The following is a 57,671-nucleotide window of genomic DNA, read 5'->3' on the forward strand; positions in this document are numbered from 1 at the left end:
TTTCGAAGCCAATGAAGCATTTGAAAATGGTTTACTAAAAGACAAACAGGAATTTATTTCTTACTATCATTCAAAAGATATAAAAGAGCTTTTACAATTAATACCTAAAGAGAAATTACAACCCTTTATTAAACATACTTTAGGACCACTAAGCTATCCTAAAACCAAAAAAGATGGAGAACTAAAACAAACTTTACAAGTCTATATGAATAACCAATGTGATATAACAAAAACTGCTGAAAAAATATATATTCACCGTAATACTGTTAAATATAGAATTAATAAATGTAGCAATTTGATTGGTGTGAATATTGAAGATCCGATGCATTCGTTAAATATTCGAATTGCCCTATACGTTTCTGATCTCACTATGTGGGATTAATTTTGTACACTACTATTTTTCAAAGATATTTAAATACCCTTGTCTCAGAATAATAATCTGAAGACAAGGGTATTTAAATATCTTTTCAAACTACAATTTCATTCTCTCTTATTAATTCAAATACCATGTTAAAGTATCTTTTCCTTCACATATCTATCTATATCATAGCGAAAATGTTGTGCTAACTTTTCTATTAATTCACCGTATTCCTTGGCAATTACTTCGTGTGCACGCAAGTAATATCTTAGTGCCATATGACGATTAATCTCATAGGCATCTGTACTCCGAAATACATCCATGTGATAGGTTCGAAGTTTTCAACTTTCTTAAAAAATATCTCCTTTTAATTCCATTTTTATCTCAATCACTTTATTTTGGGTTTCTAATGACTAAGCAACTCTCTTCATAGAAAAAACACCTCCATATAAATTCATTTTAATATATGAATTCAACGAAAGTGTTTTATTGTATTCCCACAATTTGGGGTCAGTTCCTATATTAAATTAAAGGGTTTTAGATTGCATACTATCCTTATTCGTTTTTAAATTTAAATTTGGACATAAAAAAAAGACGAGTTATACTCGTCTTTTAGCCGTTATTATAATTTAACAACGTTAGCTGCTTGAGGACCGCGGTCGCCTTCAACGATTTCGAATTCAACAGCTTGGCCTTCTTCTAATGATTTGTAGCCTTCTTGAGTGATTGCTGAGAAGTGTACGAATACGTCGTTTCCACCTTCAACCTCGATGAAACCAAAACCTTTTTCTGCATTAAACCATTTAACTGTACCGTTATTCATATTAAATTCCTCCATGTGCTTTTGCACTAATATTTGTAATCTGTCTTAAAAAATCAAAAGGAGTAAATTCAAAAGAATAAAACTACAAATCAATTTCACGAACTAAATTACTTAATACCTATTATAACGAGTTATACTCATTTTGTACACCCCTATTTCTAATTTAATTTTAATTTTTAATCTTTGATACGAATATATTGTGTTGCTCGACTCATTTTATTTTCAGTTAAACCTGCGTACACTATGCCTCTCATTAATATGATCACTAGTCACATCGCTTTTTAGAAAATAAATTTACTACAAAAAACAATGCAGACACTCTATCAGGTGCGCTCCATTGTTTCAAATGACTCTATTTTCATGCTATATCATACTCTTTTACGTAATTGATCCATTATTTTACTAACATATTTTGAGTAATCTTTCCCAGTTTTCTTTTTAAGTTTATCACTTATTTTATACAAGCCTTGCTCTAATTTACCGTTTTTTACATATTTACTTAACGTACTTTTTACCTTCTTTATCAATTATAAAACTCCCTTTTTTTACATTCTAAATGTTTATTAGTATTTCACTCACAACATGTGTGTATTAATTTTTAATCTAATGAATAGCGTTTTAATAAGTGTAAGCAATATATTAATACACCAATTGTCAATGCAAGTAGCAATGTTTCAATTGCATTATAATGCTCTACAATAATAAATCGAATCACTGCCGTAATTCCTACGTAAATAAAAAATTGTAATGAGAAATGATAATTCTTTCTAAAATATTGTATGATTAAAAGTATGAATTCGATATGCATGAAAGCAATCAACATTTTCTCTACGACATAATTATACTTCACATTTTTATTTTCGAAAAAGGTATAAATCATACCCCAGCATTCTTGAAATAAAAATACGACTAAAATAACTCCTAATATTGCAATACAGAGGTTTAAACAAAAATAAAGTGCCTTAGTGAAATAATCTATCACTTTGTTCAATATTAATAAATCTCCTTAGCATGAGAATGTCCTCATACAAATGCTTGTATGAGGACATCTATTTTAACATTTATATCTTAAAACACATCATATAAAACCTTATAAATAAAATTTATAATTTGGCTAATCAAATATAAATTCATCCCCTAACAATATTAATCGAAATAATCAATGTACTATACTTATATTGTTGATTGTTTAATAAGGAGGCATTACTTTGAAATTAATTTTATTTTTCATTGCTATTTTGATATTTTCGTCAATTTGGACTGTGATGACAAGTAAGTCTTTACCAAGTCAAGCTGTGGATAATAAAAAGAGTAATATCCGATATAATGAAAAACAAAGTAATATATTCATTGAGGTATTAGCCAAGACTTGCGTTTGGCTTACCTTTTTCTGCCTCTTTTATAATTCCAAACACACAAAAAACCCCTTAAGCTTATACCTAAGGAGTTTTATCATTCTATACTATTATTCCCACTCGATTGTACTAGGTGGCTTAGATGTAATATCATAGACAACGCGGTTAACGTGGTCTACTTCGTTTACGATACGACTTGAAATCTTTTGTAAGACTTCCCAGTCAATGCGTGCAAAGTCACTTGTCATGCCATCAATAGAAGTTACAGCACGGATGCCTACTGTGTGATCATACGTACGATAATCTCCCATAACGCCTACAGATTGGATGCCCGGTAATACCGTAAAGTATTGCCAAATCTCACGTTCAAGACCTTCTTCGCGTACAACCTGTCTTAAAATCGCATCAGATTCACGTACAATGTCTAGTTTGTCTTCTGTAATTTCTCCAAGTACACGAATACCAAGTCCAGGACCTGGAAATGGCTGTCTCCATACTAAATGTTCTGGAATTCCTAATTCGATACCTAATTCACGTACTTCGTCTTTAAACAATGTGTTGATTGGTTCGATTAATTGGAAATCCATATCTTCTGGTAATCCACCAACGTTATGGTGTGATTTAATTGTTTGTGCAGTCTTCGTACCTGATTCAATCACATCTGTGTACAATGTACCTTGAGCTAGGAAGTCTACGCCTTCTAACTTAGATGATTCGTCATCAAATACATAGATGAATTCATTACCAATGATTTTACGTTTCTGTTCTGGGTCAGATACACCTTTTAGCTTACTCATGAAACGTTCTTGTGCGTCCACACGAATAATGTTCATATTGAAACCTTCACCAAATTGTTCCATTACCATGTCACCTTCACCTTTACGTAAAAGACCATGGTCTACGAAGATACATGTTAATTGATCACCAATTGCTTTGTGTAGTAATACTGAAACTACTGATGAATCTACCCCACCGCTCATTGCCGAAAGAACTTTACGATCGCCAACGAGGTTGCGGATTTTTTCAATTTCAATATCGATAAAGTTCTCCATTGACCATTCGCCTGTACAATCACATACGCGACGTACAAAGTTACGTAATAAATCATTGCCGTATTCTGTATGACGTACTTCTGGATGGAATTGCACGCCATAGATGCGGCGTTCTTTATCTTCGATAGCTGCATAGCTTGTACTTGGACTATCCGCAATTACTTCAAAACCTTCAGGAATTTCAATTACTTTGTCCGAATGACTCATCCATACATTTTGTTCTTCTGGTAAACCGAAGAATAATTCATCAGTTTTAGCATTAATAACTGCTTTACCGTATTCGCGTTCATTAGCGCGTTCAACTTTTCCACCTAATAATTTAGTTGTAAGTTGCATACCATAACAAATACCTAAAATAGGAACACCTAAATTATATATTTCTGGATCAATTGTAAATGAATCTTCTTCGTAAACTGAATTTGGTCCACCAGAAAGGATAATGCCTTTAGGGTTCAAACGTTTAATTTCATCCATACTCATTTCATGGTCATGTAATTCACTGTACACTCCCATTTCACGAATACGACGTGTAATTAATTGATTGTATTGGCTACCAAAGTCTAAAACAAGTATAAGCTCTTGCTCTTTCGCCATTTCCATAACTTTTAAATCTCCTTTGACTTAGAATGAATAATTTGGTGATTCTTTTGTGATTTGAACATCATGTGGGTGACTTTCTGCTAGTCCAGCAGGTCCCATACGTGTAAACTGCGCTTCTTCTCTTAGTTCTTCTAAGTTTCTTGAACCAGTATAACCCATACCAGATCTTACGCCGCCCATAAGTTGATAAATTGTATCTTGTAATGAACCTTTAAAAGCAATACGACCTTCAATACCTTCTGGAACGAATTTCTTAGGTGTTTTATCTTCTTGGAAATAACGGTCATTTGAACCACTTTCCATAGCGCCTAATGACCCCATACCTCTATATACTTTATATTGTCTACCTTGGAATACTTCTGTTGCGCCAGGACTTTCTTCAGTACCAGCTAATAAGCTCCCTAACATTACCGCATGGCCACCAGCAGCTAAAGCTTTGATGATGTCACCAGAGAATTTAATACCGCCATCAGCAATAATTGATTTACCTTGTCTACGTGCTTCTGTAGCACAATCATAGATAGCTGTAATTTGAGGTACACCAACACCTGCTACAACACGTGTTGTACAAATTGAACCTGGGCCAATACCTACTTTAACTACATCTGCACCTGCTTCATATAACGCTTTCGTACCTGCAGTAGTAGCTACGTTACCTGCAATCAATGTTACCTGTGGAAATAGCTCTTTTATATGCGCAACTTGGTCTAATACGCCTTTAGAATGGCCATGTGCTGTATCTATTACTAACGCATCTACACCAGCTTCAACTAATTTTTCAGCACGAATGTCTGTGTCTTTAGCAATACCAATTGCCGCACCAACTAATAATCTACCGTGCGCATCTTTAGCTGAATATGGGAATTCAAGTACTTTTTCGATATCTTTAATTGTGATTAAACCTTCTAAACGTCCTTCTTTTACTAGAGGTAGTTTTTCGATTTTATGTTTTTGTAATAAATTTTCAGCTTCGTCTAATGTTGTGCCAACAGGTGCTGTAACAAGTCCATCTTTAGTCATTACATCAGAAATTTTAATTGAAAAATCTTCAATAAAACGTAAATCACGGTTTGTAATAATACCTACAAATTGTCTATCTTGTTTACTGTTAACAATTGGTACGCCTGAGATACGATATTTACCCATCAATGCTTCCGCTTCAAAAACACTTTCTTCAGGTGTTAAGAAAAATGGATTTGAAATAACACCATTTTCAGAGCGTTTTACTTTTTGAACTTCGTCTGCTTGATCTTCAATGTTCATGTTTTTGTGTATTACACCTAGTCCACCCTGTCTAGCCATTGAAATCGCCATTTTCGATTCAGTTACTGTGTCCATACCCGCTGAAATCACAGGAATATTCAATTTAATGCCTTCTGATAATTGAACGCCTAAATCTACTTCTTTCGGTAAAACATCTGATTCTGCTGGTAACAATAACACATCGTCAAAAGTTAAAGATTCTTTTTCAAACTTATTTTCCCACATACTGGTATAGCCTCCTATTATTTGTTTTATAGTTATTATTTCATAACTTCCGTATTTTGTTGACTCTTTATACCATTAAAAAAGAAATTCAAAATAATTGCTGAAATCGCGCCAAGTACAATACCATTTTGCGTTAACCATGCAAATTGCTCACCTAATGCTTCAAATGCTTGAGGTACTGCACTTATACCCGTTCCTAGTCCAACTGATACAGCAATTACTAACAAATTATTTTGATTCTTAAAATTAATATTACCTAATATACTAACACCATATGCCATAACCATGCCAAACATAGCTATCATGGCACCACCTAATACTGGAAGTGGAATCATATTCGCCAATGCACCTATTTTAGGTATACATCCACAAATGATCAATAATATAACCATGCCATATATCACATTGTTCTTTTTAGCACCTGATAATGATACTAATCCAACATTTTGCGAATAAGCTGTATATGGAAAGGCGTTAAAAATCGACCCTAATATAATCGCAATACCTTCTGCAGTATAGCCCTTACGAAAATCTTTACGTTCTAATTTCTTACCTGTAATTTCACTTAATGCATGATACACGCCTGTTGATTCTATCAAGCTGACTAAGGCAACAATGAAGAATACAAGCGTTGCACCTAAGTCAAAGCTGAAAGTTGAAAATCTAAATGGTTGTGGCAACGCAAACCAATGCGCTGTTCCAACTTGGTTTATATTTACAATACCAAATATCGAAGCTAAAATCGTCCCTACAACCAACCCTATTAAAATAGCAATAGATTTTAGAAAACCTGATGTAAATCGTTGAACTATCAAAATAATGATTAACGTAATCGCACCAAGCATAATATTCGTTGCATCACCATAATCTTTCGCGCCTTCTCCACCAGCTAAATAATTCATTGCAACTGGCATAAGGTTGATTCCAATTATCGTAACCACACTCCCTGTTACAACAGGTGGGAATAACTTTACTAAATGTGAAAAGAAAGGTGCAATAACAACAACTAAGACACCCGATAAGAATAGTGAACCATATAAGTCACCAATACCTTTTGTCTGACCAATCAAAATCATTGGTGCAACCGCGGTGAATGTACACCCCAATACAATAGGTAATCCTGTGCCAGTACCTTTCCAAACTTGTAAAAATGTAGCTACACCACACATGAAAATATCTACTGTAACTAAGAATGCAATTTCTTCTGGAGAGAAGTCTAAACTTGTTCCAACAATAATAGGAACTAAGATTGCTCCCGCATACATCGCTAATAAATGCTGTAAGCTTAGGAAAAAGGTCTTCATGCTTCGTCTCCTAGAAACGTTACTTTGTTACCACTTAAAGAAGCAACTTTACATAATGATGAAACTGTCAGCCCTGATTGTTCTAGTCGCTCTCGACCAGGTTGGAAACTTTTCTCTACGACAATGCCAATGCCGACTGTAGTCGCATTCGCTTTTTCTACAATTTCGTTTAAACCAAGTGATGCATCGCCGTTCGCTAAAAAGTCATCTATGATTAATACGCGATCATGTTCACCTAAAAACTCTTCCGAAACAATGACCGTGCTTGTTGTGTTTTTCGTAAATGAATGGATGTCTGCTTGATATACATCTTTCTTCAATGTACTCGGCACTGCTTTTTTCGCAAATAGACACGGTACATCAAAGTGCATTGCAGCCATAATAGCTGGTGCAATACCTGAAGCCTCTATCGTTAATATTTTAGTAATACCTTCGTCCTTAAATTGCTCATAAAATGTTTGTCCTACATTGTGCATTAACCTTGCATCGATTTGATGATTTAAAAATCCGTCTACTTTCAAAATCTTTTCATCAATAACGACACCATCTGCTTCTACTTTCTGTTTCAACAAATCCACTCGAAAAACCTCCTCATTTTTTGTACAAAAAAAGTCCTAAACTAACTTAGTTTCAGGATCTATGAGTGAACTTGCAATACGAGAAGAAGCCCTGTTTCAACTTATAACTAATACTGTCCAAAATGTGTTTTTACATTCATTTCCCAACTTATATGTAAAAAGGTTATATTCGTGACAATAGTAATGATAAGTATTCTAAAACGTATACGTCTTGCTACGATTTAAAACATATGAATTCGAATTACTTATGTATTGTATAGGTTACCCATAGTCATATCGTTAATGGCGACATGGTAGAAACTTCTAAAGCCTTATTCTTTAGATTATATGAGTTAGATAAATTATTAACTGATGATAGCAAATTTTAGCTTTATTTTCAATACACATATTACAAGTAAGCGCTTCACCACGACCTTTTCATTACTTTTTTCCCGAAAGTGTAAACGTTTTATCTAGCGAGCAAATGATGTTTGTCAGAGTTATCATTTCGTTATATAATAAAATTGTATTCGTTTTATCTATATGTGAACTGGGTAAATACTTAATAATCATTAAAACAATGGCTGGAGGGATTTTACATGACAGATTTTACAATTGTACAAAATGAAGAAGAATTATTACAAAAAGTTAAAGAAAAAATTTCTAAAGGATATGATGAATCAGAACTATCCGTTTTATCTAGAACAAAACTCCATATTAATGAATTACATAATTCCGAAGTGAGTTTAATAGCTACAAGTGGATCATTTAGCGATAAAGTTGCTAAGATCATGACTGGTGAAGACGGTGAAGAAGTTGTCTTATCTCACTATGATATTACAGATGATGAAAAAGAACATTATAGAAATGAAATATTAAACGATAAATACATTATCGTAGCTGCGAGAGATACTTCTTCACATGCAGAAGTAGAAAAAACAAACGCGGCTTATGAAGATGGATCAGTTGTTGGGCATCACTATGCCGAAGAATCAAACGGTCCAAAATCGTAAGTATATGCTTATTGTAATTATTTTGATTCTGGTATATAAATGCAATATGCTATGTTGTAAATATAAGTTAGAGACTATACAGTAGTTGACTAAAGATTTAGTCAGTCTTGTGGGAGCGGGACAGAAATCAAAATTGATTTCTGTCCCGCCCTTTTTCAATTACATAATAATTATTAACAATGTATAGAACATATGTTAATAAATTACAAATATAACTATTATGTTATAATGAACGCAATAATTTTGGGGGTGTGTCTATGGAATTTAAAGCCGTAACGTCAATTAATGATCCATTGTTCAAATCAGCTTTAAAGATATATGACGAAAAGTTTGATATCGGATTATCTGAGGATGAACAAATATTTAAACAATCGTTAAAAAACGAACATACTAAAGATGATTATCTATTTTTGGTTGGCATCGAGTCAGAAAAACCAGTGAGTTTAGCTACTGCTCACTATGAAGCAACGACGAACTCAGCTTTTTTAATTTATTTAATAGCTCTTGATCAACCTAACCATGATGAATTAATTAATTTAACATTGAAACGTATGGAAAAAGAAATCAATAAATTATCAAATCAACTACATGCTCATGATGCTAACTTCATCATGTTAGAAGTTCCAAAAGAACCTGAAGAAGTATCTGAAGACGAAATAACGATTATGGATAATAGACGTCAGTTTTTATTCGAAAATGGTTTCGAACGACAATATGATATTGATTATTTAGCACCAAGTCTGAAAGGTTTTTCTGAGGGGCGACCTATGGATTTATTTATTAAAGCTAATATCGAATTAACTAAAGACATTTATGGACCAAGTATTAAATCAAATTATATTTTGAAGTATGTATTTGCTAATAGAATATCTAGAAGTGTTATTTATCCTTTACTCACGGAAATGGATTTGCGCAAATGATAGCAGGCACCACTTGAAATCACTGTTAAAACAGTTTAGACTAACATAGAGGTAAGACTGACGTTTCACTAACCGAAGACAAACGTCCGTATACATAAATCACTTATATGAAAGGACTTATTACTATGTTAACTAAAGAATTTGCACTACGTGTAGAGCTAAGTGAAAAACAAGTCCGTAAAATTGTTCAACATTTAGAAGAACGCGGTTACCAACTTAGCAAAACCGAATACCGTGGCCGTGAAGCTACAGATTTCAAAGAAGAGGATATTGAGCTTTTCCAAGAGGTTGCCGAAAAAGTTAAACAAACTAATAGTTATGATTTAGCTTTCGAAGAATTAGAAAAAGAAAAAGACTTCCTACAAGTACTTGTTAAAGAAAATGACAGTAATCTACCTACTGACCAAAATGTTTCTAAACTTGTAGATGACTTACGTTCTGAAATCCAAAAAATGCGTGACGAACGCCAAATGCTTGGCCAAATGATTAACCAAGTACACCAACAACAACATGAATTACATGAAATGCAAAATCAAATCACATCAAAATTAGATGCTAACACTGAATCATTAAAGGCTATCCAAACATCAACGGATGAAATTAAGACAACTCAAAATGTGATTCAAGATTCTCAAAAAGAACAATCAGAACTTGTGAAATCTAATGTTGAAACTGACAATATTACTGCTTCTGCGAGTACAACTGCTGGCAAAGGTGATAAGTTAACTGATCATACTACTGAACAAGCTTCAGCTACTACTACACATCCAGCTAAAGATAGTAAAGTAAGTACTGAAAACACTTCAAACCCAGTTCAAGTAGAAAATAGTGAGATTGCGCAAGTTGGTGCTCAACCATCTTCTATAGCTAATCCAGCAACTGATGATAGCAAAGTTGCTTCAACTACAAATGAGACAGCTAAAGAAACTAACACAACAAGCGCTTCAGCTACAGCATCTTCAGAAGAAAAAGATACAACTTCAGTTGATAAAGCTAAAGATGACTCTGTCCAAAAAACACCAGACAATGATCAAGCTACTGAAATAGTATCATCTAGTGAGCAAGAAGCATCTTCAGAGCAAACGCACGCTTATGAATCACCACTTGCTAAAGAAGAACCAAAAGATGAACGCAAAGGATTTTTTGCTCGTTTATTCAATCTATAAAAGAAACTATAATTATATAAAAAAGCCATCCCAACAATCAAGGGATGGCTTTTTTATATAATTATCCAGTATATTACCTTCTACCTCATTAAAAACCTTCCTAGCAGTGTCTCACTGCATTTCATTATTGTCAGAATATAAAGTCATTTTCATTTTCAAATTTTCTTGCAAAATAGACTTGAATATTATCAATTTTTCTAATATCCTTAGTATGCTTATCGGAATTAAAAATTAAATTATGAAAGTGTAGGTCCTGCTTTATGTTATTAACAATTCTTAACATCGTCATTTTTATGGCCTTCCTCATCGGATTATATGTAATGGCTAAACGACACGTCTCATTTCCAAAACGTGTTTTCAGTGCATTAGGTGTAGGTATCATTTATGGTATTTTCATTCATCTAATTTATGGTGTGGATTCTACGATAACTAAACAAACAACAGACTGGTTTAGTATTGTCGGAGATGGCTATATCGCATTATTACAAATGATAGTAATGCCCCTAATCTTTATTTCAATCGTTTCCGCTTTCACTAAAATTCAAATTGGAGAAAAGTTTGCTAAAATCGGCATTTATATTTTTATGTTCTTAATCGGCACAGTTACTATCGCAGCTATCGTTGGTATTGTATCTGCCCTTGTTTTTGGCTTAGATGCTTCATCTATCGATTTAGGGAGTGCTGAAAGTGCAAGAGGTAATGAACTCGCAAGTCAAGCTAAAGGCATGACTGCCGATACATTGCCACAGCAAATCTTAGAGTTACTACCAAGTAATCCATTCTTAGATTTCACAGGTCAACGCACAACTTCTACTATTGCAGTCGTTATATTTGCTGCATTTATTGGTTTTGCATTTTTACGTGTAATGCGTAAACAACCTGAAAGCGGAAATATCTTAAAACGTGGTATCGATGCATTGTATAACTTAGTAATGGCAATTGTAACGTTCGTATTACGTTTAACACCTTATGGTATTTTAGCCATTATGACATCAACTATTGCCACAAGTGATTTCGGTGCAATATGGACATTAGGTAAATTTGTGCTCGCATCTTATGCATCCCTTATCGTAATGTATATCATTCACTTACTTATTGTTACAGGCTTAGGATTAAACCCTATTACTTTCGTTAAGAAAACGGGTGAAGTACTATTATTTGCCTTTACGTCTCGTTCAAGTGCAGGATCATTACCACTTAACGTACAAACTCAAAAAAATCGTTTAGGTGTACCAGACGGCATTGCTAATTTCTCTGCCTCATTTGGTTTATCTATCGGACAGAATGGTTGTGCTGGTATTTATCCAGCTATGTTAGCTATCATGGTAGCACCTGCTGCCGGCGTTGAAGTTAACTTACAATTTATATTGGCAGTTATCGGCGTTGTCATTATTAGTTCATTTGGTGTAGCTGGTGTTGGTGGCGGCGCAACGTTTGCTTCAATCATCGTATTGTCTACACTGAACTTACCTGTAGCACTTGCAGGTGTGTTAATTTCTGTAGAACCATTAATTGATATGGGTCGTACTGCTCTGAACGTCAATGACTCTTTACTTGCAGGCACAGGTACAGCTAAACTGACAGACAACTTAGATAAAGACGCTTATAACTCAGAAGAATATGGTGAAATTACAGGCTAATCAGCCTTTAACCCAAACCATCATTGTGCATTAATTGTTCTAACTATGATTAAAATAACAAATGTAAAAACCTTCCCAAACCGTGTCGTTTCACGTTGTTTAGGAAGGTTTTTATTTTATTTAATATTCTGGTTTGAACGGTCCCCAAGTGATTCTTTCTTTACCGTCTAGCGGAATCGTATCTATTTCTTTTGATACATCATCAAACCATTTTAAAAAAGCGGGGTCTTTTTCCAAATATGCCTCAACGCTTTCTTGCGTGACATCATGTAAATACCAAGCTTTACTTTCAAATTCATATTGAATTTGAGCATATGCTAACCTAACTTTGTCTACGCTATCGTATAAACAATTCACTTGTTTCACTAAATTCGGAGCTTGAGAAACAATACTACCTGAAATAATTTTTTTATGCGTTTCATTAACCAAATCATTCCACATTCTGAGTTGGCCATCCATTTGAAAAAACAAATCGATTGTTGAATCTTTCTCATCAAAGGTGATTAAAATAAATATGCGTTCAGCTGTATGATCTACTGAATTGATTGCTGTTACAAGAACTTTTTGCGCCATTTTCGCCCAATACTTTTGTGCTTCTTCCGGGGTTAGTTTTCTCTCCGATGAATAAATATATTGATTATTTAGGTCACGTCCATTAGTCTCATACGTTTTTTTTCTAAAAAATCTATTAAACATGCTCAAATTAGCCAACCCCCTTCCTTAATGTAATGCGTTTGTGAAAATGAAACACTTTAAGTACCTTGCTATTATATTATTTTCTTATAAAGCCAGATCTATTCAATTGATCTAACATATTTAATCTTTGTTTTGCGCTCATAAAACTCGCGATTTGATTAGACCATGTTTCACTACGTTCACCGTTCGTACGCGATTTATAATAATCGCTTATGGTTTGATCATATATTTGTAAACTTTCCTTTTGCTCGTCTTTATCGCTATTATATCTATCTCGATGAAAAACATGGTCAAATGGTAAACGCGGTTTCGGGCTGCCATCTTCCCCATCTTCAGGTATACCGAGTGCCATACCAAACAGAGGAAAAGTGTGCTCAGGTAGGTCTAATACTTCTTTAACGCGCTCAATATCATTTCTTAATGAGCCTAGATAGACGATCCCATAGCCCATATCTTCTGCTGTAGTAGCGATATTTTGTGCTACTAACGTTGCATCTATCGTACCAACAAGTAAGCCTTCCGCAGATTCAAATGATGTCTCCATTTGATGTTTAGAATCTTCATTTACTATTGAGTGTCTATAATAGTCCATTACAAAAACAAACAAATAGCCATTTTCTACGACATAAGGCTGTCCAGATACTTCTTTCAAATCTTCTTTTATCTCAGGATCTTCTATACCTATAATGGAATAAGCTTGTAAATAACTAGAAGTCGAAGCGCTTTGTCCTGCCTCAACAAGTTGTTTAATATACTCTTCTGGAATAGGCTCTTTCTTAAAATTTCTGACTGAATGGTGTTTTTTCAATAAGTTGTAAACGTGATCAGACATGCTATCGCTCCTCTGTGCGTAATATAATCATAGCTTAACAAAAGTATATTTTGTTTCCTTACGTTATGTTTACCCATTTTCCACCTTTCTTAAAAGATTTGAAAGTAATTAAGTTTATGGTTAGCATAATATTAACTATATTCTGAAAAAAGTAGTGCTAAGATTTCATGACTCAAGCCAATACAACCTATGAAACAATCGTATAACGGCATAGTAGAACATGAGGCGACTCTACAGAATTACTCGGTAACCCCGTCAAGTCTGTTAAATGGCTTGCACAAAACTCGCAACGCACGATAAAAAATTACTCAAAGGTCATATCATTTCTTCAGGTACCTTTATATCACCTATCCCTGTAAAACTAGGATCTTATAAAGCGGAATATAGCAATGTTGGACAAGTAGTTGTCATATTTGTAGACTAACCTCTTCTTTACTCACGGCACAGATTATTTTTGTGCCTTTTTTCTCGTCAATCAAATGGCATATACTTTCGTAATGCATACTATAATTCACAAATCATTTAAAATAATTCATTTAACCAATAGATATGTTTCTCTTTATCCTAATGTGGAAAATACTAAATGTACGTAAAGATAGGGGGTATTTTAATGAGCAACAAAAAGAAAGAGCAATTAAATGAAGTAGAAAAAAATAATGACGATAAAGCAATGACGACTAATAATGGGGTCAAAGTAAGCGAAGATGAAAACACGCTAACTGTTGGTGAACGTGGCCCCAGCTTATTAGAAGATTTCCATTTCAGAGAAAAAATCATGCATTTCGATCATGAACGAATCCCAGAACGTGTTGTCCACGCCCGTGGGTTTGGTGCACACGGCGAATTTCAAGTTTATGAAGATTTATCGAAATATACTTCAGCCGACTTTTTAACTCACCCCGAGAAAACAACGCCACTATTTGTTAGATTTTCCACAGTTCAAGGTTCTAAAGGCTCTCCTGATACAGTTAGAGATGTCCGTGGCTTTGCGACAAAATTCTATACAGATGAAGGTATTTTCGACCTAGTAGGGAACGATATACCAGTGTTTTTCATACAAGATGCAATCAAATTCCCAGATTTAATTCACGCAGTTAAACCAGAACCACATAACGAAATGCCTCAAGGTGGCACTGCACATGACACATTTTGGGATTTCTTTGCTCAAAACCCAGAATCTACGCATACCGCTGTATGGGCTATGAGTGATCGCGGCATACCTAAAGATTTCAGACAAGTCGAAGGTTTCGGCGTGCATACGTTCCGTCTTGTTAATAGTGAAGGACAGTCTTATTTTGTTAAGTTCCATTGGAAACCACTCCAAGGACTAGAGTCTCTCGTATGGGATGAAGCACAAATTCTACACGGTAAAGATGTCGATTTTCATCGAAAAGACCTGTATGAATCTATCGAAAAAGGAGATTATCCTGAATGGGAATTAGGTCTACAAATCATTCGTCCAGAACAAGAATTTGACTTTGATTTTGACATTTTAGACCCGACTAAGATTTGGCCAGAAGATCAAATACCAGTCCAAAGAGTTGGTAAAATGACGTTAAACCAAAATGTTACGAATGTGTTTGATGAAACAGAACAAGCCGCATTCCATCCTGGTCATATTGTGCCAGGTATCGACTTTTCTAATGACCCATTATTACAAGGACGTTTATTCTCCTATACAGATACACAAATCACAAGATTAGGTGGTCCAAACTTTAATCAAATTCCAATTAACCGCCCTGTAAATGAAGTACACAACAACCAAAGAGAAGGCATGCACCAAACAAATATAAACAAGGGACAAGTTGCGTATCATAAAAATGCGCTGAATAATAATGACCCTCATACAACACCAAAGAAAGAAGGCGGTTATGAACATTATCAGGAAAAAGTTGAAGGCCGTAAAATTCAAAAACGCAGTGAAAGTTTTAAAGATTATTATAGCCAAGCCAAGCTTTATTTAAATAGTCTGACTCAACCTGAATTTGATCATACAGTAGATGGCTTTTCATTTGAAATCGGTATGTGTAAATCGGTCATGGTTAAACAAAATGCTGTTAACCAATTGAACAAGGTCGACCGTACACTAGCCGAACGTGTAGCTAAAAATGTAGGTGTGGAAGCACCCGCAGAAAATGAAGAAGTTCAATCAGACGCAAAAGATAGCAAACTAACAATGGAAAAATTTGATATTCCGTTAGCTGGACATTCTGTAGCTGTCGCAGTGAATGGCGATATTAGTGCTGTCACGCTAAAATCATACGCTAAAACGTTCACTGAAAATAAATTGAACTACGCATTTGTAGGGCAACATCCTAAAGATATCTCGGAAGACTACGGTATCACTGAAACATTTGATACTGCACATCCAACTTTATTTGATAGTTTAATTGTTCTTTCAGATGGTAGCGACATCCTTTCATCAGTTGAGGAGTTTGCAGAACTCACTTATAAACACAACAAACCATTAATCGTTAGCCAAGTAGCTGCGACAAATTTAGCAGATGCCAAATTGAATATAACAGCACCTGGTGTTTTCGTATCGGATGATCCTAATACAATTGTGAAAGCATTTGATAGAGCAAGATATTGGGATAGATAAAAAATTCACAAATAATTATTAGCTGCCTAAGTTATAACTTAGGCAGCTTTTTATTATAATAGAAAATAATGGGTATTATTACATTAAAGAGATCATCCATAAATACATTTCAACATAAGGCGATATTTTACATATTTAATTTTAAAAAGCAGATTAAGATAATGAGCATGCGATTGCAATCTGCCATTGCGTCTGAAAATAACATTAGGTTCGTGATGCTGAACATGTAATATATTATCTTTAAATAAAGGATGTGATTGATATGGAAATTGGGAAAAAGATTAAAGAACAAAGAGAGCAAAAAAATTGGTCTCAGAACAATTTAGCTGAAATACTTAATATTTCACGCGAAAGTATTTCAAAATGGGAATTAAATAAAGTCTATCCAAGCATTGATATGTTAATTAAAATGAGCGATTTGTTCGACACCTCATTAGATGAACTCATTAAAGGAGACAAGCAGCTAAAAAATACAATTATTGAGACATATCAGCAACCTGTTTCAAATGATAAAGAGAAACCTGCTATGAATGGTTGGGAATTCCTAGCAAGTTACTGGTGGTTGTTCTTCCCTGTTGCTGCAATAATTTGGTGGATGGTAGGATCATTCATGTAATTAAGTACTAAAGCCTTATTTGGTAAACTTATACTTATAAGAAAATACTAGACCTATTTCATATACTGAATAGGTCTTTTTCGTTATTCATTACTTATAAGTATAACTCCCCTGAAAGCTAGTCGTTCACAAAATTGTAAAAAATAATATAAAAAGCTATGCAATCAGCATTTTAAAGTACTTTTAATAAATAATAAGCCTTTCTTCTCATTTTATATGTTTAGTTGAGAATTGAAAGGCTATTTGATATATAGAATGGTTATATTAAATATGTAAACGCTCTCTTTCTTCTTTATATTTTCACTTATCAATAATAGTCTAAAAGCTAACATAGAGCGTTATTTTACACTTTATCTATATAACCCTTCATCGTTGACGAGAATATATGAGCATGTAATAATAGAAAGTGAAAGATTAGAATTATTACAATTAGGAAGCGTACCAACTTCAACCAAAAAATAGATAATAAATCAGGAGGATGTTTTTTATGTCTTTAATTAATAAAGAAATTTTACAATTTACAGCTAATGCTTACGATCCAAAGCAAGATGAGTTTATCGAGGTTTCAGATGAAAACTTAAAAGGTTCATGGAACGTTGTTTGCTTCTACCCAGCAGACTTCTCATTCGTATGTCCAACTGAATTAGAAGATTTACAAGGACAATATGATAAATTACAAGAATTAGGCGTAAACGTGTATTCAGTATCAACTGATACGCATTTCGTACACAAGGCTTGGCATGACCACTCAGAAGCAATTAACACAATCCAATACACTATGATTGGTGACCCTTCTCAAACAATCACTCGTAGTTTTGACGTATTAGATGAAGAATTAGGTTTAGCTCAACGTGGTACTTTCATCATAGACCCTGATGGTATTGTGCAAGCAGCTGAAGTTAATGCTGACGGTATCGGCCGTGATGCAAGTACACTTGTACACAAAATCAAAGCAGCACAATATGTACGTCAACACCCAGGTGAAGTTTGCCCAGCTAAATGGGAAGAAGGTTCTGAAACATTACAACCTGGTCTTGACTTAGTAGGTAAAATCTAAGGAGGCATTGATTTAAATGCTTAATGATCAGCTAAAATCACAACTAAAACAACTACTACAACTAATGGAAGGTGATGTTGTACTAAGCGCAAGTCTTGGTTCAGATGAAAAGTCTAAAGAATTAAAAGAATTATTAGACGAAGTAGCTGAGATGTCATCTCGCATTACTATAGAAGAAGTAAACCTTAAACGTACACCAAGCTTTTCTGTTAATAGACCTGGTGAAGAAACAGGTATTACATTCGCTGGTTTACCAATGGGTCATGAGTTCAACTCTCTTGTTCTCGCTTTATTACAAGTCAGTGGTCGTGCACCAAAAGAAGAACAAGCAGTTATAGATCAAATCAAAGCATTAGACCGTCCGTTACATTTTGAGACTTTTATTAGTTTAACTTGTCAAAAATGTCCCGACGTTGTTCAAGCTTTAAACTTAATGAGTTTGGTAAATCCAAATATCACGCATTCTATGGTAGACGGATCTATTTTTAGAGACGAGTCTGAAGATATTATGGCTGTCCCCGCAATTTTCTTAGATGGAGAAGAGTTTGGTAACGGACGTATGACAGTTCAAGATATTTTAGCAAGCTTAGGCAGTCAAGCAGATCCAGCTGAATTTAACGACAAAGATTCATATGATGTATTAATTGTTGGAGGTGGACCTGCAAGTGGTAGTGCAGCAATTTATACTGCACGTAAAGGTTTACGTACAGGTATTGTTGCAGACCGCATCGGAGGTCAGGTCAACGATACTGCTACTATCGAAAACTTTATCACTGTTAAAGAAACAGATGGCCCTAAATTCACTTCAGCACTCGAAGATCATATTAAACAATACAATATCGATGTAATGACTGGTATTCGTGCCAACGATATTGAAAAAACAGATGACGGTATCATTGTCACTTTAGATAATGGTGCGCAATTAACAAGTAAAACCGTTATTATTTCAACAGGTGCACGTTGGCGCAAGCTAGAAGTACCTGGCGAAGAAGCATTGATTAATAAAGGCGTTGCATTCTGCCCGCATTGTGATGGTCCTTTATTTGAAAATAAAAATGTTGCTGTTGTAGGCGGCGGTAATTCTGGAGTCGAAGCTGCAATCGACCTTGCAGGTATCGTTAAACACGTAACGTTACTTGAACGTAACGCTAAGCTTAAAGCAGACAACGTATTACAAGAACGTTTAGCTTCTTTACCAAACGTAACTATAATTAAAAATGCTCAAACAACAGAAGTTTTAGGTGACAGTGCAGTAACTGGTATTAAATATCAAGATAAATCACTTGGCGAAGACCATACTTTAGAACTCGAAGGTATTTTTGTTCAAATTGGTTTATTACCAAACACTGAATGGCTTGATAACTATGTTGAATTAAACCAAGCTAAAGAAATTGTAATTGATCGTAAGAATGCTACAAGCATCCCTGGTATTTTCGCTGCTGGTGATGTTACTGATGATCGCAACAAACAAATTATTATTTCTATGGGTGCTGGTGCAAATGCAGCATTAAATGCTTTTGATTATATCATCAGACATTAATCGCACCCTCTTCATTTAATAATAAAGATTAGAAACTGGGACATAAGTCCTGACTCTAATCGCAAAGCTGGCTTAGAAGCAATCATGCTTCTAAGCCAGCTTTTTATTTCCCTTGGATATTCATCCAAAAAATACAGCTTTCTTATACATATAAGTAATTAAACCAAAATAGAAAAACCCTGATTGTGAGTCCCGACATCATTAATAATTAGGAAAATGAAATTTCAACTTCTCCTAAAGAGTCAAAAGTTGCTTTGAAGCGATCTTCTTTTTTCACATCCACTGCTTTTGTTAGCGCACCTGCAAGTATTGACTCACCCGCCTTCAGCTGAATATCATACTGATGGAGCGCTTTTGCTAGCCATACTACAGCTTCAAGCGGATTCCCTAATACTGCTGAACCATAACCTTCATCTAGCTTTTTATCATTTTTAAACACTTCCATTTTGACCGAAGGCAAATCAATTTCGGACAACTTTACATGTTTTTTTCCGAATACGGCTCCAGCTGAGGAACCATTATCAGCCACAGTATCTTCGAATTGTATTTTCCAATCCTTGATGCGGCTGTCAATGATTTCGGCTGCTGGTAAAACATAATCAATCGCTTCCTTCACGTTTTCCAAAGTAACATTTTCACCATCGATATCCTCTTTGAGGACAAAGGCGATCTCAAACTCTACTCTCGGTGCAATGTATTTTTCTGTATCGATGGCAGTGCTTTCACTATGTATCATATCATCAAAGATATGACCATAATCTGGACGATTCACTCCCAGCATCTCTTGCATAGCCTTGCTAGTCAGTCCAATTTTCTTACCTTTTACTGTCGCGCCGTCTGCAATACGTCTTTGCACATATTTAAGCTGCGCACCATATGCTTCATCTACTGTAATATCTGGAAAGCACTCCGTAAATGGTTCTACTGCTTCTAATGATTTTTCAGCATCATATATATAGTCACCAAAATCATAAGTTATCGTCATATGAATCCCCCTATTCTGCCACCGTTTGATAGAAAGTATAAGATTCAACTCTCCTCTTCCAAGTGATGGCAACCTCAAAATTATTTATCTTATTCATCAGGCATTTTTGCGTAAATGTAATCTTCTGGTCTTCATTGTCTACGTAAATCTGGGCTTCATATCGTTTGAGCCCGGTATCAATCGTTACATTATATATACCATCCTGAGGCAGCATATAACATTCCTTGAGAGACAGATATCCATCCACCACTCGAGCCCTAGTTGTATACGCCCTGCCTATTAGCTTCCTAACTTCGTATATCTGACCATCAAGAATTGCTTTCCTAATACGTGTTGAGCTGATCTTTTCATTTAGATATACCACTTTCTCCACTTTGGAGGTGCTGATTTTAAAATTAGAATCAGCTTCAAGACGATCCATGTTACCCATGCCTTTGAATCCATAAGAAAAATCATAACCGGCCACTGCATGCATACTCCCGAACTTCTCCAGATATTCTTCAACAAATGCCTCAGGTTCCATGGAAGCGAATGCCTTTGTAAATTTCACAATATAGAAACGGTCAACACCCATACCTTCCAATACATCCGCCTTTTCTTCAAGCGGCATCAAATAATCCACCCGCTTCTTTCCATTTGAAATCACCGTTTTCGGATGTGGAAAGAAGCTCATTACATCGAGCGATGCGTCACGTATCTCAGCCTGCTCTTTCGCAGTTTCAATCACCCTTTGATGTCCTTTATGCATGCCATCAAAGAACCCTAATGCAATAACATTCTTCCTTGATTTCTGCTGCCAGTTTTTGAGCTTTGCGTCATCTATATAAATAATCTCCATTTAATCCGCCTCCAAGTAAACGATTGTTTAATGAGTCACTTAAGTCAATGTTTCTAGTCTTCTGTATTTACCACAGTTAAATATTAACGGATCCCCATCTTCAAGTACAAGATCGTTCACTTTACCAATGAAAAGTACATGATCTCCCTCTGTATGCTCATTGTGCACGTCGCATGATAACTGGCATAGTGCATTTCTTATGACCGGTGCATCTGCCAGACGGTCGAATTCAAACTTTTCCTCAAATTCCTTCTGACCGGCGAATCTCATTGATTCTTCTTGTTGCTCGCATGAAAGTACGTTCACTGAAAATGTCCCACTCTTGCGGATTCTCTCCAACATTTTTGCGTTATTCCCGATTGAAATCACGATTAATTTCGGGTCCAATGATACAGACATGAAGGCATTCGCTGTCATGCCGTAAACTTCTCCTTCAACTTCTGCTACGATAACGTTCACGCCTGTTGCGAATTTCCCCATTGCGTTTCTGAACTGACGATCATCCATTATAATTACCTCCTAAAATTTAAATCATATCAATCAACTGTCATATATTCCTCATCAATTTCTTTATCCGACTTCTGGTTTAGTTTCTTTTCGATTACCCTATCTTCATCGACTTTTTCAAACAGTCGTGATTTTTGAATTACGAAATAAAGTACAATCCCAACAATTAATGCTGTGGTTGCGCCATAAAGTGCCAAAGTGATTGCCATCAATCCTGCAACACCCATTTCCGATTCTTCTTTGAGCTGTTGCATGCCAATTGTTATACAAAGATAGCCTGTCAAAATCAGTGTTATCGACAGTGCAATTGGTAAGAATGGTCTAAAGAATGAAACTAGTGGCAACAGCATGATGCCAATACTGAAAGCAATCAACATCGAGTTAGTTCCTGAATATATCGAATCCATCGATTTTCTGCCATACGTATATCTTTCCGCTACCGATACTGTACCTGCAGTGAAAATCGGACCTGCCATTCCCGGATGTGGTGCAAATAATCCATTAAGCAAGTTACGTAAAAACGTTAATTTATGCAGCATGCTGAAGCTGTACTTTATTTTTTCATCTGGTCTAGATTCCTCTGCCCTCTTAATCACTTGATCTCCAACAATGATATCTCCATAAGCTATAACATATGCCATGATTGCTGTGGGTACAGCAGCGATGAACATTTCTATCCCTGGAAATCCAATAGAGAAAGGTGACATTGACCATACTTCTTGTATTGACAATGGAGTAATGCCCCACTCTATTTTAGGAAAAGAATACTCACCAACCACAATTCCAATAACGATGGCTGTAATTATTGCAGGGATGATACCGTAGCTAGCAATCTTTTTTATCAAATTGCTCTTTTTTGATATCTTTTTGAAATACACGGAGAACATGATGAACAGAGAGAGTACTGCACCGATTCCAATCGTTATAGGTGTTTCCGTTAATCTTCCTCCCGGTTGTATTTCTGTCATAATCGCAGTGATGCCTGCTCCAATTAATATGCCACCCTTTAGTGAGTTCGGCAGTCTTTTAACCACCTTTTCTCCTATACCGCTTATCCCGAATATCAAGAATATTAACGCCAGAACAAGCTGTACTGCAATTACTGCTTGTATGGCTTCTGGTCCAGGATCATACCCTTGTAAAAATACGATGATTAAAGGAATTAACGCTGTAATGAAGCCTGATACGAACGGTACGCCCATAGTAGACGGCAGAAGCATTAAAATCTGATTTAATATTGTTATCGTCAATGCTGCTTCATATGAAACGCCCATGAAGCTAGTCATGACCTCAATCATGCTTAGACCAGCCGTAAACAAAACCAGTCCCTGCACTAATTCAGCTTTCTCCAATTTGTAATGGATAAATGGCAAACGGATTTTGAATGACCCGAGAGGCCAGTACGGCTGTTCTTCCCCATCCACTCTCTTTTTGAACACTGGATTAAGTCCTCCTTTATGGATAAATAGATGGATGTCTCAAGACATCCATCTATTTAAATTACTTCACTGGTGCTTTCAGAAAATCTTTGATAACTTGATTGAATGCTTCAACTTGCTCCCATTGTGGCCAATGACCAGCATCTTTAATCACAGTAAGTTCTGCCCCTGGAATCATCTCCTTAATCGGCTTTGCCTGCTCTACAGTAGAAGTTGGATCATGATCTGTCCATGCAAGCAAAGTTGGTGCTTTGATCTTGCTACACCAAGAAGGGTCCCAAATATATTTTTTACGTGCTTCTGGGTCTTGTAGGTGAACTATGTTATACACTGCTTTCTGATAAGCGGGCTGTGTATAGATATCGTATCTTGACTGAATCAATTCATCCGTTACGACACTTTTGTCGTACATCAGCCATTCCAATCTTGTTTTGACATTTTCATAGTTTGCTTCGACAACTGCTTTTATTGTGGACGCTCTAAGCCTAGACATGATTTCTGGATCACTGTTTACGTTACCTGGTGTGTTTAGTACCATTGCTTTAACATATTTCGGATGTTCTGCAGCAAACCATGCAGCGACCCATCCACCAAGGGATTCTCCTGAAAGAAATACTTCTTCAAGACCAAGTGCGTTGATCACATTAAACAAATGATCGCTGTATGCGTCAATACCATAAGGCTTTTCGGGCTTATCCGTATAACCGTGTCCGAGCATATCAATACAGATTACCCTGAAATCTTCAGCTAGACCTTTTATGTTTTTGCCGTACGCCTCAATATGACCTCCTGTACCATGCATCAAAATAAGCGGATCACCTGTTCCAGATTCCATCACCCTTGTCTTCACACCATTAGCATCTAAATAATATAATTTGAATTCAATATCTTGTACTTCAGTCCAAAGTGACATGAAAATTCTCCTCTCATTTTTAAATTCGATCCTGATCTAGTTGTTAATTTTCGGTTTTAACCAATCATTATTTACTGGTGTTGTTTCAAAAAAACGTTCAGGCACGGCCGGACCCCACCATAGTCTACCGTTAGCATCATAATCTTCCTTGGTCCAGCCGATTGGTGGAAGATCCGTATCACGGTTGTAGTCACCTGAGTATATTTCAATGCGATGCCCATCTGGATCTCGGACATATAGGAAGAATGCATTAGTTACTCCGTGGCGACCTGGACCGTATTCGACAGCATTTCTGTATCCTGCATCAGCAAGTATATCCGCTGTGCGTACAACACCTGCAACACCATCAACGATGTAGGCGATATGGTGAAGCGCTGTTTCTTCCTGCTTTACAAGCGCAACATCGTGTGTAGAAGCCTTAGCTCTCGTCCATGCTGCAAATTTTTCGTCGCCATCCTGTACATATTCAGATATACTAAAACCGATAGATTCCCAGTATTCCCATGCCTTATCGACATCTCTCACACGCAGATTCATGTGGTCGATGCTTACTGGAGGGATACCATTGAATGTATGCGTATTACGCATCGGTAATTTTTCAACACCGGGGCCTCCCTGTCCAACATCAACCTGTTGCATGTGGTGATAAAACTCTACAGGGTGTCCGCTTGGTTCAGCAACTCTTAAAGTACGTCCACGTCCCGGATGACTGCTCTCAATCATCTCAGTTTCGATGCCCATCTTTTCATGCTTTTTCTGCAATTCATCTAGGTATGCTTCACTGGATACTCTCAGACTAAAACTTGCCAGAGCCGCTTCTTCTTTCTGAGTCAGGATGAGGGTATAGATATCAAACTCATCCGTTGCTTTAAGGTATAAACTTTCTTTCGTTTTATTTACTTTGATAAATCCTAATGTATCTACATAAAATTTTTCTGATTCTCGAAGGTTTGTAACATAAAGTTCAATTTGTCCAAGTCTTAAAATCATAATCATTCCGCCTTTTTTATGAAATTATCAGTAATTTCTAACTGTATACTATCCTCTAACGTGACTCTCAATCCCAAACAGGTCCTGTCCGTATGCAGCTACAGCATCCTCATATAAGGAAGTTTTGTGTGTAGCGAGTGACATCAAATCTCTGTAGAACAATTCAATCGGACCGCCTTTGTATAATGCGCCGCCACCGAGAGTAAGTAGGATTCGTGTTCCGATATCCACTGTATTTTTTATTATCTTCGTTCTTAATGCAAAAAACTCAGAGTACGGTGTTTTACAACCATCTTTTTCGTAGTCTTCAAGTAACGATATATATTTATCGAGGAGCGCTTCAGCGACTTTAAACTCAGTTGTGATTTCTGCTAGCACTCTTTGGCTTCTTGGAGACTCACTTTCCCTCACACCATCCATCAGACGTACTCGTTTTTCAGTGGATGTCTTAAACTCTTCAATCATTCTTTCCGCTGCCCCGACTGCCATTACCGGGAAACCGAAGTAGAATGCCGGGAATAAAGGCACGTGATAAAGGGGATAATCCGTATCATAATTTTCTTCATGAGGTCTACGTGTATCAACCGCTTCATCTACATCGAAAATCATTTCATCAGGTACAAACACATTATCTGCGTTAACCTGGTTGCTGCCACTCCCTCTTAAACCGAATGTATCCCAATTTATAACTACATCTAATTGTTCAACGGGGATGATAGGGAGGAGAGTTTTCGATTTGTCTGTCTCATCTTTAACTTTCACTCCAACGCCAACCCAGTCTGCATGGTTGACCCCGCTTACAAAATTCCATTTTCCAGTTACTCTATAGCCACCATCTACTTTCTCTGCTTTGCCAACGGCTGCGAAGATATCTGAGATCAGACCGCCATCTTTATAAATTCTGTTTTGGCCTTCTTGAGGCAAATATGCGGGAAGCATATTATGCAACGGATATAAGAATGACAGCCATGCAGCAGATACATTATAATTTGAAACAGTTCTTAATACTTTGACGAATGTTTTTAAACTTGTACCTGGTCCTCCTTGATTTCTTGGAATCATCATTTTAGTAATCCCAACCTCTTTCATGAGATCGACAACCTCCCGAGAGACACTTGCGTTTTCTTCAGCTTCTCGAGCTTGGCTTTCTGCAAGTTCACCTACTCTTTTGGCTCCTTCTAAAAGTTCCTCTTCATTTAAATTAATTTGTGTAGACAATTGTTGAGTCATTAAAAAACATCCTTTCATCAGAATTTTCTGTTTTGTATGCGCTTTCAATGTTGTTTATAAGTATAGAATATTAATTTATTTATAACTAGGACAAACAATGACCATTAAAATTAAATTAATGAACACTTTTTGCCATCACAGATGTTTTGGATTTAATTTAAGATATTTTTATATCCTTCAACACGATGAGTGCTTTCATGATTAAAAGTAGGCTGTTACTTACTTCTGGGTCTCTCAAATCTTTTTGCAATATATCTTCTATACGCTGAACTCTATGCCTCAGTCCACTCATAGACAGAGATAAATCCAAAGCGGTATTTTTCAAATTACCTCCATTACCTAGGAAGTAATATAATGTCTCAAATAGCTCATGCTTTTTTTCATCTTTAGATACATACAGTCCTTTCAATTCTTTTTCTGCTAAAAGTTGTATGCTTTCCATATTATTTGAATTTATTAATAAACCGACGATACCTAGCTCGTCATAGGAAAGTCGGTTTTTACGGACCGTCAATCTGAGAGCGATGCACGCCTCATCGAATCCTTTAATCGCATCTTTAATATTTTCCATATGACTACTAATACCAACCTGTAGACTAGTGCAACCGAGATATTCATGGATGTATTTGATATAATCGTCTAAGATATTATCTATATAATAAGATTCAAAAATAAGCATGATAAATTTATCGTCCTTAAAACCTGTTAATGCCTGCTTTCCTTTTCTCCTATAATATTGATATGATAAATCCAGTAATTTCTCCTGAAAATTGAATTCATCTTCCAAGGATTTAAATTGTTTTTTGTAGTTTACAGCAACAACGCGATAAGATTGGGTGAAATCCACACCAATGTATTTTCCTCTTTTTACAAGTTCAGCTGGCGAAAATTCGTTACTCAATACCTGGTCCAAATAACTTCCTTTCAGCCTCCCCAAAGATTCGAACACCGCTTTTTCGCTGAGCAGTATAAGCGCAGCTGCGCTTGCTAGATGTTCCAGATAAAGATATTCCTCATCATATCCTTCCTCCTTTCTTTTTTTCTCTATCATCGTACAATAACCTAGTAATTGCTTCTGAACGATTACAGGGACTACTATACGGTCATATTCTTCGAACACATAGACTTTTTCACCTGATGAAATAATATATTCACTTTGATCCTTCACTAAAAACTCTGGTACTTCTTCCATCATATCTTCACGTATTTTTTCTATTTTTTCATCTGAAATTCCTGAACAAGCGATTGTTTCCATAGACAGATTTTCTATCGTCAATGGCATACCAATTAGTTTACCTGCCACTTTAACGACATCCTTCAAAGTCCTTCCATTAACTACTTCATTCGTAAGTTTTTTCTGGAAATTGGACAGACTTGTGATAAATTTTGTTTGTTCTAGCAAACTATCATAAGTGTATTCAAGTTCTTTTACGATAGGTTTACGGCCCAAAAGATCGACCGCATTCTGCTTAACATCATCTCCCCAGTCTTCCTGTGGTTTGACTATCCATTGACATGTATCATCTCCCGCAGCAGCACATGTGATTTCTTTGGCAATTAATGGTTTCTTAAAAATAGTAGACATCAGTCCACTTGAATACCCCGCAAGAGTATAACAAACCGGCACTGTTGATTTTCCGAAATAGTTCGTATGTTGTTCCACTTCATATGAATCAAACCACTCTCCCCTGCCGATGAGAGTTTTAAAAGATCCATCTTCATAATATTCAATGTCACACCTATGATCTATACCACTGATATGGCCACTGGCTATGTGTTCTATGGGACCGTCTATCACAAGTTGCTCCGGAGATTTATCGCTCTTTAATAATTCTTTGCCGTCAGCGACCCCCATCTCCCATCCAAATTGAAATAAAAAACTATCCATACGTTCAATTCCGATATGCTTCGCTACCTGTAAACGTAAAATCCCCATGGAATTTGGAGTAAGCTTCAGGCGACGATTATGTTCTACTCGATGTACCTTTTCAATCGTTTTATCTTCAATGGAAATTTTCATGATTTCATCCTCCTCATTCTTTTCGTACAAAATAAGCTCAAGACCGTTAGTCTTGAGCTTATTCGCAATGTTCTTTACTTTATTATACTTTCGATTGTTTTTCTTTAGACAGATCTTGTGCAACGCCGGTAATCCAGTCTTCCTGACCACCTACAGCGCCCATTTCAGAAATTCTTGTCAAAATATCCCTTGCATCCACTCCATATTCTGCACCCGCGCGTTCTGCAAAGAGTAGAAAGCTGGAATAAACACCTGTATATCCAAGCGTCAGAGACAAGCGATCGATTTGCACTGGTCTTTCCATCATAGGCTTCATCAGATTTTCAGCAGCGTCCATCGTCTGATACAGATCGATATTATGGTCGATTTCCATCCTATTCATCACAGCAATTAGCTGTTCTGTTGCTGTGTTTCCTGCGCCAGCACCCATACCCGCTAGACTGGCATCAATTCTGTCTGCACCTTCTTCAATTGCGACGATTGAATTTGACACACCTAAAGATAGATTGTTATGACCATGGAATCCTATTTTAGTTTGACTGTTCAAGTTCTCTTTGAATATAGATATTCGTTTCCTTGTATCATCCATCGTCAATGCCCCTGCAGAATCAACTACGTAAATCGTCTGCGCACCATAGGATTCCATCTTTTTCGCCTCTTCCAGAAGATTTTCCGGCGTTGTTCGGTGCGACATCATTAGAAATCCTACAGTATCCATACCTAGTTCCACTGCTTTTTTGATATGTTGTTCAGATACATCCGCTTCAGTACAATGTGTTGCTACACGTGCAACCTGCGCCCCCCATTGATAGGCGCGTTCCAAGTGTTCTATCACTCCGACACCTGGAAGTAGCAAGACACCGATTTTAGCGTTCTTTGCATTGGCAACAGCTGTTTTTATAATATCCTCTTCCGTTTCTTTTGAAAAACCATACTGGATAGAACTCCCACCTAGACCATCCCCATGCGTTGCTTCAATAATATCGGCTCCGGAATCATCAATCGCTCTTGTCAGTTCTGCAATTTGCTCTGTTGAATACTGATGACGGATTGCGTGCATACCATCTCTTAATGTCACATCATTAATTATCACTTTTTTTCTCATTATTCAGTCACCCTTTCTTTCAAAATGCTTTCAGCCATTACTTCCCCTGTTTTAACCGCTGCAGAAGTTATGATATCTAGATTACCTGCATATTCCGGTAAAAAGTCTCCATTACCTTCAACTTCAACCGATATCGTAATGATCTTACCTTTAATGACAGGATCTGCTTTAAATCGATAACCCGATACATACGCCTGTACACTCGCTTGCATCTGATCCAATGATTTCTGTATTTCTTCACGCTTCATTTCAGCGTCTCCAGCGGTTTGAATATGTATTGTATTTCTCATAAGTATAGGCGGGTCGGCTGGATTAAGTGTGATAATCGCCTTCGATTCCTTGGCTCCACCAACTTCTTTTAATGCATTCGCTGTGGTCATAGTGAACTCATCAATATTCTGTCTTGTTCCTGGTCCAGCACTCTTACTTGAAATGGAAGCCACAATTTCTGCATAGTCGACTTCCAAGACATTTGATACTGCTTTAACCATCGGGATGGTTGCTTGGCCACCGCATGTAACCATATTCACGTTGTCTAGCTTCGGAATTTCATCTTCTTTAAGATTCACTGAAGGAACAAGGAACGGTCCTACTGCTGCCGGTGTTAAATCAATGGCTTTCTTACCCAGTTTCTTCAATACTTTTGCGTTGTGTAGATGTGCTTTGGCAGAAGTCGCTTCATAAACAATATCTGCAAGTTCAGGACGTTCTATCAAACCATCAATACCATTGGATATTGCAGTCAAACCGTTTTCTTCTGCGCGCTTAAGACCTTTGGACTCCGGATCTATACCTATCAGAGCTGTTACTTCCAAAATATCACTTCTTAAAAGTTTAATCATCAAGTCTGTTCCGATATTACCCGATCCGATAATTGCACATTTTATTTTTTCATTCGCCATTCAATACATCCCCTTTTCAAAGTAGTTTCTTACCGTTACAACAATAGTCACAAGCTGACTCCAAGTGTTTTCTGAGCAGTCCCTGTGCTTTTTTCACTTCCTGCTTTTCCAATACTTCAATAATTTCAACATGCTGATCAATGATGCTCGATTGATTCGTAGATGTGACTTCACTGGTGATATCAATCAACGTTCGGAAAATATCACGCTGTGTCATCCACAAATGCAGCAGTGAACTGTTTCCTGACATTTTCACGAGCAACTGATGAAATGCTAGGTCTGTTTCAATATCCCTTTCTTTATAATATTCCGCTTCATGCATTCTGTTGATATATAACAGTAGCCTGTCTTTATATTCATTGAATACGGGTTTGGATATTTGGCCGAGTGCATAATTTTCCAGAAGTATCCGAGTATCATAAAGGTTTTCAATGTCACAAATATCAAAACCGATGACTGCCGTTCTTCCATTCGAAAATTTTTCCGCCAAGTTTTCAGATACAAGCTGTCCAATCGCTTCCCTAATTGGACCTCTGCTTACTCCGAGCCCTTCGGAAAGCTTCGTCTCTATCAAAGGTTCCCCTTTTTCATATTTGCCGAGTATGATTTCTTTTCTCAAGTGATCCACAACTTGAGTTCCGACGTTATTCTTTATAATCATTTGAAAGCAATCTCCTTTAATTATCTGAAATGTTAACAATTAACAGTTACATAAGTACAGTTTAAGAAACCGCTTTCTTTTTGTCAAGTTAACATCCTAAAAACTTTTTAATATAAACAAGAATAAATCTGAGGAAACAACCTATCCTGTCATATATTAATTTCTTTGCATCACAAGGGCCTCCACTTCTACCATATTCGGTCATTTTATACGTATGAAAGATAGTCACATGAATATTTTCACGCATAACCAACAATGCTAGAGTATGATATTTATTAAATTGCGGCCGATACTTATATGCTCAATCCATTCCTCCGTAAAATGAAGCTCACAATATTCACTAAAATATATTGTTGCTTATGTAGGATATAGCAGTGAACCTGATAAAATTCGTACGATAAACAATATTTACTATATTCAAATAAAAAAAGGCTCGTAAATCTCTAGTATTAAGATTTTCAAACCGATTCTCTTATTTATTCAAATATTTTGTCAAACTCTCTTTTTATGTAAAATGATTACCTAACATTTTAAAATGAAAATCTAATGGATTTTTAAATTTATATCTCAATTATTCTCTTTCACCATTAATTTGTTCAATAGATTGTGCGTTTATTATTTAATTCAACATACAAATAGATAGCACTACATGATACGCTTAAGTTATAATTTTCTAAGAACGTATGTAAACGTACAATGGGACTGTTAAAATAGAACGACTTATTATTAAAGGAGCAATATTATTTATGAAGAAAAGTATACTTTTATCGTTAGTTTTGGTGCTAACTATTTTACTCGCAGCATGTTCAAATGGTAATACAGAGAATGATGAACAAGAAGAACATCATGAACGTAACGCCCCTAAAAATGTGAGCAAATTGGCTGAAAAAGATATCTTCCATTCAGATAAAAAGGGTGAAGATATTAGTGAAGATGAAATGAATAAAGCGATTAAAAAATATTTGAATGTTAACTCACTTATTATTGATAATAAATACCTCATGCAATATAAATTAGATAAACAAATAGGTACAGATACAAAAATCACTGATGCACAAGAAAAACGTTTAACAGATTTATCAAATAATGCAATTAAAAATGATCTTCATTTTAAGAATTTCGTAGAAGATAATAATATACCGAGCGGTTATCAAGATAACCTCGATGAAATTATCGCTTATTTTACATCTCTAAACAGCACAATTAAACACGTTGATAAAGAAATCGAAGAAATAGATTACCAACCTGATAATGACCTCAACGTTGTTGACGTTCCTGCCAAAGTTGCTGGAAATGTTAATCATAAAAAGCAAAAATCAATTAAAAAATTCCTGGATTCAAAAGGAATTGAAAGTGACGCAGTAGATAAATAAATGACAAATACGCACATATAAAATAATCTATTTTTAAGGTTTGTGTCAAAAGCTTGTTGTTTTAGCATCATGCTTTTCATTTATGTTTCGCAATATTAGCCAAGGTTACAAAACGATGACATGTCACCTTTCCGTGATGGCAAAGGCGTTGAGCCTATTTTTATTCATTCATTGATATACTCTGACTTATTCTCGTAAAAAACCTTACATGATTGTAAGGTTTTTTAATATGATTATCCTGTTTTTCTCAAAGCTTAATTTGTTAAGATATATACAAGTTAAGAAATACGTTATTAGAAGCACAGTCGCTCATTAATAATTTTAAGGAGGCCATACTGTTATGATATTAACTATTTTAATAGGTGCCATGGCTGCTATTTTCATAGCTTTTAATCTCTTTGAGAAGAAAGAAAAATATGGCGTCGTTTCTTTTAAAACAATTGCGCTAAGTGTAACTTACGTCATACTGGCTGTTATTGTCGGTAGCTTTTTAGACAATATCAATACATTATTCCAAGGATTTCATGATAGCTTAACAGCAGCTAAAAAATATTAAACCTGAACCGATCATGTCGCAGTTCAGGTTTTTTGTTTGTCTTATATTTCAAGTTCATAAGGTACACAGTTTTCTATTTTTCTATCAATTACAGTTTCTTTCGTTTCATAACGTAAGTAAACAAGTAAACATCTGATTACAACCTGATGCGCAACAATTGCGATAGACTCTAAAGCTGGATTAAGTTCGTGTTCGAAAAATTGTTCAACACGCTGTAATACATCCGAATAGCTTTCTCCTTCAAGGGCTTTTTGTGTGAAACTATGGCGAAAAGCAAGCAAGTTGTCATCATTAAAATAAGCATGATATTCGGGATTTTGTTCAATTGCATCTACCATTTCACCTTCAAAGATGCCTAAAGAACGCTCTCTTAATAAGGGCGTCACACTCGCTGGGATGTGCTTATCAAATATTGCATTATATGTTTGTCTCGTGCGAGTCAAATCAGATATATACACATGCTCGATATTCTTTTTTTCAAAGTAGCTTTGCAGTAATTGGGCCGAATATACGCCACTTTCTGTTAAAGGTACATCTAATTGACCACAAAAGTATTTTTTTCCTTGTTTTTTATCATAATTTGACTGCGATTCTCCATGACGAACTAAATAAATTTTCATAATGATTACCTCTTCTCTATTTATAATCCAATATTTCATTATTTTTTTAGCGAAGCTCATATCTTACAATACTGTTAGATGAAGCAATATATCTATATTTCAATAATTATTCTTGTTATTATTCAATTGAGGTGATATAAATGAGCGAAAAAATGGTACATCACGACACACAAAGTGGTCGTGTATTAGCAGCAATCAGTTATTTCAGTATATTCTTTGCACCAATTATACTACCTATTATCCTATGGATTTTAACTGATAAACCCGCTTCAACTCATGCAGCAAAATCATTAGTTTATCATATTATAACGTATATTGGGCCAATACTATTAGTTTTAAGCGCAGCGTTCGGAACTACAATTATCGATCAACAGAATACTACAATTGCAATAATAGCGATTGTAGTGGCAATCCTTCTATTAATTGTAACAATTTGGTATACAATCAAAAATATATATCGTGGTATCAAGGTATTGATTTCTGAAGATGCTTATTTCCGTCCATAAAGTATTACAATTTTTCAGAAACTCTATTTAGAAAATGATTGAGGCTGAGACATGTATTTCTGTCCCAGCCTCTTCTTTCATTATACTTTTGAGTTAAATCAGCTACTTTTACTAAATAATAAACTGATAGATAAACTAATGAGGATGGCACCTACCGCATAATCAAACAACGCTTTTATTTTTCTATTTCCAAAAAGTAATTTGATATATTGGAATATATATACGCAAAAAATAAACCAGATGAGAATAACCGTTGTTACTACTGCCGATAATATTGCAATTTGAGATGACACACCTTCACCAGCAGTTATAAACTGCGGTAATATACTTATGTAATACAGTAAGGCTTTAGGGTTTAATATTGTGCTGATAAAACCTTGTCGATAAGAACTTAAATAACTAACCTGTTGCGCCTGCATTTGAGATGTTGAAAAATTCATACTTTGACGTGCACAGATGATACTTTTAATTCCTAAATAAATCAGATAACACGCGCCTAAAATTTTAATCATTAGGAAGACATAATACATATTTGCCAAGATAAATATAATGCCAAATACTGCCAATAATGAATAGATAACGTGTGCTGACGTAATACCTAACGCAGCCATTGCGCCATTACCTTTACCTGACGTAATTGAATTTTTCATTACTACAAAAAAATCTGGTCCGGGCACAATAATAATCATTAATGTAATCGTAATAAATGCTGCAAGTCCTTCCATCATATGCACCTCCATCTTAACTACATCGTATCAATTACGTTATGTTACCGCAATACACCTAGCCTATATTTTTATCACTAACTAATTAGAAATTCCTTTACCACTTCCATATTAACTCAACAATTTTAAACCAACTGTACTAGCTAATATGACTGCAATACAAATTATTCTTTTGCTATTGGTAGACTCTTTATAAAAAACCATACCTAATATTGATCCACCCACTGAACCAATACCTGTCCAAACCGCATAAGCTGTACTCATAGTTAATTGAGTCATTGCCATAGATAAAGCTAAGAAACTCAAGCTAAAGAAGCCTATCAATCCTATGACAGCAGATTTTTTTCGTGTATGCGTATAAGCATGTAAAAAAGTAATGCCTAACATTTCAAAAATACCTGCAATGATTAACAATATCCAAGCCATTATGCTTCTCCTCCTTTATCTGGTGTGACTAATTTCAAACAAATCACACCTAAAAGTAAAGTTAGAATTAAAATGATTTTTCCATAATTAACTTCCTGACCGAAGAAAGCAAAATCAAATATAGTAACACCTGTTGTACCCAGCCCAACAAATACTGCATAAGACGTGCCTACTGGTAACATTTTCGATGCGTCTATAAGCAAATAAAAACTCAAAAAAATAGCTATAATTGTTAACGCCCATTCGAAACCTGTCGTTGCATGTGTTAACCCAGCGACCCAGCCAACCTCAAATATTGATGCGATAATAATTTTTATCCAATTCATTTATATTCCTCCTATTAAAATAAAAAAAGCCTGAGAGATAGTCATCACTACTATCTCCCAGGCTTTTATCCTTCCGTGTCACATTTAACATGTGGCTTCCTCTCGGACCAGTCCAACATTAAGCGTTGCGGAACCCTAGAAAGCTTTTATTTAATTCTCTGTATCATATCAATTTATCCCAAAAACTTCAAACACAGCCTTTGATTTACACCTCAATTTAAAATAATTATCATTTAAAAACGCTTGCAATAAATACTCGGGTGTTTTTTTACATTTTTATTTTAAAAAGTTTTAATTATTTAAGTCATTACCCTCTACATTTTATAATATTTCATGTATACTGAATATCAGATTATAACAATTATAATCTGAATGATTAATTAATGAAATGAATTCTCAATTAAAACAATCCAACTATTGGATTGAAATATATAAAAGTGAGGGATTACTATGCAATTATTAAACTACAAAATGCACAATGATGAACTCATCGCTACAGTGTTATCCGATAAGAAACAAGTATTCAAATACACATTTGATGTAAACACACCGGAATATGAAATCTTAGATGTACTTGAAGAAATTAATGAATACGTAGACAATGGACACCATCCATTAGGTTGTTCATTACTAAAAAATTATACACATGCGGATGTGAGTCACAATACTTTATAATATTAATTACACACCAAAAAGATGAGTATACTGTTAACTTTGAAACAGTGTACTCATCTTTTATTTTTACTCCAAAAAACACTACCTATAATTGAACTGTGCATGGTATATTGAGTTAGTTCCCATCCATTATCGGGTAAATACATAATAAAGATATTCAAACGTGATAAATATAGTTTAGGGGGGACACAACATGTTCTATGGTTCAATATTACTCATAATTCTTGGTATTGTACTGCTGTTTTTAAATAAACGCCTTTCAAACAAAGGTGATACAAGTAAAAAACAAAGTTTGATTAGTTTCGGCATAATGTCATTAGTTTTTGGTCTTTTTGGCCTTCTAGGCGTTATTATTATGGCAATAACCTAATATTGATTGCATGTAAAAAGGTGATAGACTCCTTATATGGCGTCTATCACCTTTTAAATTTACACACTATTACATATCGAATAAATCATTAAATGATTCAATCATCGTTGGATGTGTATAAATATTATCTTTCAATACCTTATAGCTTAATTTCTGATCTATTGCTAACTTTAATACATTAATGATTTCTTCTGATTCTAAGCCATATAATGTTGCTCCAAGTATTGTTTCCGTATCTTTGTTCACTACTACTTTAAACAAGCCTCTTGGGTCATTATTCACTTTATGTCTAGGGATGGCATTAACTGGAAGTGTATTTTCTATCACATTATATCCTTGATTTTTAGCTTCTTCACCAGTTAAACCTACACGTGCCATTGGCGGATCAATAAAAACTGTATAAGGTACAGCGCCTCTATTTTCAGTAGAACGCGCACCTGTTCCAAAGAGTTGGTCTTTAACAATTCTAAAGTCATCTAAAGATATATATGTGAATTGCATGCTTCCTTTAACATCACCAATCGCATAAACACGTGGTGCATCCGTTTGTAGGTATTCATTCACTTTAATTTCTCCATGATCACCAAGCGTTATATCCGTATTGTCTAAATCTAAATCCACATTAGGCTTACGACCAGTTGCTAATAAGACTGCATCCGCTTCATAATCTCCATTAGACGTATGCACGATAGTTCTAGATTCAGTATCTTCAAAGCGTTCTGTATTCACATTATATATGATATTTACGCCTTTAGTAGCTAAATCTTTTTTAACTTCTGTAACTATATCCTTATCTTCTTTAGTCATAATATCACTGCCACGTTCAAGGACGGTCACTTGTGTGTCGAAGTTAGCAAACATAGATGCAAATTCTAAAGCAATGTATCCACCACCAATGATGACTAATTGTTTAGGTTGGAAATCCAAATTCATAATCCCAGCTGAATCGTATAAATGTTGAGAACTTTCGACGCCTGTTATGGGCGGTATGACTGACCTTGCCCCAGTATTAATAACGACATCTTCTGCATACAATGTTTCCACTACATCATCATCGTCATTTAATAAGTTCACTTCATTGTTAGATTTGAACTTCGCAGTATAATCCAAGACTTCAATATTATTATCATCAGCAAGATTATGATAATTTTTATTATTCAACGCATCTACCACATCTTTTTTTCTAGAAAATGCTTTATTAAAATCATTATGCGTTAGACCTTCGTGAACAAGCGTTTTTGAAGGGATACAACCAACATTGATACAAGTACCACCATACATCGCTTTAGACTTCTCAATGACTGCTACTTTTTTACCTTGTGCTGAAGCAAATTTCGCTAATGTTTTACCACCTTTACCAAATCCTATAATCACTAAATCAAATTGTCTCATGAATATCCTCCTTCAATACATCATCTAATACATCAGTAATCATGACGCTTTTATAATAATTAATTAATATATCATTTTCTTTTTGGTGAAACTTAGACATCGTGGTTCCTATTTCCCTGGAAATCTCACAATCGCTACCTTCATCACCTGTAAATATACGTCCATCTGACCTTTCCGCATTAAATAATTCAAATAAGTCTGCCAAATTAACATCAATTGTAACTTTTATAATTACATTAAAACATGTATGAAAATTTCTCGAAAGTTTTTGCTTATAACATTTATATTCCCTAATTACAGTAATATATATCCAACAACGTTATTGTTTTGCATTACTGAATATATTTAATATACTTATGTTCAAGATAGGATAAACAATGAAGGGGATGGCGAGATGATTAAAAAATTGGATGAAGTTATGATATACGTATATGACCATGATAAGGCGATTGAATTTTGGACAGAAAACTTAGAATTTGTAGTAGCAGCCGATGACGAAGAAATGGGTATGCGTGTCGTAAAACTACTTCCTGAAGACGCTGCGCAAACTGCTATTGTATTGCAGGACAAAGCTAAAGTTGACGAAATGGACATGGGGGTCAGTACTGCTACGCCATCACTTATTTTCGCAACAACAAAATTCGATCACTTATACGATCGTTTGAAATCTAATCAAAATACAGTTGGAGATATTATGGAATTACCTATGGGTAGAGTATTTAATTTTGCAGATGCAGAAAATAATTATTTCGCAGTTAAAGAAATATAATTCCGCAATTGTAAATGACTGTTAAATTGCGAGTAATACAATCGTAATCAACATATAACCTGTATAACCCATAAAATTTGTTATACTTTTATAGCAAGTAAATATGTATTACAGGAGACAATTATGAAAAGAATCTTCCACTTGTATTTATACTATTTGATTATGCTAGCTATCGTTGCCGCTATTTTACTTTCTTTATATTTTTTATATGTGTGGAAAAACGACCAGCCGCAAAATCAAGATTATTATAAGAACTTTGAAGAGCTCAAAGCTGACACAAAAGAAGATCGTGATTGGCAAATCAATTCAAAAACTACAAATAACAAAGATATATTAGTTACTGCTATTCATGGTGGCGGTATTGAACCCGGTACTTCCGAATTGGCAAAAATCATTTCTAAAAAAGGTAACTTTAATCTATATAGTTTTGAAGGTTTATTAAAATCGAACAATGCTAAATTGCATATTACTTCGACACGATTCGATGATCCCAAATTAAAAGACATGACTAGCAAATCTGATGAAACGGTATCCATTCACGGCATTCGAGAAGATAAAAAAGTTGTCTACATTGGTGGTCAAGATAAAGATATGGCCAAATCTATACGTAAGGAATTAGAAAAGGAAGATTTTAATGTTGAAAATAGTCCTAATTACGTAAATGGAGATTCCAGCCAAAATATCATTAATAAAAATGATTCAGGCTCAGGTGTTCAACTTGAGATTTCAACAGAATATCGCCAGTCATTTTTTGAGGATGATGACCTTGGTCGCTCCACGAGAGAAAATCCAAATGATTATAGACAATCCATCTACGACTTTGCTGAAGCTATCACAACGGGCGTAAAAGAACAAACAACAAAAGACTAGTAATAAAAAACCCAAAAATCTTACTTGATTAGAGTAGTTTTCTGGATTTTTATCCTTTCTAGTCAAAAAAGCATATCGTATTTTAATTTATATTCTTGTGTTTTTGAATCACCTCAAAGATAAAAAAATCTAAGCACTCTAAAGGAGAAAGTGTTTATATTATGAATTAGTAACTTTTTGACTTATCCTAAAATGAAAGCCTTTATATTTTAAATAGCAAAAGGACTGATTATTTGAAAATATTTATATCGTTATTAAAGTTTTTCTATCCCTCGCTAGTGGTTTTCCAGGCTTCATATTTTTCTATAACAAACTATGAAGAAAAATATGAAAAACTATTAAAACCTAAAAAAATGATGGATAGCTTATTTCTACCTATAATATGGCTCATTATAAATGTTATCTCAGCATTCCCTTTGTCCTTCTTACAATTACATAAGAACAAAAAATTCTTTTTAGGTTACAATGGGCAATTAATAACACAAAGCCTTTGGTATGTAACTTTTTTTAAATATCAATCACTTTTAAGCGCATTGTTACTAAAAATATTTCAATCTATATTTATAGTACTTAGCATTAAATCGATTGCCAAAAGTAAAAAAGTTTTCCGTTTCTGCCTTAGACTCCACTTGATATGGAGTATTTATGAAATATATACAAACGCCAGTTTTTGCTTATTAAATAAAAAGTCTAATTAAAAAGGTGATTATATGAAAAAGTTAATTCCAGCTGTAGCTATATTCGTGACTTTATATTTATTAACGAATAAGAAAAAAAGCGATGCTAATACGATTACTAAAAAAATTGGTGCTTATTATATAAATAATCACATTATTGTAAATAGAACATATAAAGTTAGTCCACTTTATATACCCTTTCCGAAAAAAGAAACTAAAACAGCTTTAAATCAGATGATTAATGATGCTAACAAGCAGGGTTTCCAATTAATTATTATTAGTGGTTTTAGATCTTATTTCAAACAGCTACGTTTATTCTCCATCTATGTTAACCGTGATGGATTAAAGAAAGCTAAAACTTATAGCGCTGAGCCAGGTTATTCTGAACATCAGACAGGCTTAGCCTTTGACGTTGCTTCTCCAGGACTAGATGAATCTATAAAAGAACAGTTTCAATATACGAAAGAAAGTAAATGGCTCCAGGATAACGCCCACAATTATGGGTTTATCATCCGTTATCCTAAAGGCAAAGAACATATCACAGGATTTATGTACGAGCCGTGGCATTTAAGATATCTTGGAAAAGAAGACGCAATAAAAATAACAAACCAAAACCTTACTGTTGAAGAGTATTTTAATTTAGTGTAACTATTGTAACGATAATAAAGAAGGTCTGGAGCTCAAAGCCCAGACCTTCTTTATTATTTAAAATTCATTATTAGTAAATATCAAAATATGTGTCCTTTAAATTTTTTTCGTCTGCTTGGTTTAATAATGCTACTACTAAACTAAAATCATTAATAATATGACTTATTCTTTTGAAAATAGTTTCCATATCAACTGTTGTTTGTGATTTTAAACCTAAACAAAAAACAAGTTGAACATCTTTGTCCCCCCCTTAATAGTTTCACTAATTTCCTATTAAATTTAGTGATTGTTTTAATACACCATCATCATCAATACGCCCATATGCAACAGTATCAAGCATTTTCAGTTCTAGTCAGCCTCGCCGTGGTGGGACGACGAAATCTTATCAGAAAAATTAGCTTTCTATCCCATCCCTTAGATATTTTAATAATATAGATTTTCTTGTTTTACAATCCGTTACAACCTCTAATATATGATCCTTTATTTGACTTATATATCTATAATTCTCCAGTTAAGAATTGGGCTTCACCATTAAAGAAACTCCAATCTTTATCAGTATTTTCAACTAAACTAATCATGATATCTTCTGTTCTTATATTTAACTTGTCATTTAGAGAATTCACTAATTTTTTATAGAAATCAGTCTTTTGGTCTTTAGTGCGCGGTCGTGTAACAATAGTGAATACCAGTACATCATCAGTTCTAGAAACACCTAGTCCCGTGTCTAATATTTGCATTTCATAGTCCTCATGCTGATTAACAATTTGATATCTATCACCTATCGGGGATTGAAATTTTTCCAGCATAACATTATATGTAATATCTAGAATACTTTTGATTTCTTCTTTATTTCTACCTTTAATCATATCTACTTTTATTAACGGCATGTTATTACTCCTATCTACTATAATTTAAAAGAACCTACAATGCTGCAGGCTCTTTTACAGCAATTTAATGTTTTACTTTTCCATCACTAGAGCACTTTTTAATAATACTATTTACTGTTGATTTAATTATTTCAATACTTGGACTTAAAATTTCTTGAGGACTAAATACTGTAGGATGCTTGATTAAATAATCCCTTATAGCACTACTCCAGGCTATATTTATTTCAGTATTAAAATTGATTTTTGCATGTCCATACTTCATTGCTCTTTTTAAATCATCATCTGATAAACCAGAAGCACCATGTAGCACTAAAGGTATGTTTAAAATATCATTGATGTTTTGCATTTTATTAAAATCTAAAGCAGGCTCACCGACATATTCTCCATGCACTGATCCAAGTGCAGGCGCTAAGGTATCAAGATTACTAGTATTCGCGAGTTTAACACAGTCTTCTAAACTAGCATATTTAAGATTACTAGTCATACCATCTTCGCTACCACCTACCGCGCCAACTTCACCTTCAACATAAACATTATATTGATGTGCATAGTTTACAACTTCTTTAGTTGATTCAATATTTTCATCTATTGGCAGTTTAGAACCATCAAACATAACTGAGTCATAGCCTGCATCAACAGCTTTTTTACATCCTTCTACACTTAATCCATGGTCTAGGTGAATAATAACTGGAACTGTGATGTTCATAGCCTGAATTTTATTTTTGATTGTTTTCCCAATAAATTCATATCCACCTAAAAATGGAATGTTTTTATCAGTTGTACCTAATATAATAGGAGAACCACTTTCTTGTGCAGCTTTTAATGCGCCTTCAATCCATATAAGCCCATTAATATTAATTTGTGGTATAGCATAGTGATTTTCAAAAGCATTGAGGATATATTTTTTCATGAAAGTAGATCTCCTTTCATTTAATTAATAAGATTTAGCATGTTTTAGATTGTACTCTAAATCTTTTCGTGATTTTTTCACATTCTCTTTTTGAGATGTTTCTGAAACACCTACATGCCAGAATGATTCATAACCATCTGTCATTGTTTTAGGCAATACTTTTATATCAATGAGTGTTGATTTATTATCATTTTTAGATGCTTCTAACGCATCATTTAACTCATCATAAGAATTTACTTTATATGTTTTCGCACCATATCCTTCTGCCACTTTGGCATAATCAATAGTCATTATTTCTTCATTATTAGTCACGAGTTCAGTACAAAAACTGTCGCTTCCATTACCCATTTGAAGATTGTTAATACAACCATAACCACTATTATCAAATAAGATAACGTTAATTTTTTTATCATATTGCAATGCTGTAATTAATTCTGTGTGTAACATAAGGAAACTCCCATCACCTACAAGTGCATAAACTTCTTTATCAGTTTCAGCAAGTTTAGCACCTAGCGCACCTGCGATTTCATAACCCATTGTTGAATAACCATATTCCATATGATAACTATTAAAGTTTCTTGATTGCCATAATCTTTCTAAATCTCCTGGGAGTGAACCTGCAGCTGCAACGATAATTCCGTCAGCATCTATTTGATTATTAATTTGGCTTAAAACATTAGTTTGAGGTAACAACGTATTTAATGATGCTTTATACGATTCAAAATGTTCTTTGCTAAAATGACCTTCTATTTCAGGTTTATAATCATTTTTTTCAATATCAACAGCAGTTAATCTTGAATACTCTTGTTGCCATTCTTTATTAAGTCCATTGATTATCTCACTTAAATTAAACTTAACATTTTCCAACAATGTATTTAACGCAATAATTGTTTCTTTAGCGTCGCCAACGACTTGTGTAGCATCTAACTTATAAGCATCTACACGATTAACATTGATATTCACAAATTTAGTATTTTCAAAATCGAAAGCAGTTTTGGAGCTTGTAGTAAAATCTGAATACCTTGTCCCTATACCAATTATGACGTCAGCATCTTTCGCATACTTATTAGCAGAACTATTTCCTGTAACCCCGAGACCTCCGAGATTATATATTTCTTCAGATAAGATAGTTGATTTACCGGCCTGAGTTTCTACCATAGGAATTCCAGTATTTTTCATAAACTCGATAATTTCTTTTTGCGCTTCAGAATACTTTGCCCCTCCACCAACAATTAACAATGGCTTTTTCGCTTGTTCAATAACTTCTTTAGCCTGATTAATTGCGCGCTTTGTTGGAGTGACACGATCTACATAGTGAATTCGTTTTTCAAAAAATTCTACCGGAAAGTCATAATCTTCTCCTTGGACGTCTTGACTCAATGCAATGGTAGCAGGACCTGCTGTAGCTGGGTTAGTCATTACTTCAAAAGCTCTAATTAAAGCGGACATAACTTGTTCAGGTCGAGTGATTCTATCAAAATATCTAGATACAGGTTTTAAAGCATCATTTGTCGTAATCCCCAAACTCTGTTGCTGTTCTACTTGTTGAAGTACTGGATCAGGTTGACGTGTTGCAAACGTATCTCCTGGCAAGAAAAGTACAGGGATATGATTTGCTAAGGCTGTGCCTGCTGCAGTGACTAAATTAGCAGAACCAGGTCCTACAGAGGTAGTGACAGCATAAATTTTTTTCCTTAAATTTTGTTTGCTGAATGCAATAGCTGTGTGTGCCATACCCTGTTCGTTTTTTCCTTGCATAATTTCAAAATCATCTTGATATTGTGATAGTGCTTCTCCAATTCCCAGAACATTACCATGTCCAAAAATATTCATAACACCTTCTACAAATCTGTACTCTTTTCCATCTTTTTCTATATATTGATGCTTTAAGAATTTTACTATTGCCTCACCTGTAGTTAAGCGAATTGTATTTGTCATTGTTCCACCCCTTTTATGACTGTTGTGCGATTAGGTCCTCTATAGCTTCTACCGTAGGCATTGCTTCTGAAGAGCTATGACTGCTAACTACAACTGCAGCTGAAGCAGCACCGTATTTCAAAGCTGTCGCAATATCCTTTCCTTGTACTACAGCGTATAAGAACGCAGCAGCGTATGAATCTCCAGCACCAAATGTTTTTACAACATTCGCTTTAAATGCTTTTCCGTCATAACTTTGCCCATCTTTAGTAAATGCGTGAGACCCTTGAACACCGTGTTTAATTACAACTAAATTTGGAGTATAATTGAAAAGTTTATTAGCAATAGCGTTATCTTCTAACGTTTGGAAAATTTCAATCATATCAAACTCATCACGCGTACCTATTACGATATCGGCTTGTTCCGCCACTAATTTGTAGTACAAAGAAGTTTCTTCTAAATTCGCCCAAGTATAAGGTCTGTAATCCAATTCAAAAACCACATTCACATTGTTATCTTTTGCTATTTGTAGGGCTTTAATTACTGCCTCTCTTGATGGTGATTTTGCTAAAGCTGTTCCTGAAATCAATAAATTTTCAGAATTTTTAATATAATCTTCTGACACATTTTCCGGTTTCAAATATAAATCTGCTACTTCTTCTCTATACATCAAAATGCTAGACTCTTTCGGACTTTTAATTTCAGTAAAGGTAAGTCCTATTTTATGACCATCCTTATCAATTGAAATTTGCGAAGTATCTACGCCTACTTCATCTAAATAATTTGTAATGAATCTGCCATGTTGATCATCAGAAACATTTGCGATAATACCTACATCAAGACCTAATTTAGCTGAACCTATGCTTATATTCACAGGCGATCCTCCGACATATTTACGAAATGTTTCAGTTTCTTCCATCGTTCTATTAATTTCTACAGCATTCAAATCAATAGCTGCTCTTCCAATTGCAATAATATCTTTTTTAGACACAATCACTCATCTCACTTTCTATTAATGATCCACTCGTGGTCTTTATCATTATTAAATTTCCATACTTTTGTTGGTCCTGCCATTATATTTAAGTAATACGCATCGTATCCATCTGGAACGCCTACTGGGTGGTAACCTTTAGGTACAATAACAGCATCTCGATTTTCAACAGCCATGGTCTCATCTAGAGAGCGATCATCTGTATATACACGTTGGAACACAAAACCTTGTTCAGGATTCACTTCGTGATAATAAGTTTCTTCCAATAAAGACTCGTTTGGTAAGTTGTCCTCATCATGTTTATGTGGCGGGTAACTTGACCAATTTGCTTGATCTGTAAATACTTCTACAACCAATAAATTTTCACTTGCTTTATGGCTATCTGGAAGGATGTTATGCACATGCCTTTTATTGTTATACTGACCTCTGTCCTCAACAGAATTATCTTCAGCTTTAATTACTTCAGTAGCTCTTTGTTCACTACAAGGCGCATAACAAACAATAGCTTTTACGTCACTCTTGGCTAAAACTTTTATTTTTTGATCTCTAGAAATATAAATACTATCTGTCGGCACACGATCAAAAATTGAATTACGACGCCCTAAATTTTCAAACGTTTGTTCATTATCAGAAATATTCGCATTTCCTGTTAAAACAACAATACACACTTCTTGATTTTTCGTTTCAACTTCATATGTTTTACCTTCTGAAATATCCACTACTGTGAAGCCAATATAATTTAAATTCAAATCTTTAGCACTATAATCATGGACTATTGAAATTCCTTCTGAAATCATATTATTTTGTGCTTTTTTTAATAAGTTTGCCATGCATATCGCTCCTTAGAATTGAGGTTCTTCATGTCGAGCAGTTACAACTTTACGACGAGTGTAAAAATCAATGCTATCTTTACCATTTGCGTGTAATGAACCAAAGAATGATGATTTCCAACCTGAGAATGGGAAAATCGCCATAGGCGCTGGTACACCTAAGTTAATACCTAGCATGCCTGCATCTACTGTTTCTCTGAAATATCTAATTGAAGAAGCACTATCAGTGAAAAGACACGCGCCATTTGCGAATTCTGATTTATTAGTAAATTTAACAGCTTCTTTTAAATTTTTAACCTTAACTAAAGATAATACTGGAGCAAATATTTCATCTTTCCAAATAGTCATATCTGTTGTTACATTTTCAAATATTGTAGGTTTTACAAAGTAGCCTTCTTCAAGGTTGTCTTTTCTTCCATCTAATACTAAGTCAGCGCCTTCTTCGACACCTTTATCAACATAAGCTAATGTACGTTCTTTATTTTCTTCACGAATCACAGGACCTAAGAACACGTTATCTTCAATACCGTTACCAATCACAATATCTTTACTAGCTTGTACTAATTTTTCTTTAAATGTATCATATACATCTTCTTCAATAGTAACTACTGCTGCTGCCATACAACGTTCTCCGGCAGAACCAAATGCTGCACCGATAATATCTTTGACAGCACTGTCTAAATCCGCATCTTTTAAAACGATAGTATGATTTTTAGCACCTGTTAAACATTGAGCTCTTTTTAAATTCTCAGTTGCTTTTTTATATACAATCTCTCCAACAGGTTTCGATCCAACAAAAGATACAGCTTTAATGTTTTCATTTTCACAAATTCCATTAACAACATCATTCGCTCCATGAACAACATTGAATACACCTTTTGGTAGACCAGCTTCTTCTAATAATTCTGCTAATTTATTAACTAATAAAGGCGTTTTTTCAGAAGGTTTAATGATAAATGAGTTACCTAAAACAATTGCCATAGGGAACATCCAACAAGGAACCATCATTGGAAAATTAAATGGTGTGATTCCTCCTACCACGCCTACTGGATATCTATAATTAGTTCCTTCAATATTTGTAGCAATACTTGATAAAGAATCACCCATCATTAATGAAGGTGCACCACAAGCAAATTCAACATTTTCAATACCTCTTTGTACTTCACCTAATGCTTCATTTGTGTTTTTACCATTCTCTTTAGTGATAATGTCTGCTAACACTTGCTTGTTTTCAATGAGTAACTGTTGGTATTTAAATAAAATACGTGCTCTTTTAGGAACTGGTACTTCTTTCCATTCCTCAAAACTTTTTTGTGCTAGTTCGGCAACTTCGTCTAATTCTTCTCTTGTAGTCAGTGGTGCCTTAGCGATTATTTCTTTTGTAGCCGGGTTTAACACGTCTACTGTGTCTTTTGCTGTTGATGTTATCCATTCCCCATTAATATAATTTTTCAAAGTTTCAACCATTACAATTCCTCCTATGTTATATTAGTAATCGCTTACATTTCTAATAAAAAAATATAATTTGATGAAATTTTGATTACTTGTTGGTATAATGTTAAATAATTAATGATGAAATGTCAAACTAATACATTTCAGAAATGATTATCAAAAAAGGAGAATATTAGTGAAATCAAAAAGAATACTAGAAGTAGAAAAATATATTAAAAAAAACGAAACTGTGTCTATCGAAGAATTACAGGATCATTTCAATGTATCTATAAATACTATAAGAAGAGACATAAATGCATTAGCAGAAAAAAATAGTGTAAAAAAAGTCTATGGCGGCGTTAAGTCTATAAATAATAATAATCAAAAAGCACTTGATTATTCGGAAAGAAACGTCTCAAACTATAAACAAAAAAGAGAAATTGGTAGATTAGCATCCACTTTCATTGAACAAAATGACATCATTTACATCGACACTGGTACAACAACTATCCATATACTAGATAATGTTGACGAGAACTTAACATTCACCCTTATTACTAATAGTTTAGATATAATAAATAAGGCGACTCGCTTTAAAAACGTTACAATTTTTATTATTGGAGAAAAATATGCTCCACGGACGCGCTCTTTTACCGGTATTAAAAGCCAAAGTATCATTGAAAAATTTAATATTAAGAAAGCTTTTATGTCAGCAACAGGCATTAATATAAAAAATGGATTATCCAATGCTGAATTAGAAGAAAACTTAATTAAACAAACTGTTATAAAACAATCTGAAACTAAATATGTGTTAACCGATCATTCTAAAATTGGTAAAGCTACGCTACTTACTTACGCACAACTTAATGAATTAGATTATCTTATTACTGATCAATTACCAGAATCCTCCATTCAAGAATATTGCCAAAAATATTATATTGATATTATAAATCCATAAGTTGGTTAACTTATGGATTTATTTTGATTATCTATTTGTTATTTATTGACCAATTACCCAAGATGTACTAATATCTTTGTAAGGGCTTTCCTAATATTCAGAAAGTGGGAGGATTTACATGAATAAAATAAAAATCGGGCAAGTTGGACTTGGACGTTTAGGTCAAATACATGCGAGTAACATTGCAAATCATATCAAAAATGCTGAATTATATGCTGTGGCCAGCGTTTCCCCTGATGAACTAGAATACGCAAAAAAAGAATTAAACGTAGAACATTGTTATTCGTCTTATACAGATATGATCAACAACGACATGTTAGATGCTGTGGTCATAGTATCTCCTAGTGGTTTTCATGAAGTACAAATTTCACAAGCTTTAAATAAAGGATTACATGTTTTTTCAGAAAAACCTATAGGGTTAGAACTAGATAATATTAAAAAACTTGTTTCTAAATTAGATAATTATCCGAATCAAGTATTTCAGTTAGGATTCATGAGACGCTTTGATGAATCTTATCTTTATGCAAAAGAAGCAGTAGATCGTGGTGATCTAGGAACAATTACGACGATGCGTTGTTATGGTATTGATCCCAGTAAAGGGTTAGATAGCTTTATTAAATTTGCTGAAAATAGTGCTAGTGGTGGTATTTTCTTAGATATGTCAATACATGACATTGATTTAATTCGTTGGTTTACTGGTGAAGAATTTTCGTCAGTCTATTCTCTAGGAAATAATCTAGCTGCACCACAATTATCTCATTGTAATGAATTGGAAACTGGTGCCTGTTTAGCAGAACTAGAAAACGGAACAATTGCTTACCTGCTAGCAGGACGTAATGCACAACATGGTTATCACGTTGAAACAGAAATTATTGGAACTAAAGGTATGTTACGTATCGGGAATTCCCCAGAGAAAAACTTAGTAACTTTATACGACGAAAATGGTGTGGTTAGACCAACATCCGGTCATTTTCCAGAACGCTTTAAAGTTGCGTTTATAAATGAAGTTACTTCATTTGTTGATTCAATAATTAATAAAGAACAAGCAACAATTACTGCTTTTGATGGATTAAAAAGTACGGAAGTAGCAATTGCTATGCAAGAATCCTTTGATAAAAAGCAAGTTGTACATTTGGTTGGTGAATTAAAATGACAAAGAACATTAAATACGCATGCGCCCCTATCGCATGGACAAATGATGATATGCCAGAATTAGGAAAGGAAAATTCGTTTGAACAATGTATAAGCGAAATGGCTTTATCTGGATATGAAGGTACTGAAATCGGTAATAAATATCCAAAAGATCCAAAAGAATTAAAAAATCATTTAGAACCGAGAGGTCTTTCAGTAGCTAGTGCTTGGTTAAGTCTATATCTAACTAGTAAACCATTCGAAGAAACTAAGATTTCATTTATAAAACATAGAGATTTTTTATTTGAATTGGGTGCAAAAGTCATTGTCGTTTCAGAACAAGGGAATAGCATCCAAGGTGACTTTAATAAATCTTTATTTAATGAAAAACCTAAATTTACAGATACTGAGTGGACACTATTAGTTGATGGTTTAGAAGAATTAGGAAAATTAGCCAAAGAAAAAGATATGTCCATTGTTTATCATCATCACATGGGTACAGGAGTTCAAACGTTAAATGAAATTGACAAATTAATGGTCCTTACAAATTCAGAATTTGTTTCACTTTTATACGATACAGGTCATCTCGTTATGTCAGGTGAAGATCCTTTAGAAGTCTTCACTAAACATCAAGACCGTATCAAACATATACATTTTAAAGATGTCAGAAACGGCATTAAACGTATTGTTATTAGTGAAGACTTAAGTTTTTTAGAAGGCGTTAAAAAAGGAATGTTCACTGTTCCAGGAGATGGTGATATTGATTTCAAGCCAATTATCGAAGCTATATATAACTCTGATTACGAAGGCTGGATAGTTGTAGAAGCTGAGCAAGATCCATCTATCGCGAACCCATTTATTTATGCGAAAAAAGCAAAAGAATATATATCAAATTATTAAAATTGTTAAATAAAACATAAATACACCATTGTATTCATGTTTCAAAGGGGTAGTGCTTATGAACATGTTTTCAATAATTACATTTATCCTTGTGGTAATCGCCGTGGGATTATATGCATATTTACGAAGCCGTAAAATTAATACTAAAAACGCAGACGGCTACTTTATGGGGGGACGGAGTTTAACTGGATTCACAATTGCTTCAACAATCATAATGACCAACCTCTCAACCGAACAAATTGTTGGGCAAAACGGACAAAGTTATGTTGCAGGAATGGAAGTCATGGCATGGGAAGTTACAGCAGCAATTGCAATTGTACTTTTAGCCTTAGTTTTTTTACCCAGGTATTTTAGATATGGGGTAGATACTATATCAGATTTTATAGAAATGCGCTTTGATACTTTTACAAAACGCCTCGTATCCTTACTCTTTATTTTTACATACGTAGTATCGTTTTTACCTGTTGTTTTATATTCAGGCGCATTAGTATTCAATAAAATCTTTGACATCAGCGGCTTATTAAACATTAGTAATATGAGCGCTATTGTACTGATATCTACTGTAATAGGTAGCGTTGGTATACTTTACCTATTTATTGGTGGCTTATCTTTAAGCGCACATAGTGATTCTATATATGGTATTGGGTTAGCCATAGCAGGTTTAGCTATCCCAGTATTAGGATTAGTACTCCTTGGTAATGGCCACTTCTTACAAGGATTTGATAAAATCATTCAAGAAACTCCAGAAAAACTAAATTCTCTTGGAGCTATAGATTCCGATATAGTACCATGGCCTACTTTATTTTTTGGTATGTTTTTCAATAATTTATTCTTTTGGTGTACTAACCAAATGATTGTCCAAAAAGCACTTGCAGGAAAGAATCTAAAAGAAGCACAAAAAGGTACACTGTACGTTGGCGTATTTAAAATTTTCAGTGGTTTATTCTTAGTATTCCCAGGTGTCTTAGCGTTCAACTTACTTGGTAGTAAAATTAAAAATCCTGACAACGCGTATCCAATGTTAGTAAGTGAATTATTGCCACAGTGGGGTTACGGCTTATTCGGCGCTGTTATATTCGGTGCAATTTTAAGTTCTTTTATAGGGTCATTAAATAGTACAGCAACACTCTTCTCACTAGATTTTTATAAGTCAGTAATAAATAAGAATGCTAGTAATAAACAAGTTTCTCGAGTAGGAAGATTAGTAACAATACTTGTCGGCATTATTGTAGTAATAATCGCTCCAATGATTTCACTTTTCCCTCAAGGATTATACGCAGTGGTTCAAGAATTTAACGGAGTTTACAACATGCCTTTATTAATACTGGTCCTTGTTGGTTTCTTTGTAAAAAGAACATCTTCTCTTGGTGCTAAAGTGATGTTTATTTTACACATCATTATGTATGCGCTATCAAAACTGTTGCTAACAGATCTCCACTACTTATATGTACTGAGCATCTTATTCTTTATCGACTTAATCATAATTAGCATATTCAACAAATACAAACCTTCAAATGAATTTGATTTTAATGTCAATTACGCGAAAGTCGATATTACACCATGGAAATACAGATATATTTTAGGAGGAATCATTGTATTAGTTGTAATTTTGTCATACTTATTCTTTTCACCAATCGGAATAGCAGGAGGTCTTTTATAATGTTAACTATAGGCGTAATAGGTGCAGGTCGTATAGGACAGTTGCACGTTAATTATTTAAAAAACAATAAAGATGTACGAATTAAATGGATTTCGGATTTAAATTGCGACAAAATGGATGCTTGGATTAAAGAATGTAGTATCGAAAACAAAACAAAAAACCATATGGATATAATCAATGATTCAGAAGTAGAAGCTATTATAATTTGTTCTCCAACTGATACTCATGTGGATATTATTAAATCGGCATGCGCCGCAGGAAAACATATATTTTGTGAGAAACCCATTAGTTTATCTATAAAAGAATCTGAAGAAGCATTAGACGCTGTTAAGAAGTCTAATGTTAAATTGCAAATGGGCTTTAATAGACGTTTTGATAGTAACTTCAAACAACTACAACAAAGCATTACAAATGGTGATTTAGGTGAAATACAAACCTTAAGAATTACTTCAAGAGACCCGGAGCCCCCACCAATTGACTATATTAAGAGATCAGGTGGCTTATTTATGGATATGTCTATTCACGATTTCGATATGGCACGCTATTTAATGCAATCTGAAATAACAGAAGTGTTTGCTGTAGGTGGCGCGTTAGTTAATCCTGAAATTAGTCAATATGATGACATTGATACTGCAATTATTACACTTAAATTTGAAAGCGGTGCACTAGCTGTAATCGAAAACTGTAGAAGAAGCGTTTATGGATATGATCAAAGAATTGAAGTACTTGGAGAAAACGGCCTAATTACAGTTGATAATGCACAGTCATCTACTTTAACATTTCATAAAGCAACAGGTATCTCGACTGAAAATCCACCCTATTTCTTCTTAGAGAGATATTCTGAAGCATATAAAATTGAAATGGATCAATTTTTAGATGCAATTGTTAACGATAAAGAAGTGTCATGTACCATTGAAGATGGCTATAATGCACAAAAAATCGCAATAAAATGCAAAGAGTCATTAGATGAGCAACAAACAAAAGCATTATAAAGTTTAGAGCCTTTGAAGAGGCATCGCCTTCAACATGAATTGAAGACTAAAGGCAGATTCCGCACCCTGGTCAAGTAAATTTAAAAATATAAAAAAGCTGTTAGATATCGCAAAGATACCTAACAGCTTTTTTAAAATTAAAACTAACTGAATATTACAAGCCTATTTTATTTTTAAAATTTGTCCTGTTTTAATACTATTTGAATCTAGATTATTATCAGATTTTATTTTATTTACTGTTGTATCTTGTTTCTTAGCGATACTATACAAGGTATCACCTTTTTCAACGGTATATGTTTTAACTAAGTAGAGTGTTTGTCCTTTACTGATATTATTCGTCTCAAGATTATTCCATTTTTTGAGATCTTCAACACTCACTTTGCTTCTTTTAGAAATGTTATATAAAGTATCACCTTCAACTACTTTATGCGTATCACCTGATATACTGTCATCGTTACTATCGGGGTCAGTCAATTTCAATGTTTGACCGATGGATAATGTATTATCGTTTAAGTCATTCCATTTTTTAATATTATCAATTGTTACGCCACTTCTCTTAGATATACTGTACAATGTATCGCCTTTAACTACCTTATAAGTAGAACCTGTAATGGCATCGTCATCTTCGCCACCTAATTCTTTATAGTGTTTCTGAACTAAACTATAAAACTGATTCATGTTATAGCCCCATTGGTTAAAATAAGCTACAGGGTCAGTATGGTCTGTCCCACCCCAGTACTGGCTAACTGCATTATGACTAATAATTGTCCCAGTTCCTTGATTGTTATCTGCAAGGGAAGGTTGTAAGCCGTTTTGTTTTAACATTTTAGCAGTTAAATAAGCTTGGTTGTTCACAGATTTAGCAAAACCATCAAATGTGTTAGATCTTGTTAATTCTATTTGATAAAAATATGGGTTGGCATTTGCTCCGGCACCCCATGCTAAATAGTCGCTTGGCGATGTTTGTATAATTTTGTCACTACTTGCGTATGCGTGAACAAAGGCATTATTGTAGTTATTATACATGTAATTTACTTCACCATCGATTGTACTGTTAGGGTTTGCAGTTTCGTGAATAACAACACCGATAAATTTCCCTGATTTATAATTATATTTTGGTAAATTATTCATACGAGCATCTTGTACTATTTCTGCAGGTTGTATGTTGTTATTGTCTAGGTATGTATTAACGTCTTGGTACGCTCTATTTGCAAATGTGCTCATTTCTACTGAATTATGTTCTGCAACTTTATCATGTAGTTTCAAATCCCCTGGCGTTAACTGATTTTTCAAAGCCTGTGGACTCATTTTTTGCGCTTTTTCAAAATCTATTGCCTTACTTGTATTTTCATTTTTAGTTTCTTCTGCACGCTTATTAGAATTATCTTCTTGTGCGGCTACAACTGTGCTACTTAACAATAAACTTGTTGCTAACATAAATGACAAGCTAACCCTATACTTCATAACACCATCTCCTATTTTAAATTTTCAAAGCGCGATACTATATAAACATCTATTTCTTGTACAACGCCTTATTGTCTCATCTTATAATATTACAAGATTATTTACAAAAAATAGTTTTATTTTAAATATTTTTATATACACATAATCTTATTTAAAATTTGCTCAAAAAAGCTACTGCCTCAAAAGACAGTAGCTCATATTCAAATGTCCACAATCACACTAGATAAAATAGCAACCAATGCAACTATGAGTACCAATATTAAAAGTGAATCAATTCGCTTTTGGTTACGTTCATTCATAGGCTTTCTAAATTCTTTTAATGCGAAAAATCCTGTGATTAATACAATTACTAAGCACAATAAATGAAATAACAACGCTAATACTTCCATTATCATCACTCCAAACTTTAAATAATTAAGTTTGTTGCTTTACATCTTTTTCTATTATTTAGGCTTTTCATGTACAAAGCCTTCCCCATTCGATATATTACGTTTTATATTTCACAGTTACAAAAAACAAAGATTAATTTATATTCTTTTTATTCAATTACCCTTTTTTGACGACTAAAAACAAATATCAATAGTTCATCTAGCTTACATAATAATAAAATCCCCTCATATTAAATATAGAAAATAATGCTATTTAATTAATATCACAAAAATAACCCCGTAAGCATAAGCTTACGGGGTTTTCAGATACAATATCTATTATTGTTCTTCTTTAACATATGGTAATAATGCCATATGACGAGAACGTTTAATAGCTAATGTCAGCATACGTTGATATTTAGCTGAAGTACCTGTTACACGACGTGGTAAAATTTTACCGCGTTCTGAGATAAAACGTTTTAATAAATCTGTGTCTTTATAGTCGATGTGTGTAATTCCGTTTGCTGTGAAATAACAAACTTTTTTACGACGACGTCCGCCTCTTCTTGGTCCACCTGCCATGAAAACTGCCTCCTTTTAAGTTGTTTTTTTACCGTCAATTTTGAATGTTTATCAATCATTTATAATGACTACTGTGCTATTATTTTCTATTATTAAAAGATTTAAAATGCGTGTGAAACATTGTACTAAATCTTTGTGTGTGTGTATGTGTACTACTAATGTTATAAAATTATTCACCATTTGTCAACACGTTCAGATAAATAAACATCATTTACTTGAAATAAATTTAATTCCCTCTTATTTTTTAATCATTTAGAACTAATTTAACTTCTTCACTTAAATCTTTATAATGATTGTTAATAAAGAAATGATCTCCTTCAAAAAAGCGATAATCTACATCACCCTTTGTTAGTTCTGACCATTTATATAAATTATTGTCGCAAATTGAATCTTGTTTGCCTACAAAAACAGATAAATTTATTTCTACTTGTCTTTCTTTTGGTTTATTACAATAGTAGTCTATAGCTAAAAAGTCATTTTTTAAAGCTGGCTTAACAAGTTCCCAGAGCTCTTCATGGTTTAAAATCTCGTCTGGTGTACCACCTTTATCTTTAACAAACTGTTTAAATGCTTTATCATCCATGTATTCTATACCGTTATTTCTATCTAAACAGCCTATAGCTGCACTAGCACAAAGAATCATATGTTTAGGTCGATAGCCTAACTGATCAAGTTTGTAATAAAGTTCATAGGCTAAAATTGTACCTAAACTATAACCTAATAATATAAATTCTCCAGGTTTTTCTTTAATAATTTGATTTACTAAATCATCAACCATATCATCAATACTATCTAAAGCAGGTTCAACAAATCTTTCGCCACGGCCAGGCAATTCTAATGGTTTAAATTGAATGTGACTTGGTAAATTATTTCTCATTGGATAATATAATGTTTTATTTCCCCCTGCAAACGGGATACAAAACAGCGTTGTGTCAGTCATATACTCACCCCTTAAAGTATAAATTCTGTATTAAATCTTTTTGTAATATCTAATAGCTCTACAACCAAATTTTGGTTAGTTGTTTCCAAGATAACTGATAATGCGTATTTTTCAAAAACGAGATTATGGAAAAATGAAAAGCTTTGACTCATATTTTTTTCTGTTTCAACGATATTATAACTTTCTCGCCCTGGCGTAATTGAAAAAGAATCTAATTCTTTATACATACCAATACCAAGTAATTTCAAATAGCATTCTTTCATTGTCCACACTTCAAAAAAACGATTGAACTGAACATCCGAATTTTGTGCGTTCATAATATATTGATATTCTGTTAAAGCAAAATATTTTTTAGCAATGTCTAAATCAATAGCTTCAATTTTTTCTATATCAATGCCAACATTTTTATCACTGACAACACACACCGAAAACCCATCAGTATGTGAAATATTAAGATGAATACCACTTGGCATCTGTAACACAGGCTTGCCATATTCTTCTTTGCTGAATTGTATATCATCAAAATAACACCCCGTGTGTTCACGTATGCAATAATACTTAAATAATT

61 protein-coding genes and 2 riboswitches (2 of these 63 cut by a window edge) are annotated in these 57,671 nt (G+C 34.3%); of the genes, 24 read left to right on the forward strand and 37 right to left on the reverse strand.

Going from position 1 to position 57,671, the window contains the following annotated elements; translation table 11 throughout:
• Positions 1-382: the 3' end of a PucR family transcriptional regulator gene (locus ACA31_RS01415; protein ID WP_057511607.1), read on the forward strand. 1,238 nt of this gene lie to the left of the window's left edge; 382 of the gene's 1,620 nt are visible here — the last part of the coding sequence; its start codon lies off the left edge, out of view; its stop codon occupies positions 380-382.
• A 128-nt stretch (positions 383-510) separates the two neighbouring features.
• Here the strand turns inward: ACA31_RS01415 and ACA31_RS13015 are convergent, their stop codons facing one another.
• The 7 genes from ACA31_RS13015 to xpt form a co-directional block, all read right to left on the reverse strand.
• Positions 511-681, reverse strand: coding sequence for a GrpB family protein (locus tag ACA31_RS13015; RefSeq protein WP_082587029.1), 171 nt, complete (start codon positions 679-681; stop codon positions 511-513).
• 299 nt (positions 682-980) lie between these two features.
• On the reverse strand, positions 981-1,181 hold the full coding sequence (cspD, locus tag ACA31_RS01420; protein WP_002506017.1) for a cold-shock protein CspD: 201 nt from the start codon (positions 1,179-1,181) through the stop codon (positions 981-983).
• A 598-nt stretch (positions 1,182-1,779) separates the two neighbouring features.
• Positions 1,780-2,163 carry a phosphate-starvation-inducible PsiE family protein gene (locus ACA31_RS01425; protein ID WP_253721349.1) on the reverse strand — a complete coding sequence of 128 codons (384 nt, stop codon included), beginning with the start codon at positions 2,161-2,163 and terminating at the stop codon, positions 1,780-1,782.
• Positions 2,164-2,646: 483 nt separating this feature from the next.
• Positions 2,647-4,188, reverse strand: a complete 1,542-nt coding sequence (guaA, locus tag ACA31_RS01430; RefSeq protein WP_057511609.1) for a glutamine-hydrolyzing GMP synthase — start codon at positions 4,186-4,188, stop codon at positions 2,647-2,649.
• A gap of 21 nt (positions 4,189-4,209) precedes the next feature.
• Positions 4,210-5,676: an IMP dehydrogenase gene (gene guaB / locus ACA31_RS01435; protein WP_057511610.1), complete on the reverse strand. Its 1,467-nt coding sequence runs from the start codon at positions 5,674-5,676 to the stop codon at positions 4,210-4,212.
• A 35-nt stretch (positions 5,677-5,711) separates the two neighbouring features.
• Positions 5,712-6,980 (reverse strand): xanthine permease PbuX, encoded by a 1,269-nt coding sequence (pbuX, locus tag ACA31_RS01440; RefSeq protein WP_057511611.1) that lies wholly within the window; start codon positions 6,978-6,980, stop codon positions 5,712-5,714.
• The gene (gene xpt / locus ACA31_RS01445) at positions 6,977-7,558 is read right to left on the reverse strand and encodes a xanthine phosphoribosyltransferase (RefSeq protein ID WP_057511612.1); all 582 of its coding nucleotides are present in this window, start codon (positions 7,556-7,558) and stop codon (positions 6,977-6,979) included. Before xpt ends, pbuX begins: the two co-directional genes overlap by 4 nt.
• Positions 7,559-7,806: 248 nt before the next feature.
• Positions 7,807-7,909, reverse strand: a riboswitch (purine riboswitch).
• Between the two features lie 227 nt (positions 7,910-8,136).
• Between xpt and ACA31_RS01450 the strand changes: the two genes are divergently transcribed.
• The 4 genes from ACA31_RS01450 (at position 8,137) to ACA31_RS01465 (ending at position 12,276) form a co-directional block, all read left to right on the forward strand.
• Positions 8,137-8,550 carry a general stress protein gene (locus ACA31_RS01450; RefSeq protein WP_057511613.1) on the forward strand — a complete coding sequence of 138 codons (414 nt, stop codon included), beginning with the start codon at positions 8,137-8,139 and terminating at the stop codon, positions 8,548-8,550.
• A gap of 257 nt (positions 8,551-8,807) precedes the next feature.
• Complete coding sequence (locus ACA31_RS01455) at positions 8,808-9,470, forward strand: hypothetical protein (protein WP_057511614.1); 663 nt, start codon at positions 8,808-8,810, stop codon at positions 9,468-9,470.
• A gap of 125 nt (positions 9,471-9,595) precedes the next feature.
• Positions 9,596-10,636, forward strand: a complete 1,041-nt coding sequence (locus tag ACA31_RS01460) for a hypothetical protein (RefSeq protein ID WP_057511615.1) — start codon at positions 9,596-9,598, stop codon at positions 10,634-10,636.
• A gap of 260 nt (positions 10,637-10,896) precedes the next feature.
• Positions 10,897-12,276 carry an L-cystine transporter gene (locus tag ACA31_RS01465; protein WP_057511616.1) on the forward strand — a complete coding sequence of 460 codons (1,380 nt, stop codon included), beginning with the start codon at positions 10,897-10,899 and terminating at the stop codon, positions 12,274-12,276.
• A 120-nt stretch (positions 12,277-12,396) separates the two neighbouring features.
• On the opposite strand, the gene ACA31_RS01470 is transcribed toward ACA31_RS01465, so the two are convergent.
• On the reverse strand, positions 12,397-12,972 hold the full coding sequence (locus tag ACA31_RS01470) for a hypothetical protein (RefSeq protein WP_057511677.1): 576 nt from the start codon (positions 12,970-12,972) through the stop codon (positions 12,397-12,399).
• 76 nt (positions 12,973-13,048) lie between these two features.
• Positions 13,049-13,804, reverse strand: coding sequence for an oxygen-insensitive NADPH nitroreductase (gene nfsA / locus ACA31_RS01475; protein ID WP_057511617.1), 756 nt, complete (start codon positions 13,802-13,804; stop codon positions 13,049-13,051).
• A 268-nt stretch (positions 13,805-14,072) separates the two neighbouring features.
• On the opposite strand from nfsA, the gene ACA31_RS13025 reads away from it, so the two are divergent.
• The 5 genes from ACA31_RS13025 (at position 14,073) to ahpF (ending at position 19,619) form a co-directional block, all read left to right on the forward strand.
• Positions 14,073-14,228, forward strand: coding sequence for a hypothetical protein (locus ACA31_RS13025; RefSeq protein WP_253721347.1), 156 nt, complete (start codon positions 14,073-14,075; stop codon positions 14,226-14,228).
• A 186-nt stretch (positions 14,229-14,414) separates the two neighbouring features.
• Positions 14,415-16,406 (forward strand): catalase, encoded by a 1,992-nt coding sequence (locus ACA31_RS01480; protein WP_057511618.1) that lies wholly within the window; start codon positions 14,415-14,417, stop codon positions 16,404-16,406.
• Positions 16,407-16,668: 262 nt separating this feature from the next.
• Positions 16,669-17,022, forward strand: coding sequence for a helix-turn-helix domain-containing protein (locus ACA31_RS01485; protein ID WP_057511619.1), 354 nt, complete (start codon positions 16,669-16,671; stop codon positions 17,020-17,022).
• A gap of 487 nt (positions 17,023-17,509) precedes the next feature.
• Complete coding sequence (gene ahpC, locus ACA31_RS01490; protein ID WP_057511620.1) at positions 17,510-18,079, forward strand: alkyl hydroperoxide reductase subunit C; 570 nt, start codon at positions 17,510-17,512, stop codon at positions 18,077-18,079.
• A gap of 16 nt (positions 18,080-18,095) precedes the next feature.
• Positions 18,096-19,619: an alkyl hydroperoxide reductase subunit F gene (ahpF, locus tag ACA31_RS01495; protein ID WP_057511621.1), complete on the forward strand. Its 1,524-nt coding sequence runs from the start codon at positions 18,096-18,098 to the stop codon at positions 19,617-19,619.
• A 208-nt stretch (positions 19,620-19,827) separates the two neighbouring features.
• Here ahpF and ACA31_RS01500 read toward each other — a convergent pair whose 3' ends face one another.
• From ACA31_RS01500 to ACA31_RS01550, 11 genes are all read right to left on the reverse strand, one after another.
• Complete coding sequence (locus ACA31_RS01500) at positions 19,828-20,604, reverse strand: 2-keto-4-pentenoate hydratase (protein WP_057511622.1); 777 nt, start codon at positions 20,602-20,604, stop codon at positions 19,828-19,830.
• Between the two features lie 10 nt (positions 20,605-20,614).
• Positions 20,615-21,442, reverse strand: coding sequence for an FAD synthetase family protein (locus tag ACA31_RS01505; RefSeq protein ID WP_057511623.1), 828 nt, complete (start codon positions 21,440-21,442; stop codon positions 20,615-20,617).
• Between the two features lie 39 nt (positions 21,443-21,481).
• On the reverse strand, positions 21,482-21,949 hold the full coding sequence (locus ACA31_RS01510) for a flavin reductase family protein (protein ID WP_057511624.1): 468 nt from the start codon (positions 21,947-21,949) through the stop codon (positions 21,482-21,484).
• 29 nt (positions 21,950-21,978) lie between these two features.
• Positions 21,979-23,388, reverse strand: a complete 1,410-nt coding sequence (locus ACA31_RS01515; RefSeq protein ID WP_057511625.1) for a solute carrier family 23 protein — start codon at positions 23,386-23,388, stop codon at positions 21,979-21,981.
• 61 nt (positions 23,389-23,449) lie between these two features.
• On the reverse strand, positions 23,450-24,301 hold the full coding sequence (locus ACA31_RS01520) for an alpha/beta fold hydrolase (protein ID WP_057511626.1): 852 nt from the start codon (positions 24,299-24,301) through the stop codon (positions 23,450-23,452).
• Between the two features lie 36 nt (positions 24,302-24,337).
• Entirely contained in the window at positions 24,338-25,291 is a 954-nt protein-coding gene (gene hpaD, locus ACA31_RS01525) for a 3,4-dihydroxyphenylacetate 2,3-dioxygenase (RefSeq protein ID WP_057511627.1), read from the reverse strand.
• A 48-nt stretch (positions 25,292-25,339) separates the two neighbouring features.
• Positions 25,340-26,521 carry an acyl-CoA dehydrogenase family protein gene (locus ACA31_RS01530; protein WP_057511628.1) on the reverse strand — a complete coding sequence of 394 codons (1,182 nt, stop codon included), beginning with the start codon at positions 26,519-26,521 and terminating at the stop codon, positions 25,340-25,342.
• Positions 26,522-26,678: 157 nt separating this feature from the next.
• Positions 26,679-28,541: a V4R domain-containing protein gene (locus tag ACA31_RS01535; protein WP_057511629.1), complete on the reverse strand. Its 1,863-nt coding sequence runs from the start codon at positions 28,539-28,541 to the stop codon at positions 26,679-26,681.
• Between the two features lie 82 nt (positions 28,542-28,623).
• Entirely contained in the window at positions 28,624-29,646 is a 1,023-nt protein-coding gene (gene dmpG, locus ACA31_RS01540) for a 4-hydroxy-2-oxovalerate aldolase (protein ID WP_057511630.1), read from the reverse strand.
• A complete protein-coding gene (locus ACA31_RS01545) occupies positions 29,646-30,548 on the reverse strand; it encodes an acetaldehyde dehydrogenase (acetylating) (RefSeq protein WP_057511631.1) in 903 nt (300 codons plus the stop codon). The genes dmpG and ACA31_RS01545 overlap by 1 nt, the downstream gene beginning before the upstream one ends.
• 16 nt (positions 30,549-30,564) lie before the next feature.
• On the reverse strand, positions 30,565-31,209 hold the full coding sequence (locus tag ACA31_RS01550; RefSeq protein ID WP_057511632.1) for a GntR family transcriptional regulator: 645 nt from the start codon (positions 31,207-31,209) through the stop codon (positions 30,565-30,567).
• 746 nt (positions 31,210-31,955) lie between these two features.
• On the opposite strand from ACA31_RS01550, the gene ACA31_RS01555 reads away from it, so the two are divergent.
• A complete protein-coding gene (locus ACA31_RS01555; protein ID WP_057511633.1) occupies positions 31,956-32,582 on the forward strand; it encodes an NDxxF motif lipoprotein in 627 nt (208 codons plus the stop codon).
• A 340-nt stretch (positions 32,583-32,922) separates the two neighbouring features.
• A complete protein-coding gene (locus ACA31_RS01560) occupies positions 32,923-33,138 on the forward strand; it encodes a hypothetical protein (RefSeq protein ID WP_057511634.1) in 216 nt (71 codons plus the stop codon).
• A 41-nt stretch (positions 33,139-33,179) separates the two neighbouring features.
• Here the strand turns inward: ACA31_RS01560 and ACA31_RS01565 are convergent, their stop codons facing one another.
• Positions 33,180-33,758: a histidine phosphatase family protein gene (locus tag ACA31_RS01565; RefSeq protein WP_057511635.1), complete on the reverse strand. Its 579-nt coding sequence runs from the start codon at positions 33,756-33,758 to the stop codon at positions 33,180-33,182.
• Between the two features lie 140 nt (positions 33,759-33,898).
• On the opposite strand from ACA31_RS01565, the gene ACA31_RS01570 reads away from it, so the two are divergent.
• The gene (locus ACA31_RS01570) at positions 33,899-34,264 is read left to right on the forward strand and encodes a DUF4870 domain-containing protein (protein WP_057511636.1); all 366 of its coding nucleotides are present in this window, start codon (positions 33,899-33,901) and stop codon (positions 34,262-34,264) included.
• Between the two features lie 98 nt (positions 34,265-34,362).
• Here the strand turns inward: ACA31_RS01570 and ACA31_RS01575 are convergent, their stop codons facing one another.
• The 3 genes from ACA31_RS01575 to ACA31_RS01585 form a co-directional block, all read right to left on the reverse strand.
• Positions 34,363-34,989 carry a LysE family translocator gene (locus ACA31_RS01575; protein ID WP_057511637.1) on the reverse strand — a complete coding sequence of 209 codons (627 nt, stop codon included), beginning with the start codon at positions 34,987-34,989 and terminating at the stop codon, positions 34,363-34,365.
• 111 nt (positions 34,990-35,100) lie between these two features.
• The gene (locus ACA31_RS01580; protein WP_057511638.1) at positions 35,101-35,415 is read right to left on the reverse strand and encodes a DMT family transporter; all 315 of its coding nucleotides are present in this window, start codon (positions 35,413-35,415) and stop codon (positions 35,101-35,103) included.
• Positions 35,415-35,741, reverse strand: coding sequence for a DMT family transporter (locus ACA31_RS01585; protein ID WP_057511639.1), 327 nt, complete (start codon positions 35,739-35,741; stop codon positions 35,415-35,417). The genes ACA31_RS01580 and ACA31_RS01585 overlap by 1 nt, the downstream gene beginning before the upstream one ends.
• 52 nt (positions 35,742-35,793) lie before the next feature.
• A riboswitch (guanidine-I (ykkC/yxkD leader) is annotated at positions 35,794-35,891 on the reverse strand.
• 300 nt (positions 35,892-36,191) lie between these two features.
• Here ACA31_RS01585 and ACA31_RS01590 point away from each other — a divergent pair.
• Together ACA31_RS01590 and ACA31_RS13330 are read left to right on the forward strand one after the other, a co-directional pair.
• Entirely contained in the window at positions 36,192-36,416 is a 225-nt protein-coding gene (locus ACA31_RS01590) for a hypothetical protein (protein WP_057511640.1), read from the forward strand.
• Positions 36,417-36,609: 193 nt separating this feature from the next.
• Entirely contained in the window at positions 36,610-36,786 is a 177-nt protein-coding gene (locus ACA31_RS13330) for a hypothetical protein (RefSeq protein ID WP_172793142.1), read from the forward strand.
• Between the two features lie 69 nt (positions 36,787-36,855).
• Here the strand turns inward: ACA31_RS13330 and merA are convergent, their stop codons facing one another.
• The gene (merA, locus tag ACA31_RS01595; protein ID WP_057511641.1) at positions 36,856-38,178 is read right to left on the reverse strand and encodes a hypothiocyanous acid reductase MerA; all 1,323 of its coding nucleotides are present in this window, start codon (positions 38,176-38,178) and stop codon (positions 36,856-36,858) included.
• Complete coding sequence (locus ACA31_RS01600; RefSeq protein ID WP_253721348.1) at positions 38,165-38,383, reverse strand: hypothetical protein; 219 nt, start codon at positions 38,381-38,383, stop codon at positions 38,165-38,167. The genes merA and ACA31_RS01600 overlap by 14 nt, the downstream gene beginning before the upstream one ends.
• Positions 38,384-38,572: 189 nt before the next feature.
• On the opposite strand from ACA31_RS01600, the gene ACA31_RS01605 reads away from it, so the two are divergent.
• From ACA31_RS01605 to ACA31_RS01615, 4 genes are all read left to right on the forward strand, one after another.
• Positions 38,573-38,947 carry a VOC family protein gene (locus tag ACA31_RS01605; protein ID WP_057511642.1) on the forward strand — a complete coding sequence of 125 codons (375 nt, stop codon included), beginning with the start codon at positions 38,573-38,575 and terminating at the stop codon, positions 38,945-38,947.
• Between the two features lie 123 nt (positions 38,948-39,070).
• On the forward strand, positions 39,071-39,817 hold the full coding sequence (locus ACA31_RS01610; RefSeq protein ID WP_057511643.1) for a poly-gamma-glutamate hydrolase family protein: 747 nt from the start codon (positions 39,071-39,073) through the stop codon (positions 39,815-39,817).
• 278 nt (positions 39,818-40,095) lie between these two features.
• Positions 40,096-40,515 carry a tryptophan-rich sensory protein gene (locus ACA31_RS13585; RefSeq protein ID WP_367576195.1) on the forward strand — a complete coding sequence of 140 codons (420 nt, stop codon included), beginning with the start codon at positions 40,096-40,098 and terminating at the stop codon, positions 40,513-40,515.
• A 12-nt stretch (positions 40,516-40,527) separates the two neighbouring features.
• Positions 40,528-41,142: a M15 family metallopeptidase gene (locus ACA31_RS01615; RefSeq protein WP_057511644.1), complete on the forward strand. Its 615-nt coding sequence runs from the start codon at positions 40,528-40,530 to the stop codon at positions 41,140-41,142.
• A gap of 497 nt (positions 41,143-41,639) precedes the next feature.
• On the opposite strand, the gene ACA31_RS01620 is transcribed toward ACA31_RS01615, so the two are convergent.
• From ACA31_RS01620 to ACA31_RS01645, 6 genes are all read right to left on the reverse strand, one after another.
• Positions 41,640-42,029: a tautomerase family protein gene (locus ACA31_RS01620; protein ID WP_057511645.1), complete on the reverse strand. Its 390-nt coding sequence runs from the start codon at positions 42,027-42,029 to the stop codon at positions 41,640-41,642.
• A gap of 64 nt (positions 42,030-42,093) precedes the next feature.
• Positions 42,094-42,939, reverse strand: a complete 846-nt coding sequence (locus tag ACA31_RS01625; RefSeq protein ID WP_057511646.1) for a class II fructose-bisphosphate aldolase — start codon at positions 42,937-42,939, stop codon at positions 42,094-42,096.
• A gap of 24 nt (positions 42,940-42,963) precedes the next feature.
• Positions 42,964-44,877, reverse strand: a complete 1,914-nt coding sequence (gene iolD, locus ACA31_RS01630; protein WP_057511647.1) for a 3D-(3,5/4)-trihydroxycyclohexane-1,2-dione acylhydrolase (decyclizing) — start codon at positions 44,875-44,877, stop codon at positions 42,964-42,966.
• A gap of 13 nt (positions 44,878-44,890) precedes the next feature.
• Entirely contained in the window at positions 44,891-45,850 is a 960-nt protein-coding gene (gene iolC, locus ACA31_RS01635; protein WP_082587033.1) for a 5-dehydro-2-deoxygluconokinase, read from the reverse strand.
• Positions 45,851-45,858: 8 nt separating this feature from the next.
• Positions 45,859-46,677 (reverse strand): 5-deoxy-glucuronate isomerase, encoded by an 819-nt coding sequence (iolB, locus tag ACA31_RS01640; protein ID WP_057511649.1) that lies wholly within the window; start codon positions 46,675-46,677, stop codon positions 45,859-45,861.
• A gap of 12 nt (positions 46,678-46,689) precedes the next feature.
• Positions 46,690-48,150, reverse strand: a complete 1,461-nt coding sequence (locus ACA31_RS01645) for a CoA-acylating methylmalonate-semialdehyde dehydrogenase (protein WP_441296190.1) — start codon at positions 48,148-48,150, stop codon at positions 46,690-46,692.
• A gap of 154 nt (positions 48,151-48,304) precedes the next feature.
• Between ACA31_RS01645 and ACA31_RS01650 the strand changes: the two genes are divergently transcribed.
• The 5 genes from ACA31_RS01650 to iolG all read left to right on the forward strand — a co-directional run bounded on the left by ACA31_RS01650 (position 48,305) and on the right by iolG (position 53,749).
• Positions 48,305-49,066 (forward strand): DeoR/GlpR family DNA-binding transcription regulator, encoded by a 762-nt coding sequence (locus tag ACA31_RS01650; RefSeq protein WP_057511651.1) that lies wholly within the window; start codon positions 48,305-48,307, stop codon positions 49,064-49,066.
• Between the two features lie 118 nt (positions 49,067-49,184).
• Positions 49,185-50,219 (forward strand): Gfo/Idh/MocA family protein, encoded by a 1,035-nt coding sequence (locus tag ACA31_RS01655; RefSeq protein WP_057511652.1) that lies wholly within the window; start codon positions 49,185-49,187, stop codon positions 50,217-50,219.
• Positions 50,216-51,097 (forward strand): myo-inosose-2 dehydratase, encoded by an 882-nt coding sequence (gene iolE / locus ACA31_RS01660; protein ID WP_057511653.1) that lies wholly within the window; start codon positions 50,216-50,218, stop codon positions 51,095-51,097. The genes ACA31_RS01655 and iolE overlap by 4 nt, the downstream gene beginning before the upstream one ends.
• A 58-nt stretch (positions 51,098-51,155) precedes the next feature.
• Positions 51,156-52,757 carry a solute:sodium symporter family transporter gene (locus ACA31_RS01665; RefSeq protein WP_057511654.1) on the forward strand — a complete coding sequence of 534 codons (1,602 nt, stop codon included), beginning with the start codon at positions 51,156-51,158 and terminating at the stop codon, positions 52,755-52,757.
• Positions 52,757-53,749, forward strand: a complete 993-nt coding sequence (gene iolG, locus ACA31_RS01670) for an inositol 2-dehydrogenase (protein ID WP_057511655.1) — start codon at positions 52,757-52,759, stop codon at positions 53,747-53,749. The genes ACA31_RS01665 and iolG overlap by 1 nt, the downstream gene beginning before the upstream one ends.
• A gap of 162 nt (positions 53,750-53,911) precedes the next feature.
• On the opposite strand, the gene ACA31_RS01675 is transcribed toward iolG, so the two are convergent.
• From ACA31_RS01675 to ACA31_RS01695, 5 genes are all read right to left on the reverse strand, one after another.
• Positions 53,912-55,213 (reverse strand): peptidoglycan recognition protein family protein, encoded by a 1,302-nt coding sequence (locus tag ACA31_RS01675; RefSeq protein ID WP_057511656.1) that lies wholly within the window; start codon positions 55,211-55,213, stop codon positions 53,912-53,914.
• A gap of 200 nt (positions 55,214-55,413) precedes the next feature.
• Positions 55,414-55,602: a hypothetical protein gene (locus tag ACA31_RS01680; RefSeq protein WP_057511657.1), complete on the reverse strand. Its 189-nt coding sequence runs from the start codon at positions 55,600-55,602 to the stop codon at positions 55,414-55,416.
• Positions 55,603-55,920: 318 nt separating this feature from the next.
• Positions 55,921-56,163, reverse strand: coding sequence for a 30S ribosomal protein S18 (gene rpsR, locus ACA31_RS01685; protein WP_002506086.1), 243 nt, complete (start codon positions 56,161-56,163; stop codon positions 55,921-55,923).
• A 244-nt stretch (positions 56,164-56,407) separates the two neighbouring features.
• A complete protein-coding gene (locus tag ACA31_RS01690; RefSeq protein ID WP_057511658.1) occupies positions 56,408-57,103 on the reverse strand; it encodes a thioesterase II family protein in 696 nt (231 codons plus the stop codon).
• A gap of 11 nt (positions 57,104-57,114) precedes the next feature.
• Positions 57,115-57,671: the 3' portion of a 4'-phosphopantetheinyl transferase family protein gene (locus ACA31_RS01695; protein ID WP_057511659.1), read on the reverse strand. 76 nt of this gene lie beyond the right edge of the window; only the last 557 of its 633 coding nucleotides appear in the window; its start codon lies beyond the right edge, outside the window — the gene reads right to left on this strand; it ends in the stop codon at positions 57,115-57,117.

Origin of the sequence: Staphylococcus sp. NAM3COL9 (genome assembly GCF_001431205.1) — a bacterium.
Taxonomy (GTDB): Bacteria; Bacillota; Bacilli; order Staphylococcales; family Staphylococcaceae; genus Staphylococcus.

Coding starts and splice junctions, on each gene's coding strand:
- ACA31_RS13015 (WP_082587029.1), bottom strand. CDS start 681: ATGGATGTATTTCGGAGTACAGATGCCTATGAGATTAATCGTCATATG.
- cspD (WP_002506017.1), bottom strand. CDS start 1,181: ATGAATAACGGTACAGTTAAATGGTTTAATGCAGAAAAAGGTTTTGGT.
- guaA (WP_057511609.1), bottom strand. CDS start 4,188: ATGGAAATGGCGAAAGAGCAAGAGCTTATACTTGTTTTAGACTTTGGT.
- guaB (WP_057511610.1), bottom strand. CDS start 5,676: ATGTGGGAAAATAAGTTTGAAAAAGAATCTTTAACTTTTGACGATGTG.
- pbuX (WP_057511611.1), bottom strand. CDS start 6,980: ATGAAGACCTTTTTCCTAAGCTTACAGCATTTATTAGCGATGTATGCG.
- ACA31_RS01450 (WP_057511613.1), top strand. CDS start 8,137: ATGACAGATTTTACAATTGTACAAAATGAAGAAGAATTATTACAAAAA.
- ACA31_RS01455 (WP_057511614.1), top strand. CDS start 8,808: ATGGAATTTAAAGCCGTAACGTCAATTAATGATCCATTGTTCAAATCA.
- ACA31_RS01460 (WP_057511615.1), top strand. CDS start 9,596: ATGTTAACTAAAGAATTTGCACTACGTGTAGAGCTAAGTGAAAAACAA.
- ACA31_RS01465 (WP_057511616.1), top strand. CDS start 10,897: ATGTTATTAACAATTCTTAACATCGTCATTTTTATGGCCTTCCTCATC.
- ACA31_RS01470 (WP_057511677.1), bottom strand. CDS start 12,972: ATGTTTAATAGATTTTTTAGAAAAAAAACGTATGAGACTAATGGACGT.
- nfsA (WP_057511617.1), bottom strand. CDS start 13,804: ATGTCTGATCACGTTTACAACTTATTGAAAAAACACCATTCAGTCAGA.
- ACA31_RS13025 (WP_253721347.1), top strand. CDS start 14,073: ATGGCTTGCACAAAACTCGCAACGCACGATAAAAAATTACTCAAAGGT.
- ACA31_RS01480 (WP_057511618.1), top strand. CDS start 14,415: ATGAGCAACAAAAAGAAAGAGCAATTAAATGAAGTAGAAAAAAATAAT.
- ACA31_RS01485 (WP_057511619.1), top strand. CDS start 16,669: ATGGAAATTGGGAAAAAGATTAAAGAACAAAGAGAGCAAAAAAATTGG.
- ahpC (WP_057511620.1), top strand. CDS start 17,510: ATGTCTTTAATTAATAAAGAAATTTTACAATTTACAGCTAATGCTTAC.
- ahpF (WP_057511621.1), top strand. CDS start 18,096: ATGCTTAATGATCAGCTAAAATCACAACTAAAACAACTACTACAACTA.
- ACA31_RS01500 (WP_057511622.1), bottom strand. CDS start 20,604: ATGACGATAACTTATGATTTTGGTGACTATATATATGATGCTGAAAAA.
- ACA31_RS01505 (WP_057511623.1), bottom strand. CDS start 21,442: ATGGAGATTATTTATATAGATGACGCAAAGCTCAAAAACTGGCAGCAG.
- ACA31_RS01510 (WP_057511624.1), bottom strand. CDS start 21,949: ATGGATGATCGTCAGTTCAGAAACGCAATGGGGAAATTCGCAACAGGC.
- ACA31_RS01520 (WP_057511626.1), bottom strand. CDS start 24,301: ATGTCACTTTGGACTGAAGTACAAGATATTGAATTCAAATTATATTAT.
- hpaD (WP_057511627.1), bottom strand. CDS start 25,291: ATGATTTTAAGACTTGGACAAATTGAACTTTATGTTACAAACCTTCGA.
- ACA31_RS01530 (WP_057511628.1), bottom strand. CDS start 26,521: ATGACTCAACAATTGTCTACACAAATTAATTTAAATGAAGAGGAACTT.
- ACA31_RS01535 (WP_057511629.1), bottom strand. CDS start 28,541: ATGAAAATTTCCATTGAAGATAAAACGATTGAAAAGGTACATCGAGTA.
- dmpG (WP_057511630.1), bottom strand. CDS start 29,646: ATGAGAAAAAAAGTGATAATTAATGATGTGACATTAAGAGATGGTATG.
- ACA31_RS01545 (WP_057511631.1), bottom strand. CDS start 30,548: ATGGCGAATGAAAAAATAAAATGTGCAATTATCGGATCGGGTAATATC.
- ACA31_RS01550 (WP_057511632.1), bottom strand. CDS start 31,209: ATGATTATAAAGAATAACGTCGGAACTCAAGTTGTGGATCACTTGAGA.
- ACA31_RS01555 (WP_057511633.1), top strand. CDS start 31,956: ATGAAGAAAAGTATACTTTTATCGTTAGTTTTGGTGCTAACTATTTTA.
- ACA31_RS01560 (WP_057511634.1), top strand. CDS start 32,923: ATGATATTAACTATTTTAATAGGTGCCATGGCTGCTATTTTCATAGCT.
- ACA31_RS01565 (WP_057511635.1), bottom strand. CDS start 33,758: ATGAAAATTTATTTAGTTCGTCATGGAGAATCGCAGTCAAATTATGAT.
- ACA31_RS01570 (WP_057511636.1), top strand. CDS start 33,899: ATGAGCGAAAAAATGGTACATCACGACACACAAAGTGGTCGTGTATTA.
- ACA31_RS01575 (WP_057511637.1), bottom strand. CDS start 34,989: ATGGAAGGACTTGCAGCATTTATTACGATTACATTAATGATTATTATT.
- ACA31_RS01580 (WP_057511638.1), bottom strand. CDS start 35,415: ATGGCTTGGATATTGTTAATCATTGCAGGTATTTTTGAAATGTTAGGC.
- ACA31_RS01585 (WP_057511639.1), bottom strand. CDS start 35,741: ATGAATTGGATAAAAATTATTATCGCATCAATATTTGAGGTTGGCTGG.
- ACA31_RS01590 (WP_057511640.1), top strand. CDS start 36,192: ATGCAATTATTAAACTACAAAATGCACAATGATGAACTCATCGCTACA.
- ACA31_RS13330 (WP_172793142.1), top strand. CDS start 36,610: ATGTTCTATGGTTCAATATTACTCATAATTCTTGGTATTGTACTGCTG.
- merA (WP_057511641.1), bottom strand. CDS start 38,178: ATGAGACAATTTGATTTAGTGATTATAGGATTTGGTAAAGGTGGTAAA.
- ACA31_RS01605 (WP_057511642.1), top strand. CDS start 38,573: ATGATTAAAAAATTGGATGAAGTTATGATATACGTATATGACCATGAT.
- ACA31_RS01610 (WP_057511643.1), top strand. CDS start 39,071: ATGAAAAGAATCTTCCACTTGTATTTATACTATTTGATTATGCTAGCT.
- ACA31_RS01615 (WP_057511644.1), top strand. CDS start 40,528: ATGAAAAAGTTAATTCCAGCTGTAGCTATATTCGTGACTTTATATTTA.
- ACA31_RS01620 (WP_057511645.1), bottom strand. CDS start 42,029: ATGCCGTTAATAAAAGTAGATATGATTAAAGGTAGAAATAAAGAAGAA.
- ACA31_RS01625 (WP_057511646.1), bottom strand. CDS start 42,939: ATGAAAAAATATATCCTCAATGCTTTTGAAAATCACTATGCTATACCA.
- iolD (WP_057511647.1), bottom strand. CDS start 44,877: ATGACAAATACAATTCGCTTAACTACAGGTGAGGCAATAGTAAAATTC.
- iolB (WP_057511649.1), bottom strand. CDS start 46,677: ATGGCAAACTTATTAAAAAAAGCACAAAATAATATGATTTCAGAAGGA.
- ACA31_RS01655 (WP_057511652.1), top strand. CDS start 49,185: ATGAATAAAATAAAAATCGGGCAAGTTGGACTTGGACGTTTAGGTCAA.
- iolE (WP_057511653.1), top strand. CDS start 50,216: ATGACAAAGAACATTAAATACGCATGCGCCCCTATCGCATGGACAAAT.
- ACA31_RS01665 (WP_057511654.1), top strand. CDS start 51,156: ATGAACATGTTTTCAATAATTACATTTATCCTTGTGGTAATCGCCGTG.
- iolG (WP_057511655.1), top strand. CDS start 52,757: ATGTTAACTATAGGCGTAATAGGTGCAGGTCGTATAGGACAGTTGCAC.
- ACA31_RS01675 (WP_057511656.1), bottom strand. CDS start 55,213: ATGAAGTATAGGGTTAGCTTGTCATTTATGTTAGCAACAAGTTTATTG.
- ACA31_RS01680 (WP_057511657.1), bottom strand. CDS start 55,602: ATGGAAGTATTAGCGTTGTTATTTCATTTATTGTGCTTAGTAATTGTA.
- rpsR (WP_002506086.1), bottom strand. CDS start 56,163: ATGGCAGGTGGACCAAGAAGAGGCGGACGTCGTCGTAAAAAAGTTTGT.
- ACA31_RS01690 (WP_057511658.1), bottom strand. CDS start 57,103: ATGACTGACACAACGCTGTTTTGTATCCCGTTTGCAGGGGGAAATAAA.